This is a genomic window from Buttiauxella noackiae ATCC 51607 (assembly GCF_001654865.1).
GTDB classification, from domain to species: domain Bacteria; phylum Pseudomonadota; class Gammaproteobacteria; order Enterobacterales; family Enterobacteriaceae; genus Buttiauxella; species Buttiauxella noackiae.
On record NZ_LXEO01000014.1, the window covers coordinates 173,015 to 230,685 of the forward strand.

Sequence of the window (57,671 nt, forward strand, 5' to 3'; positions counted from 1 at the left end):
CCGTATTCATTGTTAACCTGCTCCAGATACTTTTTGTCGTACTGTTTTGTGCTGTACACTGCCAGTTTCATGAGACTTATCTCCAGAATGATATTGGTGTAAAATTATCACGCTTAAAATATTCTTACAAATATTAAAATTTATTTTTAAGCATGAAATTCTGCCGCTAACTCAAGGTTGGCTACGCTTATACCAGGTACGACCTTCACGCCCGGTCCAAATAATGCAAGAATAATCGCATATGTTGTGTAGATGGGCACATAATTGTCGCAGAATCAGGATATTAACCACCCATGAAGGGTAAATATAAAGCCATTATTGCGTTGGTGCTGATACTCATTCTGCTACCGTTAACGCTTCTGATGACTATAGCCCATTGGCTGCCAACGCTTGCCGGTATCTGGCTGCCGCAAGGGACACGCATCGCCATGGAAGCCAGCCCACGTTTTACGCGCGGTGCGATAATCGTTCCTGATTTGCATTATCTTGCCGGGGATTGCGAACTGGCGACGATAAAAGATGCCACTCTTAGCCACCCCAAACGCTGGCGCATTCATCTTGATACGCTCAATCTTAACGTTGATTGCCTGAGCAAAATCCCTCTCGACGAATCAGGCCCAGCTGCACCGCGTACTTTGGCCGAATGGCAATCACTGTTGCCTGAAAGCCTGCTTACTATAGATAAGGTCAATGTAACACCCTTTCAACAGTTCTCCGGTGGTTTACGTTTGATGCTAACGCCGCAACAGCAAACGGTTCACTACAAAGGCCCATCGCTCAGCGTTGATGCGCAGTTAAACGGTCAAATACTCAATCTGCAAAAGTTAAAAATTCAGGCTTTTGCTGGTATGGACCCGCTGGAACTTGTCGGCACCATTACCTTACCTCCGCTTACCGATAAACTGCCTGAACAGGGCCATCTGGCGACAAAATTACGCATTCCACAAGAGCCTAATCTTATCGATGTCGTTCTGAACTGGCACGATGATCAGGGTTCATTTTCACTGAAGAACCCAGCTGCGCCTGAACCATTGATGACGCTTCCATGGACCATTAGTGAGAACATTTTTGAAGTCAATGGTGGGCAGTGGTTCTGGCCCTATGCGGGGTTCCCGCTGCGTGGCGGCATCGCTTTACGGGTTGATGACTGGAAGCAGGGGTTGGAAAAAGCCTTAATCAGCGGGCGTATGAACGTCATCACGCAGGGGAGTGCCGGGAAAGCCAACGCGGTGTTAAATATTGGCCCCGGTAAGCTCAGCATGATCAACAGCGCCTTACCGGTGCAATTAACCGGTGAAGCAAAACAAGATGGCATGGTGTTATACGCCGTACTGCCGGGTGAAATTAGCGGCGCGATTGCCGACCCACAATTAATGTTCCGACCAGGTGCACTGCTGCGTTCTCGAGGGCGTGCCATCGACTCTATCGATGTCGATGAAATTCGCTGGCCTCTGGCTGGAGTCAGCGTCACGCAACGCGGTGTTGATGGACGGTTGCAGGCAATAGTTCGCGCACATGAAAACCAGATGGGTAATTTCGTGCTGCATCTTGATGGTAAAGCGGATGACTTTTTGCCCGATGCGGGTTTGTGGCGGTGGAAGTATTGGGGCAAGGGTGAATTTACCCCGATGCAGGCGAAGTGGGATGTACGTGGGCACGGAGAGTGGCGCGACAGCGTGATTGAACTTAGCTCGCTTTCTACCGGATTTGACAAGCTTGAGTACGGCTCAATGCTGGTCACTGAACCGCGTTTGAAACTTGAGAGACCTCTTCACTGGCAGCGTGCGCAAACAGCTCCTGTTTTTGATGGCGCGTTTATCCTCAATGCGGGGGAAACGACTTTCAGCGGTGGCAGTACATTACCGCCGTCAACATTAACGTTTAGTGTGACGGGCGAAGACCCTTCTTCCTTCCAGTATAAAGGTGACCTGCATGCGGGGAGTATTGGCCCTGTACGCGTGAATGGTCGCTGGGACGGTGTGCGCCTGCGTGGTAATGCGTGGTGGCCACAGCAAGGTTTGACGGTATTCCAGTCGCTTATCCCCGCTGACTGGAAAATGACGTTAAAAGATGGCTCGCTCTATTCACAGGTGGCCTTTTCCGCAGCTGCAGGGCAGGGATTTGAGGCCGGTGGCCATGGCGTGGTGAAAAATGGCAGCGTCTGGTTGCCGGATAACCAAATTAATGGTGTTGATTTTGTATTGCCCTTCCGCTTTAGCCACAGTACCTGGCGATTAGGGACAGATGGCCCGGTCACATTGCGGATTGCCGACGTGAAAAATCAGTTCGCGGCGACAAATGTGACGGCCGATCTTGAAGGCTGGTATCCATGGAGTGAAAAGCAGCCGCTGATGCTCAGTAACGTTAATGTGGATCTTCTGGGTGGAAAATTACGTATGCAGCAATTGCGCATGCCACAACGCGATGCGGCCTTGCTACGCTTAGAGAATATCTCGTCGAGCGAATTGATTTCTGCGGTCAATCCCAAACAGTTCACTATGTCCGGGCGAGTGAACGGAGCGTTACCGCTGTGGCTTAACCATCCACAATGGATCATTAAAGATGGCTGGCTGACAAACCCTGGGCCACTGACATTGCGGTTGGATAAAGATATGGCTGATGCCATTGTTGAGAACAATATTGCTGCAGGTGTTGCGGTTAACTGGCTGCGTTATATGGAGATTTCTCATTCCTGGACAGATATCAATTTAGATAACCTTGGCGTGCTAACTTTGCGGGCGAATGTACAAGGCACAAGCCAGGTTGAAGGGAAAAGGAATGCGGTGCGGCTGAATTACAGCCATCAGGAAAACCTCTTTACGCTTTGGCGCAGCCTGCGTTTTGGGGACAATTTGCAAACCTGGCTTGAGCAACATACCGAATTACCGGATGTGCGTTGCCAGGCTCGCGATAAAGCTTGTGAGGAAACACAATGAAAATCGTCATCGCTATGCTCCTGGTGACAGGGATTGCAGGGTTAACGGGATGCACGCCGCGTATTGAAGTCGCGGCGCCAAAAGAACCTATCACCATTAATATGAACGTGAAAATCGAGCATGAAATTCATATTAAAGTAGATAAAGACGTTGAAACGTTGCTTAAAAACCGCAGCGACTTGTTTGGCCAGGAGTGAAGCTCATGAACAAAATCGTTAAGAGTGTTTTACTGGCATCCATCTTATTTAGCCACCAGGCATTGGCATTAACCCTGTCTGAAGCACGCCAGCAAGGGCGAGTGGGAGAGACACTAAGCGGTTATGTTGCGCCAATCAAACAAGATAAAGAGACACTGGCGTTGGTGAAAAGCATTAACGAAGCACGTGCGGAAAATTATCAGAAACTGGCAGATAGCAACAACATCTCAGCAAACCAGGTCGCAGAATTGGCTGGACAGAAGCTGGTGGCTCGAGCACAACCGGGTGAGTACGTGCGCGGTATTAACGGCCAATGGATGAAAAAATAACCCGGTGCGCAAGGCGCTGGGCTACACTGAAGTTGCTTTGATGACATGGATTGTACACGCATGTATTAGCCATACCGTTGTTCTGAAGCCCGCTCATTTACCTGTGCGTGAAATAGTATAAGGACAAAAAGCCACTTTTTATTCCGTACTATGGATACAACTATAGGTACTGGATGAGGAACAACTGATGAAAAAGATCATTTTGACCGTGGTGCTATCTCTGGTTACCACAGCGGCGTTCGCGCAATTAACGATGAATTCTGGATCAAGTAACACGAGCTCAGGCAGTTCATCAAGCAGCAGCCAGCAAACAGGCACCGTTGACTTGATCGGCAGTGATACGGTTGCCGGTCTTGGGGCTAGCGATACCGTGGCTGGTCTTAGTGGGACCGATTCGCAGACTATCAACCCAACATCTTCATCCTCGCCAATGCCGGCTTTTGGGCATACGGGCAATCTCAGGCAACCTGGTTCAATCCGCCATTAAGCAATAAGTAGAGCAGCTGCTGCATAGCATCAAACGGTTACCGACCAGGGTCTTACGAGAAAATGTGAATGCTGGATATAAACGTAAGGTTGTAACCGTCATGCATTTCAATGCTGCTCTCGTTTTGGCGCAATTTACGTATATTTATATAACATCTGGAATAAAAGCTTATTTTCTCAGCAGGTTAATTTAAAACCAGTGATTGGTTTTTATTCTATTTAAAATATTCACCTTATATTTTTTAAGTACATTCTCGATTAAGAAAACAGCCCCCTCATAAAGTGTCATATCCATCAGGTATGATTTACGTAACAGTGCCTGTTTGCATCTTAGAGCAGGAGTAGGGTTTTTGAATTATTCGGCTAAAAAATGCAAATAAGTGAAGTCAAAAACCACGCAAATGCAAATATTCAGCATAAATTGCTGCATTGTGAATAACGCACTGATTTTCATAAAATAAATACAAGATAAAAACATTAGGACAACATACAGATTTTCACAAAATAAAATATTGAGTAGAAAGTAAAAAGAACCTATATTGACGGCGTTTTTTACACACTGGTCAGTTTTTCGACATTCATTAATTCAACTGCCTTATTAACGAACCGGCAGCTGTGGGAGAGATATGATGACGGATAAAGTCCGTATTGATAGTTTAGGTGCTAATTCATTCAATGGTAACAATGAAACCTATTTGGCGCGTCAAGCTGAATTTGAATCGAATGTCAGAAGTTATCCACGTAAATTGCCTTTAGCAATTGCGCAGGCCAACGGTGTTTGGATCACTGATGTTGAGAATAATCAATATCTTGATTGCCTGGCCGGTGCGGGTACGCTTGCTCTTGGGCATAACCATCCTGACGTGCTGCAAAGCATCCAAAATGTCATTACCAGCGGCTTGCCGTTACATACACTGGATCTTACAACTCCGTTGAAAGATCAGTTCTCTGAATATCTTCTCTCTTTATTGCCAGGTCAGGGTAAAGAGTATTGCCTGCAATTCACCGGCCCATCTGGTGCGGATGCAGTTGAAGCTGCGCTGAAACTGGCTAAGAAAGTAACCGGTCGTTCAGGCATCATCAGCTTCTCCGGCGGCTATCACGGCATGACTCATGGCGCACTTTCCGTAACAGGTAACCTGTCACCGAAAGAAGCGGTTGATGGCATGATGCCGGAAGTTCAGTTTATGCCTTATCCGCACCTGTACCGCTGCCCGCTGGGTATTGGCGGCGAAGCTGGCGTTAAAGCATTAACTTACTACTTCGAAAACCTGATCAACGACGTTGAGAGTGGCGTGCGCAAACCTGCAGCGGTCATTCTGGAAGCGGTTCAGGGTGAAGGTGGTGTGAACCCGGCACCAAAAGAGTGGCTGCAGCGCATTCGTAAAGTCACCAAAGAACACGGCATTCTGCTGATCATTGATGAAGTTCAGGCTGGCTTCTGCCGTACCGGTAAATTGTTCGCCTTCGAACATGCGGGTATTGAGCCTGACATCATTGTTATGTCTAAAGCGGTTGGCGGTGGCTTGCCACTGGCTGTTCTGGGCATTAAGAAAGAGTTTGATGCATGGTCACCTGGCCACCACACCGGTACTTTCCGTGGTAACCAGCTGGCGATGGCAACCGGTCTGACTACGCTTAAGCATCTGACTGAAAACAAGATTGCTGACAAAGTTGCAGCGCAGGGCGAGTGGCTGAAAGGCAAACTGGCTGAACTGCAAAAACGTTACCCGGTTATTGGCCAGGTTCGTGGTCTGGGCTTAATGATCGGTATTGAGATCGTTAAACCAAACGAAGCCAAAGATCATATGGGTTGCTACCCGGCTGATGCTGAGTTGTCCGCATTGCTGCAGAAAAACTGCTTCAAAGCAGGGCTGATTCTGGAGCGTGGTGGCCGTAATGGCGTCGTGCTGCGTCTGCTACCATCTTTGCTTATCACTAATGATGAGCTGGCTATTTTCCTCGATAAGTTTGAGCAGGCGCTGTTAGCGGCTGGCATCAAGCCTGTCTGAGTGGAGTTAATGACCTCGATGTCTGAATTAAATCCTATCCTGGCAGGCTCAGCGCAAAGCACTGAAGCCTACCAGCAGGCCATTGCACAGACCAGCGCCGCTGTTGTGCAGTGGTTGCAGCAACCTGAGATGTATCAGGGTAAATCTGTTGCTGAACTGCGTGAACGTATTCAACTGGATTTTAATCCTCAGGGCCTGGGCAACCAGGTCGCTATTGAACGTGCGATCGAATACTTCTTAAAAGACAGCTTGTCGGTGCATCACCCACAGTGTGTCGCGCATTTGCATTGCCCAAGTCTGGTTATCAGCCAAGCTGCAGAAGTGTTGATCAACGCCACTAACCAGAGCATGGACTCATGGGACCAAAGCCCGTCAGCGACCATCATCGAGATGAAGCTGATTGAATGGCTGCGTGCTCAAGTGGGTTATCAGGCAGGCGATGCGGGCGTGTTCACCAGCGGTGGTACTCAGAGCAACCTGATGGGCCTGATGCTGGCTCGTGATGCGTTCTTCGCGCGCCAGGGCCACTCCATCCAGCAAGATGGTCTGGTCGGCAACCTGAAGAAGATTAAAGTTCTGTGTTCTGAAAACGCGCACTTCTCAGTGCAGAAGAACATGGCTTTAATGGGCCTCGGTTACCAGTCAGTGACGTTGGTGAAAACCGATAAATTCGCACGTATGGATATTAACGACCTGCGCGAGAAACTGGCACAGTCTCAGGCAAACGACGAGCAGATCCTGGCGATTGTTGCAACAGCGGGTACTACCGATGCTGGCGCAATTGATCCGCTGCGTGAAATCGCAACGCTTGCAGCAGAGCACCAGATTTGGGTGCATGTTGATGCAGCGTGGGGCGGTGCGTTGTTAATGTCTGAGAAATATCGCGACTATCTGGATGGCATTGAATTAGTGGACTCCATCACCCTGGACTTCCACAAACAATACTTCCAGACCATCAGTTGCGGTGCTTTCTTGCTGAAAGAAGCGCGCCACTATGAGTTGATGCGCTATCAGGCGGCTTATCTGAACTCTGAGTTCGATGAAGCTGCTGGCGTGCCAAACCTGGTGTCTAAATCTTTGCAGACAACTCGCCGTTTCGACGCACTGAAACTGTGGATGGGTCTGGAAGCGTTAGGTCAGAAGCAATATGCCGCGATCATCGATCATGGTGTGACGCTTGCACAAGAAGTTGCACAGTACGTTACTGAAGAGCCGTCTCTGGAACTGGTGATGAAACCGCAACTGGCGAGCGTTCTGTTCCGTTTCCGTCCTGAGCAAATGGCTTCTGCTAGCGACGCGGACATTGCACTGCTGAACCAAAAAATTGGTGATGCATTGCTGGACTCTGGTCGTGCAAACGTCGGTGTGACTGAGCATAACGGCGTAACTTGCCTGAAGCTGACGCTGTTAAATCCGACCGTTACGCTTGAGGATATTAAAGTCCTGCTGGCGTTGGTTGAGAAAACAGCACAACCGTTGCTGGTTGGCTAAATAAAGTCAATGGGCGGTGAATACCGCCCATTTATCTTTCCCCCGCATTACATCTTTCTCCTGTCTCCGACTTCTTTTTATTAGCTACGATATTGCTCATATTCAATGGTTTCACGCACCGTGTTCAACGCCTGATAAAGAAGGTCTTCACTGACTGATCCGAGTGCGATACGAATAGCGTGGGGAACATTTTGCGAAGTAGTGAAAGGCTCCGCAGTTGAGGTCGAAATATTTTTTTCCAGCAAGCTACGTACCACACTTTCTGCTCGCACTTCTTCAGCCAGCGGCAACCATAAAAAATAAGAGGCTGGATGACTGATATAGGGCAGTGGCTTCAACACTTCGCGCGCAATATTTTGGCGCCTTTGAGCATCTTCTCGCTTAAGTGATTCAAGTCTGTTGACCGTTCCATCACGTATCCAGCCACAAACTAATGATGTCATAAGGGAAGGCGTATTCCAGGTGGTTACCCTAATCGCGCGCTCCAGTAGCGTTCTGTATGGAGCAGGGCAGACAACCGCTCCTACACGCAAACCGGTCGCAATATTCTTCGAAAAACCTGTGACATAAATAGTCCGTTCTGGTGCAAAAAAGGCTAACGGTGGGGGCGGATTGCTGGCCAGAAAAGCGTAGGCCGCATCTTCAATTAACAGCAGATCATGTTCTCTGGCGATAGCGGCAATTTCTTTACGCTGATCGGAGTTGAGTACCCATCCCAGTGGATTATGCAGCGTGGGCATCGTGTAGACGGCGCGTACTCGTCTGCGCTGGCACAATGCCCGCAACGCGTTAAGATCTGGCCCCATCTCAGATACGGGAATTGCCTCCAGCTCAAGATTAAATGCCGCCGCTAGTGTCTTAAAACCGGAATAGGTTAGTGCATCTACGGCGATAACATCCCCTGGCTTAAAAAGCCCCATCACGGTGATGGCCAGACCATGCTGGGCGCCGTTAACAATAAGCACATCATCGGCACTCGCTGTTATCCCGGTATGGGCAAGATGCGATGCTATGGTTTCTCGATCGTTCAGGCGGCCGGCATGAGGCTGGTAGCGCAGTAATGCGGTCAGATCACCGGAAGTAGTGAGTTGGCGGAGTGCATCGCGCAACAGGTCCGTCTGTTCGGGTAGTGCGGGGTAGTTAAAGTTTAAATCCAATACATCGGACGCCACAATGTGCTGATCGATGCCCAGACCTGTGGGAAGAGAGATTTCCCGGACAAAAGTACCGCGTCCGGTTTCCCCGCTCACCAATCCCATGGATTCAAGTTCAGCATAAACACGTGTCGCCGTAGCCAGGGACACATGCTTTTCGCCAGATAGTGCCCGGTGTGTTGGTAGCCGGGTTCCAGCGGGTAGATCGCCGCAACGAATGGACGCGGCAAGTTCATCAACAATCGTTTTATATCGCGCTTTCACTGATTGTATCCATGACAATATTTTGATTGTCATGGATTGTGGCGGTTATCATGCGATCTGTCCATGAAAGAGTTGCCATGGCGTTCCCTTCGCGTACTGCTGAGATTGAGGTGAATGTGGTTGATAAAAAAAATGCAGGTTCATTATCTGGATGGTTAAACGGATTGATTGGCGTGGTTATCTTTAGTGGCTCCCTCCCGGCAACACGGGTGGCAGTGCAGGAGATCGATCCTTTGTTCCTCACCTTTATCCGTGCATCAATTGCCGGCATGTTAGCGCTGATATTGGTGCTGAGTTTCAGGGAACAATGTCCGAAGAGGTCTCAAATTGGCTCATTAGTGATTGTCGCATTGGGCGTGGTGATTGGTTTCCCATTATTGACAGCGATGGCCTTACAATCTGTCACCTCCGCGCATTCAATTGTTTTTCTGGGGCTTTTACCGCTGGCTACTGCCATCTTTGGTGTTATTCGCGGCGGCGAACGCCCACAGTTTGCGTTCTGGATATTCTCTATTATCGGTAGTTTGCTGGTGGTGGGTTTCGCCTTTTCCCAAAACGTTTCGATTTCGCAAACCGGTGATTTACTGATGTTGGCGGCAATTGTGGTGTGCGGACTTGGCTATGCCGAAGGGGCGAAACTCTCAAGGGAACTGGGTGGTTGGCAGGTTATCTGTTGGGCGCTGCTGATTTCACTTCCCTTTATGTTACTGGCCTCGTTTACCACTTTGCCCGTAACTCCTGGCAGCATTAGTCCTGAGTGCTGGTTTGCGCTCGGCTATGTCTCCGTGTTTAGCATGCTGATAGGTTTTATATTCTGGTACAAAGGGCTAGCGGTGGGCGGTATTGCCGCAGTGGGGCAATTACAACTACTGCAACCATTTTTTGGTCTGGCACTGGCTGCTACGTTACTTCATGAAACGGTGAGTGTGCTGATGGTGATCGTGACACTTGGTGTGATTGCTTGTGTCGTGGGTTCGCGTAAGTTTGCGAGATAGCTTTGTTACACCTGAAAAAAACGGCAAACCAGGGTTTGCCGTTTCAGAAACACGATAAATCAGATATTACGCGGTAACGATGCTATCAATTGCCGCTTTCGCATCAGTTTGAGCTTTAGTCGCTACTTCCGGTCCGTATGCAATACCTTCAGCGAACACATAGTTCACATCGGTAATCCCGATAAAGCCCAGGAAAATATTCAGATACGGAACCAGCAGATCGGTAGGGGTGTCTTTATGGATACCGCCACGGCTGGTCAGAACCACAGCACGTTTGCCGGTTACCAGGCCTTCCGGGCCTTTCTCGGTGTAACGGAAAGTCACGCCAGCACGGGCAACCAGGTCGAAATAGTTCTTCAACTGTGTTGGAATGTTGAAGTTGTACATTGGTGCGTTGATAACAATTACATCGTGAGCTTTCAGCTCGGCGATAAGCTCGTCAGACAGCGCCAAAGCTTCTTGCTGACGTGGTGACAGTGGCGCATCACTTGGGCGCAGCGCACCGACCAACTCGCCATCCAGAACTGGAATTGGGTTAGCAGCCAGATCACGCACGGTAATCTCATCTGCGCTATGCTCTTCACGCCATTGTTCAACAAAATAGTCGGACAGCTGATTTGACTGAGAGTAACCTGCCAGGATGCTGGACTTCAGAACTAATACTTTGCTCATGGGTGATTCCTTTGTTGTGTTCATTCGGGACAGATTGCCCGTTCGCTGTGAAGTACTTTATTCACAATCCGATTACAGTGATAGCGCAATATATCGAACTCAATGTTCGATTTTATTGAACAAGGCGTCGAAAGGTGTGATGTGCTAATCTAGCGCCAATTCATGAAACAGACTTACCAGGCAGTGCGCTGCCATGACGACTACGCAATGGAAAACATAAAACCCTCACTGTCTTCATTATTCTCTCGCCTTGATGGCTTAATGCTACGCGACAGGCAACGCTTCTCGCGCCGTTTACATGGTGCGAAGAAGGTGAAAAATCCTGAATCGCAAAAGGCGGTACTTGATTCACTGGCGCAAGAGATTGACTCTGCCGCCGGTAAGGTCCTGCTGCGTGAAGCTTCACGTCCAAAAATCACCTACCCAGAAAATCTGCCTGTCAGCCAGAAAAAACAGGACATTTTCGATGCCATTCGTGACCATCAGGTGGTTATCGTGGCGGGGGAAACTGGCTCAGGTAAGACCACGCAGCTACCAAAAATCTGCATGGAACTTGGGCGTGGTGTTAAAGGCTTGATAGGCCATACGCAACCTCGTCGACTGGCGGCGCGAACCGTTGCCAACCGTATTGCCGAAGAGCTGCAAACAGAGCCGGGCGGCTGTGTTGGTTATAAGGTGCGTTTTACTGACCATGTCAGTGAAAACACAATGGTTAAACTGATGACCGACGGCATTTTGCTGGCGGAAATTCAGCAAGACCGCCTGCTGATGCAGTACGACACCATCATCATCGATGAAGCGCACGAACGTAGTCTGAACATCGATTTCCTGCTGGGCTATTTGCGTGAGTTATTGCCGCGTCGCCCGGATCTGAAAATCATCATCACGTCTGCAACCATCGACCCGCAACGCTTCTCGCGCCACTTCAACAATGCACCGATTATCGAAGTTTCTGGCCGTACTTACCCGGTGGAAGTGCGCTATCGCCCGATAGTTGAAGACGCAGATGATACCGATCGCGACCAGCTACAGGCGATTTTCGATGCGGTAGATGAACTCGGCCATGAAAGTGCCGGGGACATTCTGATTTTCATGAGCGGCGAGCGTGAAATTCGCGACACCGCTGATGCGCTAAATAAGTTGAATCTGCCGCACACCGAAGTGCTGCCGCTGTATGCGCGCTTATCCAATAGCGAGCAAAACCGCGTCTTCCAGTCGCATGTTGGGCGGCGCATTGTGCTGGCAACAAACGTGGCTGAGACATCGCTCACCGTGCCGGGCATTAAATACGTCATTGATCCTGGTACGGCGCGTATCAGCCGCTATAGCTACCGCACCAAAGTCCAGCGTTTGCCGATTGAGCCGGTTTCTCAGGCTTCAGCAAACCAGCGTAAAGGTCGTTGTGGCCGTGTTTCCGACGGGATCTGTATTCGCCTCTACTCTGAGGATGATTTCCTGTCACGCCCGGAATTTACCGACCCGGAAATTCTGCGCACCAACCTGGCGTCCGTTATCTTGCAGATGACTTCGCTTGGGCTTGGCGATATCGCCGCGTTTCCGTTTGTGGAAGCACCGGATAAACGCAATATTCAGGATGGCGTGCGCCTGCTTGAAGAGCTCGGTGCGATTACCAGCGAAGCCGATCTAAGCGTTTATAAACTCACACCGCTGGGCCGCCAGCTATCACAACTGCCGGTCGACCCGCGGCTTGCGCGTATGGTGCTCGAAGCGCAGAAATTTGGCTGTGTGCGCGAGGTGATGATCATCACCGCCGGTTTGTCGATTCAGGACCCGCGCGAGCGACCGATGGACAAACAGCAGGCATCTGATGAGAAACATCGTCGTTTCCACGACAAAGAATCTGATTTCCTGGCCTACGTGAATCTGTGGAACTACCTCGGCGAGCAGCAAAAAGAGCTGTCCTCGAACCAGTTCCGCCGTCAGTGCAAACTCGATTATCTCAACTACCTGCGTGTACGCGAATGGCAAGACATCTACACCCAATTGCGCCAGGTGGTGAAAGAACTCGGCTTGCCGATTAACAGCGAACCGGCTGATTTCCGCTCCGTTCACTGCGCATTACTGACTGGCCTGCTTTCCCATATCGGCCAGAAAGATGCCGATAAACAGGAATACACCGGCGCGCGCAACGCACGTTTCTCTATCTTCCCAGGCTCTGGTTTATTTAAAAAGCCGCCAAAGTGGACGATGGTTGCCGAACTGGTAGAAACCAGCCGCCTGTGGGGGCGCATTGCTGCCCGTATCGACCCTGAATGGGTAGAGCCGTTGGCGCAACATTTGCTGAAACGCTCGTACAGCGAACCGCACTGGGAGAAATCGCAGGGCGCGGTCATGGCGACAGAAAAAGTTACGCTCTACGGTTTGCCGATTGTTGCCGCCCGTAGCGTCAACTACAGCCAGATTGACCCGGCTCTATGCCGTGAGCTGTTTATCCGTCACGCGCTGGTGGAAGGTGACTGGCAGACGCGCCATGCGTTCTTCCGCGACAACCTCAAACTGCGCAATGAAATTGAAGAACTTGAGCACAAATCTCGCCGCCGCGACATTCTGGTGGACGACGACACGCTGTTTGAGTTTTACGACCAGCGTATTGCCCACGATGTAATTTCTGCGCGCCACTTTGATAACTGGTGGAAACAGACCTGCAAAGAGACACCGGATCTGCTCAATTTCGAAAAGAGCATGCTGATCAAAGAGGGCGCGGAGCAAGTCAGCAAGCTCGACTACCCGAACTTCTGGCATCAGGGCAATCTCAAGCTTCGCCTGACGTATCAATTTGAACCGGGCGCAGACGCCGATGGCGTAACGGTGCACATCCCGCTACCGCTGTTAAACCAGGTGGAAGAGGCCGGTTTTGAATGGCAGATTCCGGGCGTGCGCCGTGAGCTGGTGATTGCACTGATTAAGTCACTGCCAAAACCGGTGCGTCGTAACTTTGTGCCTGCGCCAAACTACGCAGAAGCATTCTTGGGCCGCGCCACGCCGCTGGAACTGCCGCTGCTGGAAAGTTTAGAGCGTGAATTCCGCCGCATGTCGGGCATCACCATCGACCGCGAAGACTGGCATTGGGATCAGGTGCCCGATCACCTGAAAATGACTTTCCGCGTGGTGGATGAGCACAACAAAAAACTCAAAGAGGGGAAAAACCTCACTGAGTTGAAAGGTGGCTTGAAAGAGAAAGTCCAGCAAACGCTCTCGGCTGTAGCCGATGACGGTATTGAACAAAGTGGTTTGCATATCTGGAGCTTTGGCTCGCTTCCGGAAAGCTACGAGCAGAAACGCGGTAACTATCGTATGAAGGCCTTCCCGGCGCTGGTGGATGAAAAAGAGAGCGTGGCGATCAAGCTGTTTGATAACCCGCTTGAACAGCAACAGGCAATGTGGCGTGGTTTGCGCCGCTTATTGCTGCTGAACATTCCATCGCCGATTAAATACCTGCATGAAAAGCTGCCGAACAAAGCCAAACTTGGCCTGTACTTTAACCCGTACGGCAAAGTCATGGATTTGATTGATGACTGCATTTCTTGCGGCGTTGATAAGCTCATTGCGCAGGCCGGTGGGCCAGTCTGGAGCGAAGAGGGCTTTGCCGCGCTGCATGAAAAAGTTCGTGCAGAACTCAATGAAACCGTGGTGGAAATTGCGAAGCAGGTCGAACAAATCCTCACGGCGGTGTTCAACATCAACAAACGCCTGAAAGGGCGCGTGGATATGACGATGGCGCTCGGTTTGTCGGATGTGAAAGCACAGATGAGCGGGCTGGTTTATCGCGGTTTTGTCACTGGAAACGGCTACAAACGCCTGGGCGATACGCTGCGTTACCTGAATGCTATTGAGAAACGCCTCGAAAAAATGGCGGTCGACCCGCATCGTGATCGTGTGCAAATGCTGAAAGTTGAGCATGTGCAACAAACCTGGCAGCAGTGGCTGAACAAATTGCCTCCTGCACGCCGCGTTGACGACGATGTGCAGGAGATCCGCTGGATGATTGAGGAGTTGCGTGTGAGTTTCTTCGCTCAGCAATTAGGCACGCCATATCCGATTTCTGATAAGCGTATTTTGCAGGCGATGGAAGCAATTACGGGGTAGTTTTAGTTTATTCAGAGCAGTCTTTACTTCGCACTTTTGGCCTGAGCAATGGATTGTTTATGCCAGTTCGGAGAAGGTTCCGTTCACTAAACGATAAGCGATTTATGTTGTGACTGAACTGGTGAACGTCGCAGGGGGGCCGCCGTCGCCCCCCTGCGAACCCCGACTCCCGGCACACAAATCGCCGCAAGCGGTAAACCTCCATTTTGTCTCCGTGTCAGGGTCGGTTGTGACGCGTTCCCGACGCTCACAACCTCCAGCCGCTTCCCTGCGGCTGGACCCATCCACCAGGCGCCAAAATGTCAGCGATTTAAGCCGGACTAAAACCACTCGCTATCATATCCAGCTCATTAAACTCACTCTTCGTTGTACTGTCAGCAAAGCAAAGATACGTTAGTTCAAATTACTGAGGCGAATGCGTCTATATCATCAACAATGCAATAATTCCCTTCCGATACCATACTTCTTGAGCGGTCAAATTATGACCGCTTCACCGGGGTTCTCATATGAAACGATTAGCCGATAAAGTTGCCATTGTTACCGGAGCCAGCTCAGGCATCGGGTATGTCACCGCCAAACTGTTCGCCGCCGAAGGCGCAAAAGTGGTGGTTGGTGCCAGGCGTGAAACCGAACTTGCTCAACTGGTTGATGAAATCAAAGCTGCCGGAGGCGACGCTGTCGCTGTAACGGGTGATGTACGCGAAGAAGAGTACGCCAAAGCGTTGGTAGCTAAAGCGGTGGAAACGTGGGGGCGGCTTGATATCGCCTTTAACAATGCCGGAACGTTAGGTGAAAACGGCCCAAGTACCGAAGTCTCAGCAGAAGGGTTTGCTAATGCGGTGGCCATCAATTTGACCGGATCTTTCCTCGGAGCTAAACACCAGATTGCCGAAATGCTCAAACATGGCGGTGGTTCGGTTATCTTCACTTCAACTTTCGTAGGATACAGTTTCGCGTTTCCACAGGTTGCCTCTTACGCAGCCAGTAAAGCAGGGCTGATTGGACTGACGCAGGCGTTAGCATCGGAGTTTGGCCCGCAAAATATTCGCGTCAATTCCGTATTGCCGGGTGCGGTGGACACCGATATGTATCGCGATATGAATAACACTGCCGAATCACAGGCATTTATTACCGGGCTTCATGCGCTAAAACGCGTTGCTCAACCGGAAGAAATCGCCCGAGCGGTGCTTTGGCTTGCTTCAGATGAATCATCATTTGTGACGGGCACCGCTTCACTGGTGGATGGCGGTGCGTCAATCAACGGGGTTTAGTCTTTTACACGCGCAATCGAAAAACCATCCCAGCCTTTGCTGCCCACGGTTTGTAAGGCCGTGGCAGTCAGGCGTGGGTTGCTACCTGTCAACTCGATAAACGAACGGGTTAGCCCGTTTTTGAGGTGATATTTATTATTTAGCGGCTAATAAGCACAGTTTTAATGCCACGTTATAAGAGGCTTCAAATGCGCGTAGCGGTAAAAACTCGAATTTAGAATGGAAATTATGCGCACCAGTAAAGAAGTTCGGCGTTAATAAGCCTTTTGCCGAAAGTGCTGCGCCGTCTGTACCGCCACGCATTGGAATGATCTTCGGTTCAATATTTAACTCTTTCATCGCGTCAAAAATTAAATCAATGGCCCGACGATCGTCTTTGATGGCATTACTGATATTGCTGTAGGTATCGCTGATTGAAATTTCCACTTTTGCTGTCGGATGCTGTGCGGCTATTTTCGCTGCAATATCACGAAGTTGTTGTTTACGTTGTTCAAACATTTGCGTATCAAAATCGCGAATATTGGCTTTCAATATCGCTTCATTTTGCGTGGTGTGCATGCCGTTAAACCAAATATAACCTTCACGGCCTTCGGTATTTTCTGGTGTCTGATTTCTGTCGAAATGGCTGATGAAATCATGTGCCATTAACAGCGGGTTCACTAAGACACCTTTTGCAGACATCGGGTGCGCGGTCACGCCAGTAAAACGAATTTCGGCGTGCGCGGCATTAAAGTTTTCATATACCACTTCACCTAATTCGCAACAGTCGATAGTCCAGGCAAAATCAACGTCAAAACGGGCGAGATCCAACGCTTTTGCGCCACACAGGCCAATTTCTTCGTCAGGTACAAAAGCCACGACAATATCGCCGTGCTTCATCTCAGGTGTCAGGTTTTCAAGCAGCGCCATCACCACAGTTACTGCGGCTTTATTATCCGCGCCGAGTACGCTGGTGCCATCGCTAAAAATAATCTCTTCATTCGGGTAAGCGAGAATTTCCGGGTGTTCAGTGGTGCGTAACCAGATATCTTTTTCTTGGTTAAGGCATAAATCCTCACCGGTAAAACGGAGCAATTGCGGATGAATATCCGGTGACAACCCGACATCTACCGTATCAATGTGTGTAATAAACCCAACGCGTGGCGCACCTGCAACATTTCCCTTTTTAACCGCCGTGACGGTGGCATGCTCATCGATGACTACATTATCCAGGCCTAATTCCCGTAGCTCAGTTGCCAGCAATTGTGCCATTTCATGTTGGCCTGGCGTGCTTGGTAGGGTGTTGGTACCCGCCTGACTTTGGCTGGTGATCGCCAGATAACGGAAGAAACGTTGCGTTAATTGTTCTGAGAGTTGTGATGCCATGACTTCCTCTTTACTGGATATATTCATTTGTTTGAAATCGACTTTTAATGTTATTTATTAAGTCGCTTTGTACAAGCACTATCCTGGGTGAAAATTATAAATAATAGGGCAGGCATGAAAACTTCCATCACAACAAAAACCACAAAACTTGCATTGATAATAGCCGCGCTGACAGTCAGTTCTACTGTTGCAGCTAAAACATTAGTTTATTGCTCCGAGGGCTCGCCGGAAAACTTTAACCCGCAGTTATATACATCGGGAACCAGTGTTGATGCGAGCGCTGTACCGGTTTATAACCGACTGGTAGATTTTAAAGTAGGCACCACCGAGCTTTCGCCAAGCCTCGCTGAAAGTTGGGATATCAGTGATGATGGTAAAGTTTATACCTTCCATTTGCGCAAAGGGGTGAAGTTCCAGAGCAACAAATACTTCAAACCGAGCCGTGATTTTAACGCTGACGATGTCATTTTCTCGTTTATGCGTCAGAAAGATCCAAAGCATCCTTATCACAATGTTTCTAACGGAAACTATTCCAATTTTGAAAGTCTCGAGTTTGGCAAATTAATTACCTCGATTGATAAAGTTGACGATAATACCGTTCGCTTTACGCTGACTCACCCGGAAGCACCATTTATTGCCGACCTTGGCTGGTATTTTGCCTCGATACTTTCCGCTGAATATGCTGATTCGATGCTAAAAGCAGGTACGCCAGAACGTGTGGATATGGACCCTATCGGCACCGGGCCTTTCCGTCTTGCGCAGTACCAAAAAGATTCACGCATTCTGTTCACCGCATTCCCTGAGTACTGGCAGGGCAAGGCAAAAATCGACAAGCTGGTATTTTCCATAACTCCGGACGCCTCAGTGCGTTTAGCTAAGCTTGAGAAAAATGAGTGCCAGGTGATGCCATTCCCAAATCCGGCCGATTTGCCGCGCATGAAGGAAAATGCCGACATTAACCTGATGCAAAAAGCGGGTCTGAATACCGGCTTCCTCGCATTCAATACCCAAAAAGCACCAACGGATAATGTGAAAGTGCGCCAGGCGCTGGCAATGGCGATCAACAAGCCTGCGATTATTGACGCGGTATTCCGTGGCACCGGTACGGCTGCGAAAAATCTTCTGCCCCCAGGCGTATGGAGTGCTGATGATTCGCTCAAAGATTACGAATACGACCCGGAAAAAGCCAAAGCGTTACTCAAAGAGGCGGGTTTTGCTAATGGCCTGACTATCGATCTGTGGGCAATGCCGGTACAGCGTCCTTATAACCCTAACGCTAAACGTATGGCAGAGATGATTCAGGCCGACTGGGCGAAAATTGGCGTAACGGCAAAAGTGGTGACCTTTGAGTGGGGCGAGTATTTAAAACGTGTGAAAAGTGGTGAGCACCAGGCGGCGTTGATGGGGTGGACCACGGCCACAGGGGACCCGGACAATTTCTTTGGCCCACTGTTTACCTGTCGCTCAGCGGATGGCGGCTCTAACTCGGCAAAATGGTGTTATCAGCCGTTTGATAAGTTGATTCTTGAAGCGCGTACTTCAAGCGATCATGAAAAGCGCGTGGCACTGTATAAAGAAGCGCAGCAGATGATGCATGACCAAATGCCTGCGGTGATGATTGCTCACTCAACGATTTTCGAACCGGTGCGCAAAGAAGTGACCGGCTATGAAGTCGATCCGTTTGGTAAACACATTTTCTATCAGGTGGATGTGAAGTAACTGAAAACGGGGGCGATAAGCCCCCGCTTCAGATTGCTGACAGGTGTTGTAGGGTGGATAAGCGAAAGCGTCATCCACCATTTTCACCAGTGTTGTCGGATGGCGGTACGCTTATCCGACCTACGTAGGTCTTTGTTATAATATCTTTTTTGCTTATTTTTCGTCCGGCAACGCGTAAGCAATGATGTAATCACCACGGTCAGGAGACTGACGTGCGCCGCCTGCGTTAATCACGATGTACTGTTTACCGGTTTTTGGTGACACATAGGTCATCGGCCCTGATTGGCTACCAACCGGCAGACGTGATTTCCAGATTTCCTTGCCGTTTGCTGTATCAAACGCGCGCAGATAGAAATCCTGTGTACCCGCGAAGAACAACAGGCCAGACTGAGTCGACAGTGATGCACCCAGCGTAGGCATACCAATTGGAATCGGTAAATGCATACGAATCCCGAGCGGCCCGGTGTCCTGAACGGTGCCTACCGGAACCTGCCAGACGACTTTCCCGGATTTCAGGTCAATGGCCGACATGGTACCAAACGGTGGTTTCTGGCACGGAATGCCCAGCGGTGAAAGGAAACGCTCGCGCATCGCGCCATATGGCGTACCGTCCATTGGGACAATCCCCATCTCGATACCGCTGGCGTTCTTCGCCACATTGGCGCGAGGCACCATGTAGTTTGCAAGCCCCAGACGCATATCGTTGACGAACATCAGGCTGTTATTCGGGTCAACAGAAACGCTGCCCCAGTTCATCCCGCCTAGCGAGCCTGGATATTGCAAAGAGCGATCAAGGCCCGGTGGTGTGTAAACCCCTTCGTGGCGCATCCCTTTAAACTCGATGCGGCAAATCAACAGGTCGATTGGGGTTGCGCCCCACATGTCCGATTCTTTAAGGGTTTCGTTGCCAATCATGGGCATCCCGACAGAATACGGCTGGGTTTTCGAATAACGTTCACCTTCAACATTACCCTGCGGCACAGGACGCTCTTCTACCTTAGCTACCGGCTCGCCAGTCTCGCGGTTGAGCATGAAAATCATGCCCTGTTTAGAGGTCTGAACAATCACAGGCGTAGTGCTGCCTTTACCATCGGGTAAATCATAAAGCAGCGGCTGTGAGGGTAAGTCGAAGTCCCACAAATCGTGGTGGGTGGTCTGGAAATGCCAGCGTACTTTGCCCGTTGTAGCTTCAACTGCAACAATAGATGAGCTGTATTTATCGTCCTGTGCAGTACGCGTGCCGCCAAAGAAATCAGGGGTGGCGTTACCGGTTGGCAGGTAAATCAGACCCAGTTTTGCATCATAAGACATGGCCGACCAGACGTTTGGTGTGCCGCGCGTATAAGTCTGGCCTTCCGGCGGTAATCCTGTGATAGCCGGATTACCCGGATCCCATGCCCATGCCAGTTTACCGGTGTGAACATCATAAGCGCGTACCACACCCGGAGGCTCACCGGTGGAGAAGTTATCTGCTACGCGGCCACCCACGACCACCACGTTACCTGCGACAAGAGGCGTAGAGGTTTGTTGGTAATAGCCCGGTTTAACTTCACCCATGCCCGCTTTCAGGTCGACCGTACCGTGGTCACCAAAGTCATCGCACAGCTTGCCGTTATCTGCATTGATGGCAATTAAGCGCGCATCGGTAGTGGGCAGGAACAGGCGACGAGGGCATGCAGCGGGTTGCGCCGGTTCGGCAAGAGTAGCGGCAGCCTGTTGAGTTGTTTCTTCGAAATAGCCTAAACCACGGCAGCGCTGCCAGTTTGGTGCTGTGGCTTTGCTGTCATAGCGCCATTTTTCTTTACCGGAGTCGACATCCAACGCCAGTACTTTGCTGTACGGTGTGCAGACAAAAAGTGTGTCGCCAACCTGCAATGGTGTGTTCTGGTCTTCAGCACCCGAGCCGTTGCTTTGCGGGATATCACCCGTATGCGCCGTCCAGGCTACTTGTAAATCGGAGACATTACCCTTGTTGATTTGATCAAGGGCGGCAAAACGGTCACCGTGGGTGGTATTGCCCCAGTGCTTCCAGTCTTTTTGTACTTCATCAGGAGTAACGGGTTTTACCGGTACATCTTCATTGGCGGCAACCTGAACCTGCGGAACAAACATCCAGCCTGCGCTTACCAACATGCAAATGGCGAGCAGGGCGGCGATGCCATATGCCGGCCCTTTTTTTACCGGAACCGTACTTTTGGTTGCACGTAAAATGGGCCACGCAATGGCAGCAAGGAAGGCGAGCACTGCAAAGGTAAACAGGCGCGAGAACAGCGGCCAGAAGTCCCAACCTGCATCGCTAATCGCCCAAAATATTGAGCAGATGAATGCCTGACCATAAAGCACCAGCCCGGCAGTTTTCTTTTTCATAATCAAAATGGCAGAAATGAACATCACAATGCCCATCAGCAAGAAATACCAGCTGCCGCCCAGGGCAACTAAATAAGCCCCGCCAATACCGATCGCCAGGCCAATAAGTGCCATTAGCGCGCCAAGAACCCACAGCAGCCCAAGTGCCAGGCCGCGCGGGGGAGTATAATTTGCCATAACATTCTCCTGTAGAAGCCTGTTCCTTCAGCTTCATATGCAACAACGTCTCCTTGTTGCAGGAGATCGTCTGATTTGTACCTTTTGGTATAAACATAAACGCACGTGGTGGCCGTATTTAGCGTTATCTCAAGAGGGAATTACGCATAACGAACCAAATGGTTAATGTTGGGGTATCATAATCTTCCGTTATGGTATTGCAAAGTTGTTAATGAGAAATCTCGCATTTATTGCGAATTGGTAGCGTAATGGGTTGGCTGGTCGGGTAGCGTAGGCTACCCGACAAATATTGAGAGGAAAGAGGGGCTTAAGCTATGCGCAGGCTTTCAACGGGAGCAGCACGGCTGATTTTTACCGGTACTGATTTCGACGTTGGTGTTCCGGTGCCGTCGCCGACACTGGTCAGAGGAACCAATGGGTTCGTTTCAGGATAATAGGCGGCAAGATTGCCGCGCGGAATGTTGTAAGGCACGATTTTAAAACCACTGACTTTGCGCGTGATGCCATCGTTCCATATGGTTTCGATATCGACCAGGTCACCCTCGTGCAACTTAAGTGCTGCAAGATCTTCTGGGTTAATAAATAACACTTCACGTTGCCCATAAACACCACGGTAACGGTCGTCTAACCCGTAAATTGTGGTGTTGTACTGATCGTGCGAGCGTAAAGTTTGCAGAGCAAACGGGGCTTTCAAATCACCAAATAGTGATTCTGGAAGAGGGGCCGCACTGAATTCTGCTTTCCCCGTTGGGGTATTAAAACGCAATTCCGCAGCCGCGTTACCAAGGTAGAAACCCCCAGGTTTTTCGCACTGCTGGTTAAAATCTTTAAAGCCTGGGAGGGTGGCCGCAATATGATCGCGAATCAGATTGTAATCCCCTGACAATGCCAGCCAATCGAGCTTTTCTTTCCCCAGAACCGTGTTAGCAATCCCACAAACAATTGCGGTTTCTGAACGTTGCGTATTCGCGATTGGTTTCCCGATACCTTCAGATGCGTGCACCATGCTGAATGAGTCTTCAACGGTAATGAACTGCCGCCCGCTGTCTTGCATATCTTCTTCAGTACGACCAAGCGTTGGCAAAATCAGTGACTCTTTGCCGGGCACAACATGGCTACGGTTAAGTTTGGTGCTGATATGCACCGTCAAGCCGCAACGTTGCAGCGCTTCCTCAGTGCGAGGGCTGTCTGGTGCTGCTGCCGCAAGGTTGCCACCAAGTGTAATCAGGACTTTGACTTCATCGCGTAGCATTGCCGCGATAGCTTCAACAGTGTTATGGCCATGTGTGCGTGGCGGTTCAAATCCAAAATGTGTTGCAAGGCTATCGAGTAATGCTGCTGAAGGTTTCTCATCAATGCCCATCGTCCGGTTGCCCTGTACGTTACTGTGACCACGTACCGGGCAAAGGCCCGCGCCAGGCTTTCCGAGATGACCGCCCAGAAGTTGCAGGTTAACGATTTCACGTACGGTGTTCAGGGAGTGTTTATGCTGGGTAACGCCCATCGCCCAGGTGCAAATCACACGTTCGGCCTGCTGCCAGACAGTCGCGGCATCGCGTAATTGCTGCTCGCTCAATCCAGATTGATGGGTAATCTGCTCCCATGAGGTGTTGTCTATTTCAGCGAACCACGCGTCAACGCCATGAGTGTGCTCAGCAATAAAGGTTTCATCGAAAATACCCGTATCGCCGTTCTCAAGTTTCTGACGATGGGTTTCCAGCAGCGCTTTTGCCATACCGCGAATCGCGGCCATATCACCGCCCAGATTTGGTTGGTAATAGTCGCTACTGATTTTACCGGCCAGTGGTGTCACCACTTCTAACGGTTTCTGCGGATCGGCAAAACGCTCAAGACCGCGTTCACGCAGGGTATTGAAGGTCACAATTTGTGCGCCATTTTCAGCTGCGTGACGCAAACTATGCAACATGCGCGGGTGGTTAGTACCCGGGTTTTGGCCAAACACAAAAATGGCGTTGGCCTTATCGAAATCATCTAAATGAATGGTGCCTTTACCGACGCCAATGCTGCGTTTAAGTCCGCTACCGCTGGCTTCGTGGCACATGTTTGAGCAGTCCGGGAAGTTGTTGGTTCCCACCATGCGGCCGAATAGCTGGTACAGATAAGACGCTTCGTTGCTGGTGCGCCCCGAGGTGTACAGTTCCATCTGATTGGGGTTATCGAGTGCCTTAATATGCCGACCGATAAGCGCCAGTGCATCATCCCAACTTATCGCTTCGTAGTGGTCAGTCTGGGGGTTATAACGCAACGGTTCAGTAAGTCGCCCTTGATATTCAAGGAAATAGTCGCTTTGTTGATACAGATTACTGACACTGTGTTTAGCAAAAAACGCATTATCGATAAAGCGGCGAGTGGCTTCCCATGTCACCGCTTTCGCGCCGTTTTCACAGAAGCTAAAGGTACTTTTATTGTCATCGCCCCATGCACAACCTGGGCAGTCAAACCCTTTGGCTTTATTCATGCGCATCAAATTGCGCAGGTTTTTTATGGCGTGTTTGCTGTCGATAACAAAGCGGGTAGTTGCTTCAAGAGAGCCCCAGCCACCGGCTGCTGCGCGATAGGGCTTGATTGCAGATTTAAATTTCATAACGCTTAATTGTTGTCCTTTGAGCGACCGCACGCGTTTACGCCATTAACTGTTACAATCAGTTTACTCCGGTTTAACTTAAATGTAAGCCTTACTGGTTACATGGTTAAACTGTGATCTGTATATCTATTCGCCGATGATTTGTTAACCCCACCACAAAACGACAACTTTTTATTCAATTTTTTGTTTCTCATGGCCGATGACTCTTTTACAGAAACACCTTTTTACAAAAAGAGAAACCAAGGACATGGCAACTACAAAAATCACCCCACAAGGGGCTGTTCGTTTCTGGCACAACATCCGATTAGTGCCGCTGTTTACCTCGATTCTGGGTGGGATTTTAGTTCTGTTCGCCTTATGCGTTGGGCTTGCGAGCTATTTTTTGATTCAAAGCGACAGAGCGCTGCAAGACGTGACCAACGAAATTCAGGTGCGTATTGGGCTTTCGGAAAGCTCGACTAATTTGCGTAGCGCACGACTAAATATCATTCATGCGGGGGCTGCCGGGCGTGTGGCCGACATGGATGATATGAAATTTAATATCGCTGAGGCGGAAAAGCTGATTAAACAAGCGCAGGCCAGTTTTGATATTTATATGGCGCGTACAGATAAAGTTGAGGCCGGTGAGGCGCTGGATAGCCAACTGCGCACACGCTTTGATGACTACCTTAATAAAGGTATGGCACCGATGATGAAATATGCCAAAAACGGCATGTTTGAGGCCATCATCAATCATGAAAACGAAGAAGCCCGTAAGCTGGATGCCGACTACAACATGGTGTTAGAGCAAGCGGCGAAGATCCGTACCGAGCGTGCAGTTGCGCTTCATGAGCAAGCCCAAGCCCGGTCACATCTGAGTGTAATGGTGATGGCTTGCGCATTCGCAATCGCATTGCTTCTGACGATATTTACCTTTGTCGTATTACGCCGCGTGGTCATTCAACCTCTGCAACAGGCAGCAACGCGTATCGAACATATCTCTCAGGGCGATTTAACCCAGGCATTGCAATCGTTCGGCAACAGTGAAATCGGCAAACTTAATCAGAATTTGCAAGATATGCAGGTTTCATTGGTGAATACGGTGGGTGAAGTGCGTATGGGGGCCGAGGCGATTTATCAGGGCACCAGTGAAATCTCTGCCGGTAACACCGACTTGTCGGCGCGTACTGAACAGCAAGTGGCGGCACTTGAAGAAACGGCAGCCAGTATGGAGCAGTTAACGGCCACGGTGAAACAGAATGCAGATAACGCTCACCACGCGACCAGACTTGCCGAAGAAGCCTCCCATAAAGCCGGTGACGGTGGGCGCATTGTTTCAGGTGTAGTGAAAACTATGAACAATATCTCGACCAGTTCGAAGAAAATTTCCGAGATAACCGCAGTCATCAACAGTATTGCGTTCCAGACCAATATTCTGGCACTCAATGCGGCGGTTGAAGCGGCGCGAGCCGGTGAACAAGGGCGCGGCTTTGCTGTGGTGGCAACTGAAGTACGCACCCTGGCACAGCGCAGCGCCCAAGCCGCTAAAGAAATTGAGGGGCTTATCAGCGAATCGGTATCGCTCATTGATAGTGGCTCAAACCAGGTCGCCCAGGCCGGCGAAACCATGACGGATATTGTCGGTGCGGTGCGACGTGTCACCGATATCATGCAGGAAATTGCGGCGGCGTCGGATGAACAAAGCCGTGGTATCGAGCAAGTCGGGATCGCGATAAACGAGATGGATAATGTGACACAGCAGAATGCAGCATTGGTTGAAGAAGCAACGGCTGCGGCAAATTCTCTTGAGGAACAGGCTGCGCGCCTGACCGCCGCTGTAGGAACATTTCGTTTAAGCCATCAATCCGATAGGGTAAAAACAGAGCCTGAAAAGCCAAAAAACCTCTCTAAGACGACTAAAACCGTTATAGATGAAGACGATAACTGGGCAACATTTTAGTTAATGCGAATCGGTGGATGTCGCTTGCGCTAATCCACCGTATAACGCGTCGGATTAGCGCCGCGACATCCGTTACTAATGCTTACTCGAGTTCCAGCCGCAGATTAAGTGCGGCTATTTCTTTCCGCCATTGCTGCTGAAGCGCTGGTTTCTGGTGGCTTTGCTTACGCGCTAAATCCTGCGCAAGTTTCTCCTCCAGCTCAACCAGGCGTTCAAGCCAGGTTTCTGTTTCCGAATGAACCTGAACCGCCGTTGATGACTCGTCTTTATGTGACGTTGTCACAATTTCGGCATTTTCATTCGTCAGCTGCGCATACAGTCCCTCCAGCGAGTGCCATTCACTTAATTCGCCATTATCAATCAACCAGAAGCGGTTACAGCTTTTAGCGATTAATGTCCGATCGTGTGTGACCAGCAACACGCCACCGTCAAAACTCTGCAGCGTTTGGGCCAGCGCCTCTTTGCCTTCCATATCCAGGTGGTTGGTTGGCTCATCAAGAAGTAACAGCGAATAGCGCGCAAGAGTCAGTCCAACAAAGAGCAATCGGGAACGTTCGCCACCGCTCAAAGTGCTGACCGTTTGCCCATGGCGTAACCAGGCAAAACCGGCGCTGATTAACGCCATTTTGCGATCGCGCTCGGTTAACGCTGCGAAAGGCTCCAGCGCTTCGAGCAAGGTGTCACCGTCACGTAACTGATGGAGTGTCTGGTCGTAATAACCCATTTCTACACGTGGATGCAGACGGATTGAGGACTCATCTTGCGACTGCTGATAATGCTGCCACAGCAGGCGCAATAAAGATGATTTTCCGCATCCGTTCTTGCCGATTATTGCCACCCGATCACCACTTTTCAGGCGTTGCATTGGCAGCTTGAACAGTTGTGGGGAATCGGGTGCAGGGCTGACCGCCAGGTTTTCCATTTCCAGCAATCTGTCTGCCGGTAACGCTTCGCCTTTGAGTATCAACTGCCACAGGTTCGTGGCATTTAGCTCGGTTTGGCTATCCTTTAGTTTGTCGATGCGTTTTTCCATTTGCTTTGCTTTACGAGCGAGGTCTTCGTTGTCGTAGACTTTTCCCCAAATGGCCAGACGTTTCGCACTGGCCGCAATGCGATCAATTTCCTTTTGCTCGGACTGATGGCGGTGTGCATCGGTACGGTCCCGCTCTTCAAGAGCAGCGCGGGCCGCAGAGCAGGGTAGCTGGAAGAAACTGAGCCCGTGGTCGCGCAGGATCCATGTGCCGTTGGTGACGTTATCCAACAGATGTTGGTCGTGAGAAACCAATACAAAGCTGCCGTTCCAGTGACGTAAGAACTGCTCCAGCCACAGTAGTGTGGGCAAATCGAGGTGGTTGCTTGGTTCATCAAGCAGCAAGAGGTCCGGCTCGGATATCAACGCGCGCGCCAATAATAAGCGTGTGTGTTGCCCGCCGCTTAGCGTTCCGGCGGTGAGTTGCCATGCACTTTCATCAAAACCCATGTTGGCTAATAGAGCCTGTGCTCGCCAGCCATCGGTATGTTGTTGTGCATCACTCAGTCGCGCTATGACGGCTTCAAGTAAGGTGAGTGAATGTAAATCTTCAGGCAAATGCTGTTCGACACGCGCCAACAAGCAGTGATGCGCGCGCGTCACACTGCCACTGTTGGGGGCGATGGTGCCATCAAGCAATTTAAGTAGGGTGCTTTTACCACAGCCGTTGTGACCAATTAAGCCCAGGCGATCGCCTTTTTTAAGCGTAAAGGTGATGTCAGCCAGCAGAGGGCCAAAAGCGGTATCAAGACTCAGGGATTGTGCGGTTAATAATGTGCTCATTGTTGCTTACTCAAGAGTTACAGGCGCGAAAACGCCTCGTCAAATATGGCTGACGATAACCCGGTAAGCCCGAGGGAAGGGGTTGCAGTTGGTTGCTTCGCTCAAGCCGGATTATCGCAGTGCGATATCGATAACGCTTGAGCTATGACGATCACCAAAGGTATGTGAAATAAACAAAATTTCACGAAACAGCAGCATGGGTTCCTCCTTATATATTCAGTTGGTTGATGAATAAGCAAATCCTGGCAGAAAGCATGAATAATTTCCAGCTACCGATTTTTGACCTGCAACCGTTATCGTATTATTAGCGCAGAGATCAAAATTTAAATGAGTGAATGTTCGCGATGAAAGATACCGTTAAGCACGAGTTTCACCACTTTGGCATTCCGTTGCAGAATGGCAAAGAAGAAGGGTTTTCAGCGAAAAAGCTGATTGAGCGTTTCGGCACAAAATAAAGTCGTAAGGGCACAATGCAGATTTGCGGTTCGCTTTACATTGAGGCTTCTCACTCAAAGGAGGACAAACAATGAAAAGAATCGCAACTCTGGCCGCAGGTGTTTTGGTCGCAATCAGTTTTAGTGTTTCAGCCGCGCCTGCATTCAGCCTCAGCAGCACCGACATTCCAAAGGATCACCGCTTAACCGAAAACCAGGTTTTCCAGGGTTTTGGCTGTAGTGGCGGCAATATTTCCCCACAACTGGCCTGGAAGAATCCGCCAGTAGGTACAAAAAGCTATGCGATTACGGTTTATGATCCCGATGCGCCAACCGGTAGCGGGTGGTGGCACTGGACCGTAGTAAATATTCCTGCAGATATCCACGCCATCCCGACCGGTGCCGGAGATAGTGCAAAAACAGAGCTGCCCGCCGGTGCTGTTCAAGGGCGTAATGATTTTGGTTATTCCGGCTTTGGCGGCGCGTGCCCACCGGCAGGCGCAAAGCCTCATCGTTATCAGTTTACCGTCTGGGCACTGAGTACCGATAAATTGCCAATCGATAGCAATGCGAGCGGTGCGTTGGTTGGTTTTATGCTAAACAGTAACGTCATTGCGAAAGCTGAATTAACAGCATCATACGGAAGATAACAGGCGGGATAACACGGTGCAGGAATTACATTTTCAACATAAGAATCTGACGACGGCGGAAGTTTATTCCAGCCGGTTGCACCACTTGCATCGTGTTAAGCTTTTCTCGCCGGCTATTTGTCGCATTACCCAGGGAAGCAAAATCATCATTCAGGATGGTAACCGGCTGGTTGCCACGCCTGATGAGCTGATTATTATTCCGGCAAATACGGAGCTGGAGATTGTTAACCAGCCCGCGCAAGGGGTATTTCGCTCCGACTTATTGCTGCTCTGTGCGGAATTACTCACCGCGTTTAAAGCCCAGTATATTCAGGATTTCCCACAGGCCAGGCACACCTCTTTATGCGCGCCGATGAGCAGCGGGCTCTCTTTTATGTGGCAGAATTTGTTGAGTGCCGTACGCCATGATTTACCCGCGCAACTCCAGGAACACCAGGCGATGGGGCTGTTGCTGGCGCTCCATCATGACGGCCTGGCGGGGCCGCTGTTGATTGAGCGCCGTTTCAATCTCGCGGAGCAAGTGCGGCAAATTATTATGCTGTCACCAGCAAAACCCTGGACGGCGCAAGATATTGCTCGCCATCTCTCTTTGGGAACCTCAACGTTACGCAGAAGGCTGCAACAGGAGTCCTTGAGTTACCGGCAAATTATTGAAGAGGTGCGCATGTCGTATGCATTAGGGCAACTCCAGACGACGGCGCTGCCGATCGGGGAAATTGCCTCCCGAAGCGGTTATCTATCCAGTTCGCGCTTTACCGCCCGTTTCCGGCAGCACTATGGTTGCCTGCCGAAAAACGTCCGTTAGCAACCACAGGCTAGCGGACGTTTTACCCACTCAGAATGGCAATGGACGTGGCTGTGTTTGCATGGTTATCCAGCGTAATTCGGTAAACTCGTGCACCCCAGCAAGTCCGCCAAAACGCCCGTAGCCGGAATCCTTAAGGCCACCGAATGGCATCTGTGCTTCGTCATGTACCGTTGGGCTGTTGATATGGCAGATCCCGCTCTGAATACGGCTGGCAATATTCCATGCGCGTGCGTTATCACGAGAGAACACTGCTGCAGAAAGCCCCAGATCGTTGTCGTTGGCGATCGCCAGCGCTTCATCATCGCTTTTCGCACGGATAATCCCTTTTACCGGGCCGAAGGATTCTTCGTGGTAAATGCGCATTTCATTAGTGACAAAGTCCAGCACTGTAGCGGGCATTAATGTGGAGTCCGCTTTGCCACCGGCAACCAGTTTTGCCCCTTTCGCCAATGCATCATCAATCAAATCATTGCAACGGGAAACCGTCTGCACATCCACCACTGAACCCAACACGGTAGGGCCGAGGCGTGGGTCACTGCACGGCAAACTCATCGCTTTGGCGGCAAATTTTGCTACAAACTCATCGGCGATCTGTTCATCAACGATAATACGCTCGGTAGACATGCAGATTTGCCCGGAGTTGGCGAAAGCCCCGAACGCCGCGCAATTCACCGCTAAATCAATATCAGCATCATGTAAAACCAGTAACGGTGCTTTGCCACCCAGCTCCAAAACCACTGGTTTGAGATAGCGAGCACAAGTTTGCGCGATAATTCGTCCGACGTGTGTCGAACCGGTGAAATTGACGCGACGCACGGCCGGGTGGGCGATCATGGCTTCCACTACGCTTGCAGCATCTTGCGGCGCGTTGGTGATGAAATTGACCACGCCCGCCGGGAAACCAGCCTCATTGAGCGCATCGATGATCAAACCGTGCGTTGCTGGGGAGATTTCCGATCCTTTCAGCACCACACAATTACCGCAGGCCAGAGGGGTGGCGATAGCCCGCACGCCGAGAATCACCGGCGCATTCCAGGGGGCCATTCCCAGTACTACACCCGCAGGTTGGCGGATTGCCATTGCCAGGTTTCCTGGCACATCTGATGGAATAACTTCACCATTAATTTGTGTGGTAAGAGCCGCTGCTTCACGCAAAATTCCGGCCCCCAGATGCACGTTAAATTCAGCCCATTGTGCCGTTGCACCGGTTTCGGCGGCCATCGCGGCAACAAAGGCAGCTTGTTTAGCTTCCAGCGCGTCAGCGGCTTTTAAAAGCAATGCTCGCCGCTGGTTTGGCCCGGTTTGTGACCAGGTGGTAAATGCCTTTCCTGCGGCTTCGACGGCTGCACGAGCGTCATTGACACTGGCAGCAGGCGCTATTGTGGCAACCTGTTCATCTAGCGGATTACGACGTTCAAAGGTGGCCTGATTGTGTGCCGCGACGGGCATTCCATTGATAAGCATAGAAATAGAGACAGGGGACGTGTTCTGCATATGACACCTCTTTTGTTATTTAAATGTTAAGGTGTCATCGAGTGTAGTGAGGATTAAATCGTTTTCCCAGCAATTTAATATGCTTACGAATGCGACATAATCTGCGTAATCAACTCTCTAACCCATCGATGCCCGGCGTGCCCATGGCTGCGTTCGTGCCAGACCAGGCTTACGTTAAATTGCTCGGCAAGCCACGGTAATTCAGTCACCGCCAGCTGTTGCGGTTGTGCCAGCAATAAGCGACGCGGAACCAATGCCACTAAATCACTCACCGAGACGATTTGCGGTACAAACATAAAGGTTGCCGCCGACATCACCACATTTCGTTTATGCCCGAAAGTTGCGAGTGCATCGTCTATTGGCGTGGTAAAGCTGCCTCCGGAGGGTGAAACAATCACATGCTCCAGTTCAACAAATTCCTCTATGGTCAGGTTTTCTTTAAGCGCCGGATGACCTTGTCGTCCGATCAACACATAAGTTTCATCAAACAAGTGGCAGGAGCGCAGATGTGCTTTCGTCGCATCGGGTGACGCAATGGCGATATCAACTTCACCACTCGCCAGTTGCTGCTCAAATTGAAGAGGATTGTAGGGGCGTGCGGCAATACGTACGCCCGGAGCTCGTTGCCGCAGAGCGAGCACCAACGGCATAACAATGGCAGCCTGGGTGTAGTCGGTACAGCTAATCGTGACGGTGAGGTTCGCTCGTTCAGGGTAAAAATCTTTGTGGGATTGCAGCGTATGCCGCAGTTTATCAAGAGACTCGCGCACCGGGACAATCAACTCCAGCGCCTTTGCCGTCGGTGTCATTCCTCGCCGCGCAGGTATTAGTAATGGATCGTCAAACATGTCCCGCAGGCGGTTTAACTGTGCGCTGACGGCAGGTTGGCTGAGGTGCAGCCTTGCTGCGGCTTTAGTGACATTTTGCTCGGCAAGCAAGGCTTCCAGCGTCAATAGCAAGTTTAAATCCAAGCGCATGGTATCCATCTGGTGGATTCCTCAATATAAAACAATCGATTTCAGTTATCCCTTAGTTGTCCTGATAATTCAAGCCAGTCCAGAATAGTCAGGAGAAAATCATGGTATCGAACAACAAACCCATCATCACAGTAGTGGGTGCACTCAGTAAACAAGGGCGCAGCGTGGCCCGCTCTCTGCTGGAAAGCCAGCGCTATCAGGTGCGGGCATTAACCCGCCAGGTAAAATCACCGCAAGCGCAGGAGCTTGCCCGTTTGGGGGCCGAGTTAATCAACGTGCCGCTGGATTTGGGGCACAAAGATGAGTTTATTCAGGCTTTTCGAGGAGCGTATGGCGTATTTATGATGACGCCTGGGATCACTCCCGACGCGGTAAACGCCCAGACGCATGAAACAGCACTAGGCAAAGAAATTGCCGATGCCGCAGTTGAAGCGGGTGTGAAGCATCTTGTTTTCAGCAGCCTGGAAAACGTCGGGAAAATTACCGAAGGTAAAAAATGGGTGCCGCACTTTACCGATAAAGGCCGGATAGAGGAGTACATCCGCACGCTGCCTATCACCAGTTCATTCATTATGATGGCGTTTTTCTATACCAACTTGCTTGAGTACTACCAACCGCGTAAGGCCGATGACACGCTAATTTTCCCGATCTATTTGCCTGAGAATTTTCGCGCTCCTTTTGTCGACCCGCTGACGGCAACAGGCCCGGCGGTGCTGGAGATTTTTAATAACCAGGACAAATACGCTGGCTGCACTTTACCGGTGATTGGCGAAATGCTCACCCCTGCTGAGATGATCGAAACCTTTAACCGTGTAACGGGCAAAAAGGCGGTGTATAGCTCAGCGGTAACACGTGAGGAATTGCTGAACCATTTCCCGGCATTTGCGCAAATGGGTGGGTTAGTGGAAGAAGTGATCGGGATGGCCGAATATGCCGTTGAACAGGGTTATTACCGCCCGGATCGCGATCTGCTATGGAGCCGGCAGATTAACCCGCACGCGTTGACGTGGGAGCAATTTCTAAAAACTACCGGCTGGCAGGGTGATGGTCAGACTTTCGGGCTTTGAGTGAATATGTCGGATTAGCGGCAGCAATATCAACCGCTTTCACCACCCTAAACCAATAATGTCCGTAGCTGCTGGCGCTGTTGCTCACTCACACCCAACGGATGGCGATAACCGATGTTTTCCACCGCGCGGGTATAGAGCGCCACCAGCCAGTCATAGACATAGAGCGTGTTACCACGTGTAGGTTGCTCACCTAAACGCACCAGGCGGGTGCAGGCGGTCGCCTGTTTTTGTGGTGCAAACACGGGTGAGCCTTTGTTCACCCGACTTGCCGGGCGCAAAGCTGGGTCAACATGGGCATAACCCAACCAGCTAACAAAATCGCCCAATACGGCGGTTACACAGGTGATTTCCTGCGCCATGCTGCCATCACCGTGACGTAATGCCGACTCCAGCTGTTCAGGTAATTTCAGGCGATAACTGGCGGCAATCAACAACTGGCAAAGTGCCTGTAGTTGGGTGTTATCCAGCCCGGAGAGATGGGCGGCTTCGCGGCGCGTTGCCAACTGACGCAGATGATTAATCCATAACAGATGTACGACGTCGGCAAAGCTGTCGGGGCTGCGCGTTAGTGCTTCGCTGCTGTCTACTTCTGCGAACAGATCGATATCCAGATGGAAACCAGCTGGCTGTTGACGACGTAATTGCTGGTGGCTTACCCAACGTTGTTGGAACACATGGCGTTCTGGCAGCAGGCTTGCCAGTAGTTCGCCATGAAGAGCCGCGTGGGATTGCAGTGCGCGCACTAAACCTTCAGCCTGAGAACGCGCGCGTTCAGGTGTGAGGTTTTCGTCTTCAATAATATGCGTGAACAGGGCGTTGATTTCTGTATTCAGCGCGGCCTGCAACATCTCAATACGCAGTCTACGTTGTGCAGGAACCAGCGCGTCGGCCAGCCACTCCAGCAATCGGTGCATATTACGGCTATCAAGAGCTTGTAGCGTTCCCCAACGTTTACCCGGCAGACCTATAACACGTTGCACACCTTCATCCAGGTTAACGCCGCTAAAACGGGCATCGCGCGGGGTGATCGCCCAAATCAGACCCGGTGTTGTGGCATTACTGGCCTGGGTTTTATCGACCCAACGCGCCAGCATTTTACCCGCTGCATTCACTTCCCGACGCTCAGCTGCTGCATTGCAGACCACTAATTTATCGGGCTGTAGATATTGTGCGTAATCATCAAGTTGTGCGAGAGGAATATCGACCACGTCAACCTGCGCCAGGCGCGGCTGGTAGTTAAGGGAAAGCGTGATTTCAGCGCTCAACTGCTGTAAATCCTGCTGCGCAAGGCTGGTCTGTGTCCCGGTTTGTTGGTTGAGCAAAGGGCAAACCAATACGTCTGCGCTCATTTCTGGTTCATCAGGCGTGGTGGGGATCAAGAAGCCTTCTACCGGAAGCAAGAATGTATCCACCAGCAAACTGGCGGGAGCTAAAACCTGGTGGGCATAACCTAAATGATTCAACGTCTGTGCGAGATGTTGCCAGTGAGCGGTAATGGTGGCGTTATCACCCCAGAGTGGTGCCAGCAACGTGGCTTGATCGGCGCAGCTTAACCACGGCAGAAGCTCGGCCATTTGCTGCCACAGTGTGTTATCCAAATGATGTTGGCGGCGTACCAGTTGCTGATAAGTTTGTGCAATATCAGAAAATTGCAGTTGCGTCAGCCCCGGCATCGGTTGTGCCTGGCGGCGAGACTGTAACTCTTTGAGCTTTAATGCGATCACCTCAGGCTGCGCAAAACGGGTAGCACTGGTAGCGTGGTACTGGCGAATCATACGTTGCGCAAGCGTACTGGTGCTGCACAGCGTGATGAGCAATGGATAATGTTCTACAACCGGCAGTTCGCGGCGAGTAAAACGCACGGCAATACCCGGCGCATGTCCTGGGTTAATGTGCGTCAGATAATCCAGCACTTTTCCGCCGAGCATAATCTCGATACGTTGATGATTATCGCCCAGTAGCGTGGTCAATAGATGATGCTTGCCTGCGACCGAGTGGCCATATAAGCCAATAGTTAGTGGTTGCTCCGCCTGGAGATCTAGCTGGTGCTGGCGCTGTTCGAATATTGCCAGTTTATGCAGCAGTCCATCGGCTTCATTTTCCACCAGTGGCGCACTCTGGCGAGTCTGTTGTACCCAGTTCACTAAAGGGTGCAGCGTTGAGGTTTTTGGATTCATTTTTGATACACGCTCCCGCTGTCAATCCAGTAATGGCTGGCTCCGCTATAGCTTCCTGCCAGAGTATTCAATTTAAAACTGAGCTGGTTAAGTGGCACTTTACTGCCATCCTGCAACCAGGCTTCTGCCAGCACAAAAGCATCGGCTTCGCGCGTTTGTTGCAGGCGCACATTTAGCACCCCTTCACCGGCTATCTCTTTTGCCAACTGAGGTGAGTTAATCGCCAGTGTATACAGCGGTGTGGCAGGCCAGCGAGCATCGTCAAGCTGGCGGAAACCGAGACAGGCATTTCCACGTAGCGGGAAATGCAGACGCGTATCGAGCGTGGATTTCGGATCGTCAAGATCGATATCGCGATACCAGACGTTTTTATCCACCAGGGTGTTATTGCCATCGAGCATGCCCAGATAACGCACTGTGGAATACGCCTGAATGTCAGAGGCTTTGAAATTAAAGCCAGGCAGGCGCAAGTCCATCGCCAGGCTGCACAGCATGGCACCCACAGCGGCGGTTGATTTCGGGTTGCCAATACGGCCTTGTTGGCTAAATGGATACCATTCATGAGTCTGATAGTTATCTAACCAGACGATGCGGTTCACGGGTACCGGTTGTTGGTAACGCAATAATGCCTGCACGCCTGGTAAGCAGGCCGGACGCCCGGTGACCAGCAGCACATCGCAACAATAGTGGCTTATCACTTCACACAGCGCCTGAAGCGGGGCGGTCAGAGTGAATTGCCCTGCAAGTAACGCCTCTTGTAACGATGCCAGTTCAACATGTAATGGCACACTGAACAGATCAAATGCCGGGGCATCGGCAGGCAGCGCGTGCTGCACGGCCTGCTGAACATAATTAATCACGTTGTCTGTTGGGCGTTGGGCTAACAGTTCGCCAAATGTCGCTTCGAGTGTTGCGTGGCGATCGTCGGGATCGCTGTTTTCCCAATAAGAGAGCACTGCGTGCCCAAGAGGGATAAACAGTTGCAGCGCGGTTTGCTGGCGCAGCGTGCCTCGTGTATCCATGCGCCCGGACTCGCCAAACAACGTGGTCATCAGACCGGTGGTATCCACCACTCCGGCCTGGTAAATTTGCGCCTGTAATGCGGGGAGCACACAGCGCTGGATAACATCCAGCAAAATGTCATCACCGGCGACTTTAAAACCTTCGCGGAACAGGAGACGCGGAGCAATTTTCACATTGCTGCCAACACCATCATCAAGATGATACTGGGTGATAGCCATATCGGTAGTGCCCCCACCGATATCAATGGATGCGACGCGCAGCGTTTTGCCCGGCAGTTCATCGGCGGCTAATTCGCGGTCAGGGCGTGCGAGGCTTTTAAAGAAGTTACCTGTTTGCCCGGCATAGTTGACCAGCGCTTCATTATAGAGCCACACCAGTTGCCCGCAGGTGGCTTCGTCCCATTCCATCTGCACATCAGGCACCGGGACGATACTTTTCTGGAAATCACGATCGCTGGTGAAACCATCGTCTGTCGGGTGCCATTCCATCGCTTTCCACACCAGACCTACTGCTTCTTGCATCCGCTGGCGGAAGATCTCACGCTCCTGCTTTGGCATTGCCGAAGGCAGTGTCAGAATCAGATGGCGTAGCTGACGTGGTGCATTGAGATGCCCCATGCTCTGACGCGAACCGACGCTGTTAATCTGCATCAGCGCCTGAGCCAGCAGTTCGCAGAGCATCAGCGTCATTAACGAACTGCGACTGTACTGTGGCGAAAACACCGGCAGGCGGTCTTCTAAAGGTAATGAGTAGAGCGGTTGCCCGTCGTCATTCATCAGGTTCATTAAGGGATAAGCGGTTGCCAGCGGTTCACGCTGAGTTTTCACACCCATTTGGCTAAAACGCCAATCCTGGTTGGCCGGAGTTTCATCCCATAGATAACGGCGCGGGCTGGAGATACCACTTGCGCCATCGGTCCCCAAACGGGCAGAAGCCATGCTGCGAGCTTCATCGCCAACGCGGGCAATCGACGGCCAGAAAAACGCATCATCACGGCCACTTTCTACTGAGAAATGCTGTTTGCCGAATTTGGCTTCTGAGAATTCGAGACGGCTGGTAAACATCGCATCATTGATGGTTTGCGGTTCGCTGAGCGAGCGAATCTGCAACTCGGCGGTCTGGCGCAGGCCGTCGTTAGCTTCGCCGTGGTCTTCAATCAACACGCCGCAGGTGTGGGTATTGCCAACATCCAGCACCAGATCGACAGGGATCGCCGGGGCTTGCAGCGTGGCGGTGACAATTTTCACTTCTGGCACGCAAAGCTGCGAGCCAAGCATTTCGATAATATTGAGATAGTGCGCCTGGTACTCGAAGGTTTTCAGCGCGTTGCTAATTTCACGCTCTGTTCTGGATTCGTGGCGTGTGGCAAATTGCGTGAACACTTCACGCAGCCAGCCATCGACCCATGTTTGATCGATAAAATCGTTAATTTCTTCGTTGTGCCACGCAAGGGCAAAACGGGCTCCGTTACGGACATCATTTTGTGTGGGAGCCAAATGGGCCGCAGGGTTATCATCGGCCAGGATTTTTGTATCCAGTGCGATAGTAATGCGTACGGTGTTACCAGCTGAATCAGGTGTTTCAAGGCAACGAATCTGCACGCGTGCCCAGTTATCCGGGCCGCCCACAAAAGTACGTGGCGGGTTAAAACGCAAAAACGGCAGCGGCAGCCAGGTTTTATCCAGCAGTTTTAGGGAATGGCCAAGTGTAATAGTGCTTTCTGGTTTCACGACCTCAGGAGCCGAACCCTGTGTGCCTGGCAGAGTAAACTTTCCTGGCACGACATCGTAATCCAGGCGTAACAGCGGGCCGTTCGCCGTTTTACGCACAAAGCGCCCGGTATGCGGAGCATTAGGCTGTGGAGCAAGGCCGAAATCCAGGAACTGAATGCCGCTGTCTTTAATGAGCGTCACGCTCGACTTGTAAGGGTACAGAGTGGCAAACATTGATTAATCACCCACTTTTTTAAATGTCACAGGAACCACAGTGTCCTCCTCGTAGCGCCCACTGCACTGAGCGACATCGTTCTCGCCTGGTTTGCAGGATATTTCCGGCAGCGGGTAGCGTGAGCCATCGCTACAACGTGCGTTGCCACGGGTTTTGATCATCAACGTACCGGACTGCATCAGCCCTGAGAATACTTCTGCTTTGCAGACGATATTGTCGCCATGCACCAGCCGGACATTGCCTTTGTTGTTGGCAATTTGATAACGCAGCGTAGGCGGTTTGCCAGTGATGGAATCTTTAACGTTGATGGCCACACGCCAGTTGCCGTTGAGGAATTTAGTCGAACCAATTTTTAGCGAATCAGCCGGTAAAACCAGTGCGCCTTTAGGTATCTCAGCTGCTGGTGTTGTTGCAACGGCAGCAGCTTCTGGTTCCGGTGCTGGTGGTTCAACGACTGCAGCTTGAGCGACAGGCAAAGTAGAAACATGGGCCACGGGTTCTGCCTGAATGACTGCTGGAGCGATGGTCTGAGGTTTAACTTCCGCTGGTTTCTGGGCTAAAGGTTCGGCATGTGGCGCCGATACCAGATAATAAGAGAGCGGGGCGGCGATGCAGGCGATGATGGCGGCTGCAACAGGGAGCAACCAGCGTTTCGGTTTTTTCGCGACGGGTGTTTCGCGCGTAACCTCAGGCTCCGGTACTGATACCAATGTTTCGTCAATTCGAGGTACCGCAGGCGTGAGTGCTGCCACGGAGTAGAGCGGTTCATCGGGTTCGCTTAACACCACTACAGCAGCAGTTGGCGGTTCTGGCAGGAATTCAATAACCGGCTCGTGTTCTTCAGTCATGCGCAAGCAATCCAGTGGATCAGGACGGGCGCTATTGTTAAGGCTGACAAAGCCCCAAAAAGTGATGACCGGTTTACCGTCAACCAGATAAACATGTTGGCTGCCCGGAAACTGCATTGTATTGGCGAGTAACGAGCCAAAAAGCTGGATGGAGGTTTTTTCCGCCTGTTGGCAACGCTGAATCAGCGAGGCGACGTTGGCCTGGCAGTTATCGAGGTAGCGCAGCGCTTTTTTGCGTTGTTCATCACTGGCCGCAGCCCAACTAACAACGCTGCCTTCAAAGGGGGCGTACCAGTCAACACGATCGCCTTCATCGTTTGGTTGAGGTATCGCCAGGCTATCGACCACCGCTTGCTGTTTGCGTAAACGGAGTGTTTCGCGAATTTGTAGCGCTGAGTCGAATACCGTCTGCCCGTTTTCCCCAAGCGAAAGGAAATCATCTAAGCATCCGCTGCGCAATAATGTTTTTGCCACGTCATCAATCCTGCTGTTTTCGGCTCCGCATGAGCCATCTTCACGCTTTCCACTTTACTGAAACTTTGCGCAACTAAACGGCGGAAGAGACGGGTCTTTTTTCTAATTATCGGCGGATTGCACTTAAGTCTTTGGGGCGTTCGCAGGTTTTGTGCTACTGATTAAAGTCATCCCAAAACCAAAAAGGCGTTCGATCAATGTCAGAAACACTACCTTTATTGCTGGTTCAAATGGGCCATCCTCCTATTGATATTCGTGCAGCCGTTGGCGAACAACCCGACTGGTTTAAAACCGCGTTAGGTGATGTTGGCCCAATTAAAGTTGTATGCCCGTTTGAAGGTGAGCCACTGCCACCAGCAGGTACGTTTAGCGGCGCGGTGATTTCTGGTTCATGGGCGATGGTCACCGACCGTGAAGAGTGGAGTGAGCGTACGGCTAACTGGTTGCGCGAGATTATCAGCGCGGGGGTTCCGGTATTAGGTGTCTGTTATGGGCATCAACTAATGGCCTACGCGCTAGGCGGTGCGGTGGATTACCATCCGCAAGGCAGCGAGGTGGGGCAAATTACCGTTACCTTGAATGATGCCGCTCTTTATGACCCGTTACTCGAAGGTTTGCCAAACGCCTTTGATACGTTTTTAAGCCACGAGCAAAGCGTACTCACGTTACCGTCTGGTGCCGTGGTGCTTGCTGCATCCAGTCACGATCCACACCAGATTATCCGCTATTCATCTACCGCGCTTTCGGTGCAATTCCACCCGGAATTTAGTGCGTCGGTGATGAATAAAATCATTACCAGCCGCAGTGAAAGAGTGGCGATGAAAGGCAAAGACCGTGATGCGTTATTAGCCGCAGTGAGTGATACGCCATTTTCGCGTGCCATCCTACAACGGTTTGTTGCGTCATTGTAAATGGGGTTCTACGCTGAACCGCCGAATTTCGTTATCCCAGTTTCAGTGCAGTAACCAGCGTATCCTGGTCAATAATTTCATCGCTGCCCTGGAATGTATATTGTCCGTTCAGCAAAATGTGCTGCCATGCTACCGACGATATTCGGGTCAGAGCCTTAATGCCCCTGTCGTTATCTTCGGCTTCCGGTCGTTTCAGTAAACGTGATGTAATAAATTATCGTGTTGGAGATTAACCTCCAGCACTGATTGCTGATGTCCGTTTCAATATCATTTTTCCCGGTTAACTCTTTCTTACCGCTGATATTGGCGACTACGGCACGCAACTGGTGATAATATTCAACGCGGTTCGGGGAGTGATGGATAGCGATTTGGCTAAATTGTTTTCCGTTTCTCGTCCAACTGTTTACCGGACGCTTTCCCGAGGGGAAATAATAAAAAAATGGATTTAATGAAAATTAGCATGGAGTGGCTATGTATACCAACAATGAAGTCATCAGTTACCTACAAGCTAACAGGATTTCGCATTAAAACTCGATCATGCAGTTTCTGCCGTCGGTCAGCAGGTTGCAAATCAAGTTGAAACCTTAGGAAAGGGTGCTACCCGTCTGCTGTATTACACGTCCTGTTTTACCGATGAATATAATGATGTTTGCCAGCAGCAAAAGACGGAGGATCTACGCTTCAGGAATGCTGTTATTCGAATTATTCAGCATGGCGACGTTGTCTATGAAATGCTTCGGGTTTACTTTGAAGAAATATTCAAATACAAAACGAATGCCCAATTAGAGCATATTAAAAAAGCGCTTATGGCCGTAAATGTTCATATCGCGGCAAGCACCCTTAGCGGTGCGGGGTACGCTTTAGCGGTCGCTACCAGCGTCCGTATCGGATTAAATCTTAGTATGCAACTCAGTGCCCTTACGGGACGTGCAGCGGGTACGGCTGCCGGGGTTGTGGCCACGTATGGCCTGGTTCAGAAAGCAGCGGAGAGTGCTCGTCGTCTACATGTCCAATATCCAGCTTATTACTCTGCACTTTACATGCATCAACTGGAAATGATGTATTTCCTGATAGAACCAGTATTCGAGCGCGCGGGCGCACTTGAAGCGCAATCGTCGTCTGATTCATGTATAGCAAATATCATAACCCGGATGATCAGATAACCATGATTCGATCACTAAAGAAATTTTTACTGTGGCAGCTCAGGTTTTTATCATCGCTGTATGGAGCTGTAATTTTTACGATTATTTTCGCATTGCTCCAGGGATATTTTTTCCCTGATAGCCCAGTCTGGCCTATAGGCGTATTCGCCATAGTTATGATTGTTATTTTCACGCGTTACTGTAAATGGTGACAGCATTAATATCACAGTTATTTAAATCATCACTGATAAGGAAATTACATGTCTACTCCCGCTCATTTATGGCTTGAAGATGAAAATGGAGAGCCGGTTGTTGGCAGTTGTTTAATGCCACAGCGTTTGGGTTCCATCGAATTAAAATCATTTTCGCACGGTGTAACCATTCCAGTAGATCCCAGTTGGGGCAAGCTTACAGGAACGCGCGTTCATAGCCCGATCACGATAGTGAAAGAATTTGATCAGACAACACCACTCCTGTACCGCGCTGTCTGCGAAGGCCGAACTATGAAAAAGGCGACAATCAAGATGTACCGTATTCTGGAATCCGGCATCGAGGCCGAATATTTCAATATTATTCTGGAAAACGTCAAGTTCACAACAGTTGCGCCATATCTGGCTCCTAACGGTATGAGTAGCACTCACCTTGAAACGCTCGAATTGCGTTATGAGGCGATCACCTGGAAGTATACGGAAGGTAATATTATTTATCGTGATTCATGGAACGATCGCTGCTGTGCCTGACAACTAAGGAGGTCTTTAAACGGATGATGGACAGCGCTTCAAAAATCCAGATGGACTGCATTTGCCTGCATGCCCTGGATATTTTCGCTTTGCAAAATGGATGGAAAGGGTGGCTCAGGGCATTGCTAATGGAGTCATTGAGATGCCGAAAGATCACTAAAAGAAATGGACCGGAATTTCGGCGGTTCAGGCGTAGCCCCCCCTAAATGAAAATGATGGGATATTGTGCTGCTCCTGGCGTAAAAATGCACGAATATCACTATTATTGAATAACCTGAGAGCCTTTTGTTATTTGTCAGAATATAAGAGCTATGGTGTTATTGACGCTCAAAATTATAAGTTCACTTTTCATTTGGCAAGCATACAAAAGGCAAAACTATGTCGACAGGGAAAACACTTCTCGCGCTGTTGCTCAGCAGTTTCTTACCCGCCACGGCTGCATTTGCTGCAGCAAATAACACGTTAGTTTATTGCTCCGAGGCCTCACCAGAATCCTTTAACCCACAAATTGCCAGCTCCGGCCCTACGTTTGTTGCCAGTTCACAGACGCTCTATAACCGCCTGGTTGAATTTCGCCCAAGCGACAACTTACCGGTTCCGTCACTGGCTACCGCGTGGGAAATCAGCCCGGATGGTAAAACGTATACCTTTACCCTACGTAAAGGCGTGAAATTCAATAGCAATAAAGAGTTTAAGCCGACCCGCGATTTCAATGCTGATGATGTTGTTTTCTCAGTCATGCGCCAGAAAGACCCGAAAAACCCGTACCACAACGTGTCGCAGGCGACTTACGAATACTTCAATGATGTTGGGCTTGATAAGCTGATAACCGAAGTTAAAAAGATCGATGATACCCACGTTCAGTTCACCCTGAGTGAACCCAATGCGGCATTCCTCGCAGACTGGGGTATGGATTTCGCTTCCATTCTTTCAGCAGAATATGCCGATGCGATGCTAAAAGCGGGCACTCCTGAAAAGGTGGATACTGCGCCAATCGGCACAGGGCCGTATGCGCTACAGGAATATAAAGTAGATTCGCTGATTCGCTATGTGGCGAACCCAAACTACTGGAACGGTGAAGTGCCGACCAAACATTTGATCTTCTCCATTACGCCAAACGTCCAGACGCGTATGGCGAAATTGCAGAAGAACGAATGCCAGATAATTCCAGCCCCGGCTCCGGTGCAGTTTGACGCCATTAAAGCCGACAAAGACCTGACTTTGCATACGGTAGATGGCCTGAACGTCGGTTATCTGGCGTTTAACACCACCAAAAAACCTTTTGATAATGTGCTGGTACGCCAGGCGTTGAATTACGCCGTGGATAAACAAGCCATCATCAATGCGGTGTTTATGGGGTCAGGCACGGTTGCAAAATCACCGATCCCACCGGGCATGCTGGGTTTTGATAAAGATCTCAAAGATCGCTCGTACGACCCTGAAAAAGCAAAAGCACTGTTGAAGCAGGCGGGGTTAGAGAAAGGTTTTGATACCGATTTGTGGTCGATGCCAGTGCAACGCCCATACAACCCTAACTCACGCCGTATTGCTGAGATGATTCAGCATGACTGGGCTAAAGTCGGTGTGAACGCGAAAATCGTCACCTTTGAATGGGGCGAATACCTTTCTGGCATGCGTAAAGGCGAGCACTCATCTGCGTTGTTTGGTTGGATGAGCGATAACGGCGACCCGGATAACTTTGCAGACACTCTGCTTGGTTGCGGCAGTATTAAAAGTGGCTCTAACGCCGCGCGCTGGTGTGACAAACAGTACGATGCATTTACGCAGAAAGCGAAACTGATAAGCGATCCAGCTGCACGTGCCAAACTCTACGAGCAGGCGCAAGAAGTGTTCTACCAACAAGCCCCATGGATCCCACTGGCAAACGGTAAAACTTTCTATGCGACACGCAGCAATGTGACCGGTTATACCGTAAGCACAAACGGCAGCGATTTCTCGAAAGCAAAATTGAATTAATCTCGACTGACGCTTCCCGAGCTGGGGAGCGTCATATTCTGGACTCGGCAGCTACATAAACAAGGATGAAAAATGGTAATGTTCAGGCCTATGTTAAGCCATGAGTTTTTGGCTTTTGTTGAATATTTCGTTGCGGATTATGCAAATGAGATAGCCAGTAATTATCGACTTTCGCAAGCGGATGCTTTGTTACAGGCCCGCCGTGAGACAGAGTCAAGTTTCCCTGACGGTGAAAAAAGTGCCGGTCAGGTTGTGTTATGCATAACACAAACCCGCCAGGGTGAAGAGCAGCATATTGGCTATCTATGGTATAAGCCGGACGCGCAACTAAAATCTATTTACATCAATGACTTTTATCTCTTTCCAAAGTTTCGTGGCTTGGGGCTGGGGAGTGAGGCGATGAAATGCCTGGAAGGGCGGCTAATTCAGGAAGGCTATAAGCAGATCAAACTTCGGGTGGCTGCTGATAACCGCAAAGCCAGACAGGTCTATGAATCTAATGGTTTTGGTGTCACCGGTATCAATATGAATAAAATATTGGGTTCAACACCCGATACTCTTCCTGAGGATTAATGCTATGGAATCGTTTTTCTCCTCTATAGCACATTGCCGCGTTCGCTGGATGGATCTGCCCGGAACGGGAACACCACTGGTGTTTGTTCATGGCCTTGGATGTGCGGCTTCTTATGAATACCCACGCGTGGTTACCGATAAAAATTTTTCCGGAAGAAGGGCGATTCTTATCGATCTTCCTGGTTACGGATACAGTGAAAAACCAAAGGATTATCGCTATTCGATAACCGAACAGGCGCAGGTGGTTGCCGAGCTTATCTCTCATTTGAAATTAGAGAAGTTTTTTCTCTATGGCCACAGTATGGGGGGAAGCATCAGTATCGAGGCGGCGCAATTGCTCGGCGAGAGTTTGTGCGGGCTGGTGGTATCGGAACCCAATTTTCACCCTGGTGGCGGGTTCTTTAGCCAACAGATTTGTAGCAACAGTGAAGCGGATTATGTCTCAACTATTCACCATTCAATGGTTAGCGATGAAAGTGGGCCCTGGGCGGGAAGTTTATCTGTTGCGGCGCCCTGGGCCGTCTGGCGAGGCGCTGAAAGCCTGATAAACGGAAATGACTGGATTGGCGCATTTGCTGAGCTAAACAAACCGAAGGCGCTCATATTTGGTGAAAGGTCGTTACCTGACAGCGATTTCGAGCAAATCCAAACCATGAATATTTCGACTGTAGTATTGCCCGCTTGTGGGCATTCGATGTCATGGGAAAATCCTTCAGCGTTAGCCAAAGCTTTAGATGCATTTTGCCAATGCTATGAGTGAATGGTGAACAGCGGCAGTACTCCCCGGTTAATACTAGCCATAAAATCATTGATTCCTGACCTAAAAACGCTAGGGTGTCGGTACGAATTGTAAGGAGAAAAAGATGGCGCATTTAGAAGAGGTTATTGCCCGAGTAGACGCAGCGATTGCTGAAAATGTGATCGAACATATGAACGAACTGCTGATCGCGTTGAGCGACGATGCAGAATTAAGCCGTGAGGAACGTTATGCGCAACAACAGCGCTTGCGCGTCGCCATTGCGCAGAAAGGGCATCACCACAAAGCAGAAGCAGAACAACGCCGTGAAGATTTAACGAAAGGCGGCACAATTATTTAGTTCTGGGCGGGAATTTCCCGCCTTATCGTCTTTCCCCAGCTCGAATTATTTTGGGTATATCAGAATATAAGTAAATATTATGACGGATAATATTTGCACCGTCCTGAACAAATAATTTTATTACACGCTCTAAAAGAGTGCGGGGAAATATCTTACATCACCCCTGAAAGAATCTAATTATCTGAATATAATGATAATTAAAACTTTGGCACGCTAAATGCTTTATTTATCCCATCTTGTATACCAGATGGGATTCCAGTTTATGTCAGTAGCGACTTTGTCTGAATGGGTAGCCAGTTACCGCCAGCATCCGCAACAACTTGTAGCGGCATATCAGCAATTAGATGCAGATTTATCCCGTGATGATAACGCCTGGATATATATTGCGACACATGATGAAATCTATGGGCAATTAACCACAATTTTTCATGCGATTAATTCTGGTGAAAAACAAGCACTCGACTTTCCTCTATTAGGCGTTCCTTTTGCGGCGAAAGATAATATCGATGTCGCCGGAATGCCCACCAGCGCCGCATGTCCAGCTTTTACCTACACACCAGAAAAAGATGCGACGGTGATTGCTCGCCTGAAAGCGGCGGGGGCAATTGTGGTAGGCAAAACAAACCTCGACCAGTTTGCGACCGGGCTTGTCGGCACACGCTCACCGTTTGGCGCGGTGAAAAATACCTTTAACCCAGAATATGTCAGCGGTGGCTCAAGTTCTGGTTCCGCCTCCGTGGTGGCTCGCGGCCTGGTGTGTTTCTCGCTGGGTACCGACACCGCAGGTTCCGGGCGCGTCCCGGCCGGGTTTAACAACATTGTTGGCCTGAAACCGACCAAAGGCTGGATTTCCACCGCAGGCGTTGTCCCTGCATGTCGGCTGAATGACTGTGTTTCGGTGTTTGCGTTAACCGTTGAAGATGCACAAACCGTTGCCGCTGTTGCGGGTGGCTACGATCCACAAGATCCGTACTCCCGAAAGAACCCACAAACGGCTCCTGCACGTTTTAGCGAAAAAATGCGATTTGCCATTCCTGATTCGTTGGAATTTTTTGGCGACAGTGTGAGTGAAGTGGCCTTCATGAAAACATTGACCCGCCTGCAACAGCAGGGCGCAGAACTGGTGCCGATTGATTTCAGCGCATTTAACCAACTTGCCGAACAGCTGTATTACGGCGCGTGGGTGGCAGAACGCACCGTTGCCGTAGGTGAAATCTTCAAAAACCAGCCTGAAGCGATGGACCCGACCGTGCGCGGTATCGTGGCAAATGGCCTCAATTACACGGCTTGTGATGCCTGGCAGGCGGAATACACCCGCGCCGAACTGGCACAGCAAATCAATGCGCAGTTGAGCGAGTTTGACGCGCTGGTGGTGCCAACCTCACCGACCATTCATACCCTTGCTGAAATGGCGCAAGAGCCGGTGCGATACAACTCGCAGTTTGGCACTTATACCAACTTCACTAACCTTGCCGACCTTTGTGCTTTAGCTCTGCCGGGTGATTTCCGTGCAGACGGAATCCCCGCCGGGTTAACACTTATCGCCCCTGCATGGCATGACCAGGCACTGAGTCATTTTGGGGAAAGCTGGCAGCAGGCGCTGAACTTACCACTGGGGGCTACCGATAAATTTCTTCCTGCGAGCAACGCCGCAAAAACGTCTACAAACCACGTTCGTGTTGCGGTCGTTGGCGCACATCTGCGCGGTATGCCGCTTAACCACCAGCTCACCACCCGCAATGCGGTATTTATCGAAGAATCTTTTACTGCCGCCAATTACCGCCTCTACGCGCTTGCAAATACTCAGCCGCCGAAACCGGGGCTTGCACGCAGTTCCAAAGGGCAGCCGGTTGTTGTTGAACTGTGGGACATCCCGCTGGCGCGCTTTGGTGAGTTTGTGGCGGAAATCCCGGCCCCGCTGGGGATCGGCACATTGACGCTGGAAGATGGCCGGAGCGTGAAAGGGTTTATCTGCGAACCCGCAGCACTTTCTGATGCCACGGATATTACCGAGTGGGGCGGCTGGAAGGCCTGGCTTACCCGTCACCACAGCGCCTAAGGAGACGACAATGTTTAGCTCTGTATTGATAGCCAACCGCGGTGAAATTGCCGTTCGCGCAATTAAAACGCTTAAAAAAATGGGCATCGGCAGTGTTGCGGTTTATTCCGATCCTGATGCTAACGCGCAGCATGTGATTGATGCCGAGGTGGCGATTGCGTTGGGTGGCGAAAAAGCAACGGACAGTTACCTCGATATTGAGAAGATCGTTGCCGCTGCTAAAGCGAGCGGGGCTCAGGCGATATTCCCTGGCTACGGTTTTTTGTCGGAACGCGCGGAATTTGCTCAAGCCTGTGCTGATAACGGGTTGATATTTATTGGCCCCACACCTGAGCAAATTCGTGACTTTGGCCTAAAACACCGCGCGCGTGAACTGGCGTTTAAAGCTGATGTGCCGATGACGCCGGGAACGGGCCTGCTGCTGACACTGAAAGAGGCACAACTGGCGGCGGCTGAAATTGGCTATCCGGTAATGCTGAAAACCACCGCCGGTGGCGGAGGGATTGGGCTGACGCGATGTGAAGATGACGCAAGCCTGGTTGAAGCCTGGTCGAGCGTAAAACGTTTGGGTCAGCAGTTTTTCAGCGATGATGGTGTGTTTATTGAGCGTTTTGTTGACCGTGCACGTCACCTTGAAGTGCAGATTTTTGGCGATGGCAAAGGCAAAGTCGTGGCTCTCGGCGAGCGTGATTGCTCACTGCAACGCCGTAATCAGAAAGTGGTGGAAGAAACTCCGGCACCAAACTTGCCGCAAGCAACCCGTGAAGCTATTCATGCGGCAGCGGTCGCACTCGGTGAATCAGTGAATTACCGCAGCGCTGGCACCGTGGAATTTATTTACGATGCGGCGCGCGATGCGTTCTATTTTCTCGAAGTGAATACCCGTTTGCAGGTAGAGCACCCGGTAACGGAGATGGTCACCGGGCTTGATCTGATTGAATGCATGATTAATGTCGCCGCAGACGTCACGCTTGACTGGCAACGTATGGCGCAGCCGCCAAAAGGTGCATCCATTGAAGTACGCATTTATGCCGAAGATGCGCTGAAAAACTTCCAGCCAAGCCCTGGCGTGTTGACCGATGTTTTCTTCCCGGATGGTGTGCGTGTCGATGGTTGGGTCAGTACCGGCAGTGAAGTCAGCGCGTTCTACGATCCGATGATCGCCAAAGTGATCGTCCACGGTGACGATCGTCAGCAGGCGTTAAGTAAACTGAACACGGCGCTGGCAGCTACCCGTTTACATGGTATTGCGACCAATCTCGATTACCTGCGTCAAATTGTACAACTGGCGGAATTTAAAGCTGGGGTGATGTGGACGCGCCTGCTGGATGACGTGGTTTACCAGGCTCATGCCATTGAAGTGCTGGAACCAGGCACCTGGAGCAGCGTGCAAGACAGCCCTGGCCGCCTCGGTTACTGGGACATTGGTGTGCCACCGTCCGGCCCGATGGATGATTTTGCTTTTCGACTAGCCAACCGCATTGTCGGTAACCATCCGTCTGCCGCAGGTCTTGAATTTACCCTGCAGGGGCCGACGCTGCGCTTCCACAGTGCGGCGACCATCGCGTTAACGGGTGCTGATTGCCCGGCAACGCTTGATGATCAAGAGATCCCATACTGGCAGCCGGTGATTGTTAAAGCCGGGCAGACGCTAAAACTGGGCCGCGCCACTTCCGGTTGCCGCACTTATCTGGCAGTACGTAATGGTTTTGACGTGCCGGTCTATCTCGGTAGCCGTTCGACCTTTGCCCTTGGGCAGTTTGGCGGCCATGCCGGGCGCACCTTACGCGTAGCGGATGTGCTGGCGATTTCCCAACCGTGTTTACCGGCCTGTACCACACCTGCACCGATTTCGTTGCCACAAACCCCGGAACCGGCAGTGATTCCACAATACAGCGATGTGTGGGAAATCGGTGTGTTGTACGGGCCACATGGCGCACCTGATTTCTTCACGCCTGAGTCCATGCAGACATTCTTTGAAAGCGAGTGGCAGGTTCACTACAACTCGAACCGCCTCGGGGTGCGTTTGGTCGGCCCTAAGCCCGAGTGGACGAGGGCTGACGGCGGTGAAGCGGGTTTGCACCCTTCCAACGTGCACGATTGCGAATATGCCATTGGCGCGGTGAACTTTACCGGTGACTTCCCGGTCATCCTGACACGTGATGGCCCAAGCCTGGGCGGGTTTGTCTGCCCGGTGACCATTGCTAAAGCGGAACTGTGGAAAGTCGGGCAGGTGAAACCAGGCGACCGCATTCGATTCCATGCGATTACCTTTGAACACGCTCAGTCGCTGGAAATTGCCCAGGATGTGGCGGTAACTAATCTGCTGCATGTATTAACGCTGCCGGACTTACATCCGTCGATTACGCCGACGACCACCTCAAGTGCGGCGATCCTCGCAGAACTGGCGGCGCAAGGGGATTTACCCGCCGTGGTTTACCGCCAGGCGGGCGACAACTATGTGCTGATTGAATACGGCGACAACGTATTGGATCTGGCTTTACGCCTGCGTATTTATCTGCTGATGAAAGCCATCAAGCAAAGTGGGATGTCGGGAATAGAGGAGCTTTCACCGGGCGTACGTTCGCTACAGGTGCGTTACGACAGCCAGCATATTTCCCAGTCGCAATTACTCACTTTGCTGCTTGGCCTGGAAAAACAGCTCGGTGATGTCAGCAAACTCAAAATTCCGTCACGCATTGTGCATCTGCCAATGGCTTTTGAAGACAGTGCGACACTTGCTGCGGTTGAACGTTACAAAGAAACCGTACGCGCTGATGCGCCATGGCTGCCGAACAACGTTGATTTTATTCAGCGCACAAATGGCCTCGCACACCGCGACGAAGTGAAACAGATCATCTTCGACGCAAGCTACCTGATTCTCGGCCTTGGGGATGTGTACCTCGGTGCACCATGCGCTGTGCCGCTCGACCCACGTCACCGCCTGCTTAGCTCGAAATACAATCCCGCCCGTACATGGACTGCCGAAGGCACCGTTGGAATCGGCGGCATGTATATGTGCATCTACGGCATGGATTCACCCGGTGGATATCAGCTTGTCGGGCGTACGCTACCTATCTGGAACAAATTCCTTAAGAACGAACAGTTTGGTGATGAGCCATGGTTGCTGAAGTTCTTTGACCAGGTACGTTTCTATCCGGTTAGCGAAGACGAACTGACTGACTTTCGCGCTGCGTTCCGTGAAGGGCGTGCCCAGGTGCGTGTTGAAGAGGTTGAGTTCGATTTTGCCGCTTACACACTATTCCTCGCCGATAACGCCGATGACATAGCTGATTTCCGCACTCGCCAGCAGCAGGCGTTTGCGCTTGAGGTAGCGAACTGGAAAGAGCAAGAAAGTGCCGCCGTCGAGAGCGCGATGTCAGCGCAACTCGAGGTTGTTGAAGATCAGCCAGGCCAACTGGTGAGTGCGGATCTTAACGGCAATATCTGGAAGATCCTCGTGGAGCCAGGGCAGGTTGTGAAGCAGGGCGAGCCGCTGATTGTGGTGGAAGCGATGAAAATGGAGTTGATGGTCGCAGCACCTTGCGATGGCACTGTGCTGCGCGTCAGCTGCCAGCAGGGCCGCCCCGTGGGGCCAGGGGATGCGCTGCTTTGGCTGGATGCGGTGTGATTTTATGGCGGATGGCGCGTTGCTTATCCACCCTACGAACGGAGCCATCCGCCGCGAGGTAAACATGCATAACACGAAAAAACCAGCGGGTATCGCCGAACGCATCTATCGCCAGCTCAAGCAGGAAATCTTTGATTTTCAGTTACTGCCCGGTGACAGATTCAGTGAAAACGACATCGCGGTGCGTATGGCGGCGAGTCGTACGCCGGTGCGCCAGGCGCTGTACGCGCTGGAGCAGGAAGGCTATGTCGAGGTGCAGCCTCGCAGTGGCTGGCAGATCAATGCGGTGGATTTCGACCATCTGGAATCGCTCTACGATCTGCGCATTGTGCTGGAGCTGGAAGCCGTAAAACGGCTATGTGCGCTGCCCGCAGAAGTGCTGCCGCTACCACTTCAGTCTCTCAAGCAATTCTGGATTGATGCACCGCAACTGGCCGATGGTGCGGAAGTCGCCAGCCACGATGAGGTGTTCCATATGACGCTGGTGGAGGCGACAGGAAACCCGGAAATGGCGCGGGTGCACCGGGATATTACAGAAAAAATTCGTATTGTGCGGCGGCTGGACTTCACCCAGCGGCCGCGCGTGAGTGCCACTTACCACGAGCATGGGCTGATTTTGCTCGCCATTTTGAACCGACAGCTTCAGGAGGCGCAAAGCCGTTTACACGACCACATAGCCGCAAGTCAGAAAGAGGTTCGTCAGATTACCCTCCACATGCTTCATCAGGCGAAGCGTGGAGCTATTCGCTAGTACACACAGCTAATTTTTGGAGTGAGACTTATGCAACGTCGTACTTTTATCAAAGCTTTTGCACTCTCGGCCTCCGTTGTCAGCATGGGGCTGGCCTTCAGCGCATACGCTGCTGACACCATTAAAGTGGGCATCATGCACTCGCTTTCCGGCACCATGGCAATTTCTGAAACGCCGCTCAAAGATGTGGCGCTGATGACCATCGCGGACATCAACGCCAAAGGCGGTGTGCTGGGGAAACAGCTCGAACCGGTGGTGGTTGACCCGGCATCTAACTGGCCGCTGTTTGCTGAAAAAGCACGGCAGTTACTGAGCCAGGATAAAGCAGCGGTGGTGTTTGGCTGTTGGACATCGGTATCGCGTAAATCGGTTTTGCCGGTATTTGAAGAGCTTAACGGGCTGCTGTTCTACCCGGTGCAATACGAAGGTGAAGAGATGTCGCCAAACGTGTTCTATACCGGTGCGGCACCGAATCAGCAGGCTATTCCAGCGGTGGAATACCTGATGAGCGAGGACGGTGGGGCGGCGAAACGCTACTTCCTGCTGGGCACGGATTATGTTTATCCGCGTACCACCAACAAGATTCTGCGTGCTTTCCTGCATTCCAAAGGCGTGCAGGATAAAGATATTGAAGAAGTGTATACCCCGTTTGGTTACAGCGATTACCAGACCATTGTTGCCAATATTAAGAAATTCTCCGCCGGCGGCAAAACGGCGGTGATCTCCACCATTAACGGCGATTCCAACGTCCCGTTCTATAAAGAACTCGCCAACCAGGGCCTGAAAGCGACCGATGTGCCGGTAGTGGCGTTCTCGGTGGGTGAAGAAGAACTGCGCGGTATCGATACCAAACCGTTGGTCGGCAACCTGGCTGCGTGGAACTACTTTGAATCAGTGGATAACCCAACTAACAAAGCGTTTGTCGCCGAATGGAAAGCCTACGCCAAAGCCCACAAGCTGCCGAATGCCGACACGGTTGTGACCAATGATCCAATGGAAGCGACATATGTGGGTATTCATATGTGGGCGCAAGCGGTGGAAAAAGCCGGAACCACGGACGTCGACAAAGTACGTGCGGCGATGGCGGGGCAAACCTACAAAGCGCCATCTGGCTTTACGCTCACCATGGATGCCACCAACCACCACCTGCATAAGCCGGTGATGATTGGTGAAATCGAAGGTAACGGCCAGTTCAACGTGGTGTGGCAAACCGACCAGCCAGTACGCGCACAGCCCTGGAGCCCGTTCATTGCAGGCAATGATAAGAAGTCTGACGAGCCGGTGAAAATGGCGAGTAATTAAAGCAAAAAACAGTGTCGGGTAACGCTAACATTTACCCGACCAAATGCCTTTGTCGGGTGGATAAGCGCTGCGTCATCCACCATAAATCCAGGAGCCTTCATGAAACTATTTCGCTGCCTGTTAATCGCAGCCTGGCTGCTGCCGTGTTTCGCTCATGCCGGAGACGCTGAAGATTTTGCCGCAGCAAACCGCACTCAGCAGGCAAAATTGCTGCAAACGTGGGCGGCGGCACCGGATGCAAAACGTTTACCGTTGCTCAACGCTCTGACGCAAGAAAATCTGGTGATTAACAATAAAAAAGTCCGACTGACTAACCGTTTACGCATTCTGGCTGGAAGTGCTCTCTCCAGCCATCAATTAGTGAGTGACAACGTCACCGAGCGTTTGCAAGCGGCAATAGCGCTGCAACGCGATGTACAGCCTGATTTGCTGCCACTTTTACAGCAAAGACTTAGAGCCGAAACAAATGAAGATGTTCGCAGTGCGCTCGAAGGCGTCGTTGCCCAACTCCAGCTTGTTAGCCCAGACGTAAAAGTGCGCCTCAATGCAGTTGAATTACTAAGTCATTCTGCCGATCCCGATACGCAAGCCTTGCTTAAACCGCTGACTGACGCGCAAACCGAACCCGATGCGCAGGTACGCAAAGCGGCCAGCGAAGGGCTGCAAAAAATTCAACACCGTTTAATGTTGGGCGACATTCTCGGCCAGGCATTTATGGGGATTTCGTTAGGTTCTATTTTGCTATTGGCAGCACTCGGGCTTGCGATTACCTACGGTTTGCTGGGCGTGATTAATATGGCGCACGGCGAAATGCTGATGTTGGGAGCTTACTCCGCATGGCTGGTGCAAAGCGTTTTTCAGCACTACGCGCCAACATGGCTGACATTTTACCCGATCGTGGCGTTACCGGTAGCGTTTGCGGTTACCGCCGGAATCGGTATGGCGCTGGAGCGCACGGTGATTCGCCATTTATACGGACGGCCACTGGAAACCCTGCTGGCAACATGGGGTATTAGCCTGATGCTTATCCAGATAGTACGCATGGTGTTTGGTGCGCAAAACATGGAGGTCGCTAACCCTTCCTGGTTGTCTGGTGGCGTGCAGGTGTTGCCGAACCTGATTTTGCCGTGGAACCGCCTGGTGGTGATTGGTTTTGTGATGCTGGTGTTGCTGTTTACCTGGCTGCTGCTGAACAAAACCCGTCTTGGCATGAATGTGCGAGCCGTTACGCAAAACCGCGCCATGGCAGCCTGCTGCGGTGTGCCAACCGGACGTGTGGATATGCTGGCGTTTGGCCTCGGTTCAGGCATTGCAGGTCTTGGCGGCGTAGCGCTTTCGCAGCTTGGCAACGTCGGCCCGGAACTGGGACAAGGCTACATTATCGACTCCTTCCTGGTGGTGGTGCTCGGCGGTGTGGGCCAACTGGCAGGAACGGTTGTTGCCGCATTCGGGCTGGGTATCTTCAATAAAATCCTCGAACCGCAAATTGGCGCGGTGCTTGGCAAAATCCTCATCCTTGTGCTGATCATTTTGTTTATCCAGAAACGCCCGCAAGGCCTGTTCGCCCTGAAAGGGAGGGTTATTGATTAATGAGCCAGCCGCTTACGTTAACCATGACCCGCAAAGCGCCACGTTTGTCTGTCGCATTGGGGTTACTGATTGTGGTGCTGATGCTGACACTGCCGTTTTTAACGCTTCTGCCAGCAAGCCATCCACTGAGTCTCTCCACCTACACGCTGACGCTAGTCGGCAAAATCCTTTGCTATGCGGTGGTTGCCATCGCGCTGGATTTAGTATGGGGCTACGCCGGGCTGCTTTCGCTTGGGCACGGTATTTTCTTTGCCCTCGGCGGCTACGCAATGGGGATGTACCTGATGCGCCAGGCCGCAGGTGACGGGCTACCCGCGTTTATGTCTTTCCTGTCCTGGGATCAACTGCCGTGGTTCTGGTGGGGCACGCAACATTTTGCCTGGGCGCTGGCGCTGATTGTGCTGGTGCCAGGGTTGCTTGCCTTAGTGTTTGGTTTCTTTGCGTTTCGCTCAAAAATCAAAGGTGTCTATTTTTCGATTATGACTCAGGCACTGACTTATGCCGGAATGCTACTGTTCTTTCGTAATGAAACCGGCTTTGGCGGCAATAACGGCTTTACCGGATTTACCACGTTGCTGGGGATGCCAATTACGGCGACCAGTACGCGAATTGGTCTGTTTATTGCCACGGTTTTATTACTGCTGGCAAGTCTGGGAATAGGTTTTGCCTTAGCGCGCAGCAAGTTTGGCCGGGTATTAACCGCGGTGCGCGATGCCGAAAACCGCCTGGTGTTCTGCGGGTACGATCCGCGTGGTTTCAAACTGCTGGTGTGGACATTATCCGCTGTGCTTTGCGGGCTGGCGGGGGCGTTGTATGTGCCACAGGTCGGCATTATTAATCCAGGTGAAATGTCACCGACCAACTCTATCGAAGCGGCTATTTGGGTGGCGCTTGGCGGGCGAGGTACCTTGATCGGTCCAATCCTTGGCGCAGGGCTGGTGAACGGTGCAAAAAGCTACTTCACCATGGCGGTGCCGGAATACTGGCAACTGTTCCTTGGGCTGATTTTTATCGTCGTTACCCTGTTTTTACCGCGTGGTGTGATTGGCTTGCTGCGTAAGGGAGAAAAATAATGCAACCAGGTGAACCGCTTTTTACTCGGCAGTACGAAGCAGACAGATTTCGTGATCAAACCGATCCGGTTCTGATGCTGGAAAACATCAATGTCAGTTTTGATGGGTTTAAGGCTCTGACCGATCTGTCACTCAATATCGGCGTCGGCGAATTACGTTGTGTGATTGGCCCAAATGGTGCCGGCAAAACCACGTTAATGGATGTGATCACCGGTAAAACCAAACCGCAAAGCGGCAGGGCGTTTTACGATCAATCGACCGATTTGCTGCGTTTAGAACCGGCTGATATCGCTCAACGCGGTATCGGGCGTAAATTCCAGAAGCCAACGGTTTTCGAGGCTTTGACAGTATTTGAAAACCTCGAAATTGCGCAGAAAACCGATAAGTCGGTATGGGCGAGCCTGCGGGCGAAACTCAACTCTGAACAGCGCGATCACATTGACGAAATGCTCACTATCTTACGCCTGGGTGCTGAGCGCCATCGTAAAGCCGGGCTACTTTCTCATGGGCAAAAGCAGTTTCTGGAAATCGGAATGCTGTTGGTGCAGGAGCCACATTTATTGTTGCTTGATGAACCCGCAGCAGGCATGACGGATGCCGAAACCGAGTATACCGCCGAGCTGTTTCGCGGGTTGGCGGGTAAGCACTCCTTGATGGTGGTGGAACATGATATGGGCTTTGTGGAAACCATTGCCGACCACGTTACGGTACTTCATCAAGGCCAGGTGCTGGCGGAAGGTTCACTGCGCGAAGTGCAGGCTAACGAGCAGGTGATTGAAGTGTATTTGGGGCGATAAATTCACGGTGGAAGACGACACGCTTTTTCCACCCTACAACGGCAATTCGTAGATCGGATAAGCGGCACGCCATCCGACATCAAAGGGTTAACTATGCTCATAGTCAACGATCTTAACCAATACTACGGCGGTAGCCATATTCTGCGCGGAGTCTCGTTTGAAGCAAAAATTGGTGAAGTCACCTGTCTGCTTGGCCGCAATGGCGTTGGTAAAAGTACCTTGCTTAA

40 protein-coding genes and 4 pseudogenes (2 of these 44 running past the window's edge) are annotated in these 57,671 nt (G+C 51.0%); 30 read left to right on the forward strand and 14 right to left on the reverse strand.

Annotated features, from left to right (window positions below; all coding sequences use genetic code 11):
* Positions 1-71, reverse strand: the beginning of a protein-coding gene (locus tag M979_RS06035) for a 2-hydroxyacid dehydrogenase (RefSeq protein WP_034455665.1). Its footprint begins 919 nt before the window's first position; 71 of the gene's 990 nt are visible here — the first part of the coding sequence; the start codon lies at positions 69-71; the stop codon falls past the left edge of the window.
* A gap of 222 nt (positions 72-293) precedes the next feature.
* Between M979_RS06035 and M979_RS06040 the strand changes: the two genes are divergently transcribed.
* From M979_RS06040 to M979_RS06065, 6 genes are all read left to right on the forward strand, one after another.
* Positions 294-2,936 carry a YdbH family protein gene (locus M979_RS06040; protein WP_064554113.1) on the forward strand — a complete coding sequence of 881 codons (2,643 nt, stop codon included), beginning with the start codon at positions 294-296 and terminating at the stop codon, positions 2,934-2,936.
* Complete coding sequence (locus M979_RS06045; RefSeq protein WP_034455663.1) at positions 2,933-3,133, forward strand: YnbE family lipoprotein; 201 nt, start codon at positions 2,933-2,935, stop codon at positions 3,131-3,133. Before M979_RS06040 ends, M979_RS06045 begins: the two co-directional genes overlap by 4 nt.
* A 5-nt stretch (positions 3,134-3,138) precedes the next feature.
* Entirely contained in the window at positions 3,139-3,462 is a 324-nt protein-coding gene (locus tag M979_RS06050) for a YdbL family probable chaperone protein (protein WP_064554114.1), read from the forward strand.
* Between the two features lie 187 nt (positions 3,463-3,649).
* A complete protein-coding gene (locus tag M979_RS06055) occupies positions 3,650-3,949 on the forward strand; it encodes a hypothetical protein (RefSeq protein WP_064554115.1) in 300 nt (99 codons plus the stop codon).
* Between the two features lie 625 nt (positions 3,950-4,574).
* Entirely contained in the window at positions 4,575-5,960 is a 1,386-nt protein-coding gene (locus M979_RS06060; protein WP_034455659.1) for a diaminobutyrate--2-oxoglutarate transaminase, read from the forward strand.
* An 18-nt stretch (positions 5,961-5,978) separates the two neighbouring features.
* Positions 5,979-7,451 carry a pyridoxal phosphate-dependent decarboxylase family protein gene (locus M979_RS06065; protein ID WP_064554149.1) on the forward strand — a complete coding sequence of 491 codons (1,473 nt, stop codon included), beginning with the start codon at positions 5,979-5,981 and terminating at the stop codon, positions 7,449-7,451.
* An 80-nt stretch (positions 7,452-7,531) separates the two neighbouring features.
* Here the strand turns inward: M979_RS06065 and M979_RS06070 are convergent, their stop codons facing one another.
* Positions 7,532-8,869: an aminotransferase-like domain-containing protein gene (locus M979_RS06070; protein ID WP_064554116.1), complete on the reverse strand. Its 1,338-nt coding sequence runs from the start codon at positions 8,867-8,869 to the stop codon at positions 7,532-7,534.
* Positions 8,870-8,946: 77 nt separating this feature from the next.
* Here M979_RS06070 and M979_RS06075 point away from each other — a divergent pair, with 77 nt between their 5' ends.
* Positions 8,947-9,864, forward strand: coding sequence for a DMT family transporter (locus M979_RS06075; RefSeq protein WP_064554117.1), 918 nt, complete (start codon positions 8,947-8,949; stop codon positions 9,862-9,864).
* A 66-nt stretch (positions 9,865-9,930) separates the two neighbouring features.
* On the opposite strand, the gene azoR is transcribed toward M979_RS06075, so the two are convergent.
* Positions 9,931-10,536: an FMN-dependent NADH-azoreductase gene (azoR, locus tag M979_RS06080; RefSeq protein WP_034455656.1), complete on the reverse strand. Its 606-nt coding sequence runs from the start codon at positions 10,534-10,536 to the stop codon at positions 9,931-9,933.
* Between the two features lie 207 nt (positions 10,537-10,743).
* Between azoR and hrpA the strand changes: the two genes are divergently transcribed.
* Both hrpA and M979_RS06090 read left to right on the forward strand, forming a co-directional pair.
* Complete coding sequence (gene hrpA, locus M979_RS06085) at positions 10,744-14,643, forward strand: ATP-dependent RNA helicase HrpA (RefSeq protein WP_064554150.1); 3,900 nt, start codon at positions 10,744-10,746, stop codon at positions 14,641-14,643.
* A 506-nt stretch (positions 14,644-15,149) separates the two neighbouring features.
* Positions 15,150-15,914 (forward strand): SDR family oxidoreductase, encoded by a 765-nt coding sequence (locus tag M979_RS06090; RefSeq protein ID WP_064554118.1) that lies wholly within the window; start codon positions 15,150-15,152, stop codon positions 15,912-15,914.
* Here M979_RS06090 and M979_RS23720 read toward each other — a convergent pair.
* Together M979_RS23720 and pepT are read right to left on the reverse strand one after the other, a co-directional pair.
* Positions 15,911-16,021 (reverse strand): annotated as a pseudogene (locus M979_RS23720) (methyltransferase); the annotation flags it as partial. The gene M979_RS06090 and the pseudogene M979_RS23720 overlap by 4 nt on opposite strands.
* A gap of 28 nt (positions 16,022-16,049) precedes the next feature.
* Entirely contained in the window at positions 16,050-17,279 is a 1,230-nt protein-coding gene (pepT, locus tag M979_RS06095) for a peptidase T (protein ID WP_064554119.1), read from the reverse strand.
* A 114-nt stretch (positions 17,280-17,393) separates the two neighbouring features.
* Between pepT and M979_RS06100 the strand changes: the two genes are divergently transcribed.
* Positions 17,394-18,998, forward strand: coding sequence for an ABC transporter substrate-binding protein (locus M979_RS06100; protein ID WP_167350267.1), 1,605 nt, complete (start codon positions 17,394-17,396; stop codon positions 18,996-18,998).
* Between the two features lie 153 nt (positions 18,999-19,151).
* Here the strand turns inward: M979_RS06100 and M979_RS06105 are convergent, their stop codons facing one another.
* Together M979_RS06105 and M979_RS06110 are read right to left on the reverse strand one after the other, a co-directional pair.
* Positions 19,152-21,542 (reverse strand): glucose/quinate/shikimate family membrane-bound PQQ-dependent dehydrogenase, encoded by a 2,391-nt coding sequence (locus M979_RS06105; protein ID WP_064554120.1) that lies wholly within the window; start codon positions 21,540-21,542, stop codon positions 19,152-19,154.
* 307 nt (positions 21,543-21,849) lie between these two features.
* On the reverse strand, positions 21,850-24,147 hold the full coding sequence (locus M979_RS06110; RefSeq protein WP_064554121.1) for an FdhF/YdeP family oxidoreductase: 2,298 nt from the start codon (positions 24,145-24,147) through the stop codon (positions 21,850-21,852).
* A gap of 247 nt (positions 24,148-24,394) precedes the next feature.
* Between M979_RS06110 and M979_RS06115 the strand changes: the two genes are divergently transcribed.
* Complete coding sequence (locus M979_RS06115; protein ID WP_064554122.1) at positions 24,395-26,086, forward strand: methyl-accepting chemotaxis protein; 1,692 nt, start codon at positions 24,395-24,397, stop codon at positions 26,084-26,086.
* Between the two features lie 82 nt (positions 26,087-26,168).
* Here the strand turns inward: M979_RS06115 and M979_RS06120 are convergent, their stop codons facing one another.
* A complete protein-coding gene (locus M979_RS06120) occupies positions 26,169-27,899 on the reverse strand; it encodes an ABC-F family ATP-binding cassette domain-containing protein (RefSeq protein ID WP_064554123.1) in 1,731 nt (576 codons plus the stop codon).
* Between the two features lie 526 nt (positions 27,900-28,425).
* Between M979_RS06120 and M979_RS06125 the strand changes: the two genes are divergently transcribed.
* Both M979_RS06125 and M979_RS06130 read left to right on the forward strand, forming a co-directional pair.
* Positions 28,426-28,983: a kinase inhibitor gene (locus M979_RS06125; RefSeq protein ID WP_064554124.1), complete on the forward strand. Its 558-nt coding sequence runs from the start codon at positions 28,426-28,428 to the stop codon at positions 28,981-28,983.
* Between the two features lie 16 nt (positions 28,984-28,999).
* On the forward strand, positions 29,000-29,788 hold the full coding sequence (locus M979_RS06130) for an AraC family transcriptional regulator (RefSeq protein ID WP_064554125.1): 789 nt from the start codon (positions 29,000-29,002) through the stop codon (positions 29,786-29,788).
* A gap of 30 nt (positions 29,789-29,818) precedes the next feature.
* Here the strand turns inward: M979_RS06130 and M979_RS06135 are convergent, their stop codons facing one another.
* On the reverse strand, positions 29,819-31,285 hold the full coding sequence (locus M979_RS06135; protein WP_064554126.1) for an aldehyde dehydrogenase: 1,467 nt from the start codon (positions 31,283-31,285) through the stop codon (positions 29,819-29,821).
* A gap of 83 nt (positions 31,286-31,368) precedes the next feature.
* Positions 31,369-32,271 (reverse strand): LysR family transcriptional regulator, encoded by a 903-nt coding sequence (locus tag M979_RS06140; RefSeq protein ID WP_064554127.1) that lies wholly within the window; start codon positions 32,269-32,271, stop codon positions 31,369-31,371.
* Between the two features lie 92 nt (positions 32,272-32,363).
* Between M979_RS06140 and M979_RS06145 the strand changes: the two genes are divergently transcribed.
* Positions 32,364-33,329 (forward strand): NmrA/HSCARG family protein, encoded by a 966-nt coding sequence (locus M979_RS06145; RefSeq protein ID WP_064554128.1) that lies wholly within the window; start codon positions 32,364-32,366, stop codon positions 33,327-33,329.
* Positions 33,330-33,376: 47 nt separating this feature from the next.
* Here M979_RS06145 and M979_RS06150 read toward each other — a convergent pair whose 3' ends face one another.
* The 3 genes from M979_RS06150 to M979_RS06160 are packed head-to-tail and all read right to left on the reverse strand — an operon-like array spanning position 33,377 to position 39,801.
* Positions 33,377-35,509, reverse strand: coding sequence for a virulence factor SrfC family protein (locus M979_RS06150; RefSeq protein WP_064554129.1), 2,133 nt, complete (start codon positions 35,507-35,509; stop codon positions 33,377-33,379).
* Positions 35,506-38,478, reverse strand: a complete 2,973-nt coding sequence (locus tag M979_RS06155) for a virulence factor SrfB (protein WP_064554130.1) — start codon at positions 38,476-38,478, stop codon at positions 35,506-35,508. The genes M979_RS06150 and M979_RS06155 overlap by 4 nt, the downstream gene beginning before the upstream one ends.
* Positions 38,479-38,481: 3 nt before the next feature.
* Positions 38,482-39,801: an SrfA family protein gene (locus M979_RS06160; protein ID WP_064554131.1), complete on the reverse strand. Its 1,320-nt coding sequence runs from the start codon at positions 39,799-39,801 to the stop codon at positions 38,482-38,484.
* Positions 39,802-39,998: 197 nt separating this feature from the next.
* Between M979_RS06160 and M979_RS06165 the strand changes: the two genes are divergently transcribed.
* Positions 39,999-40,712 (forward strand): glutamine amidotransferase, encoded by a 714-nt coding sequence (locus M979_RS06165; RefSeq protein WP_064554132.1) that lies wholly within the window; start codon positions 39,999-40,001, stop codon positions 40,710-40,712.
* Positions 40,713-40,743: 31 nt separating this feature from the next.
* Here M979_RS06165 and M979_RS23955 read toward each other — a convergent pair.
* A pseudogene (locus M979_RS23955) lies at positions 40,744-41,074 on the reverse strand (Tn3 family transposase); the annotation flags it as partial.
* A gap of 109 nt (positions 41,075-41,183) precedes the next feature.
* Here M979_RS23955 and M979_RS23730 point away from each other — a divergent pair.
* From M979_RS23730 to urtE, 15 genes and pseudogenes are all read left to right on the forward strand, one after another.
* Positions 41,184-41,875: pseudogene (locus M979_RS23730) on the forward strand (hypothetical protein).
* Positions 41,876-42,114: 239 nt separating this feature from the next.
* Complete coding sequence (locus M979_RS06180) at positions 42,115-42,594, forward strand: Hcp family type VI secretion system effector (protein ID WP_064554133.1); 480 nt, start codon at positions 42,115-42,117, stop codon at positions 42,592-42,594.
* A 14-nt stretch (positions 42,595-42,608) separates the two neighbouring features.
* Positions 42,609-42,754, forward strand: a pseudogene (locus tag M979_RS24005) (arylsulfatase); the annotation flags it as partial.
* 218 nt (positions 42,755-42,972) lie between these two features.
* Positions 42,973-44,571: an ABC transporter substrate-binding protein gene (locus M979_RS06185; protein ID WP_064554134.1), complete on the forward strand. Its 1,599-nt coding sequence runs from the start codon at positions 42,973-42,975 to the stop codon at positions 44,569-44,571.
* Positions 44,572-44,643: 72 nt separating this feature from the next.
* Entirely contained in the window at positions 44,644-45,144 is a 501-nt protein-coding gene (locus M979_RS06190) for a GNAT family N-acetyltransferase (RefSeq protein WP_064554135.1), read from the forward strand.
* A 4-nt stretch (positions 45,145-45,148) separates the two neighbouring features.
* Positions 45,149-45,904 (forward strand): alpha/beta fold hydrolase, encoded by a 756-nt coding sequence (locus tag M979_RS06195; RefSeq protein WP_064554136.1) that lies wholly within the window; start codon positions 45,149-45,151, stop codon positions 45,902-45,904.
* A gap of 103 nt (positions 45,905-46,007) precedes the next feature.
* Positions 46,008-46,241 (forward strand): DUF2526 family protein, encoded by a 234-nt coding sequence (locus M979_RS06200; RefSeq protein ID WP_064554137.1) that lies wholly within the window; start codon positions 46,008-46,010, stop codon positions 46,239-46,241.
* A 262-nt stretch (positions 46,242-46,503) separates the two neighbouring features.
* Positions 46,504-48,300 carry an allophanate hydrolase gene (atzF, locus tag M979_RS06205; RefSeq protein ID WP_064554138.1) on the forward strand — a complete coding sequence of 599 codons (1,797 nt, stop codon included), beginning with the start codon at positions 46,504-46,506 and terminating at the stop codon, positions 48,298-48,300.
* A 10-nt stretch (positions 48,301-48,310) separates the two neighbouring features.
* Positions 48,311-51,931 carry an urea carboxylase gene (uca, locus tag M979_RS06210; RefSeq protein ID WP_064554139.1) on the forward strand — a complete coding sequence of 1,207 codons (3,621 nt, stop codon included), beginning with the start codon at positions 48,311-48,313 and terminating at the stop codon, positions 51,929-51,931.
* Between the two features lie 64 nt (positions 51,932-51,995).
* Positions 51,996-52,682, forward strand: a complete 687-nt coding sequence (locus tag M979_RS06215; protein WP_034457096.1) for a GntR family transcriptional regulator — start codon at positions 51,996-51,998, stop codon at positions 52,680-52,682.
* 30 nt (positions 52,683-52,712) lie between these two features.
* Entirely contained in the window at positions 52,713-53,984 is a 1,272-nt protein-coding gene (gene urtA, locus M979_RS06220) for an urea ABC transporter substrate-binding protein (RefSeq protein WP_034455629.1), read from the forward strand.
* 99 nt (positions 53,985-54,083) lie between these two features.
* Entirely contained in the window at positions 54,084-55,574 is a 1,491-nt protein-coding gene (gene urtB, locus M979_RS06225) for an urea ABC transporter permease subunit UrtB (protein WP_064554140.1), read from the forward strand.
* Entirely contained in the window at positions 55,574-56,647 is a 1,074-nt protein-coding gene (gene urtC / locus M979_RS06230) for an urea ABC transporter permease subunit UrtC (protein WP_064554141.1), read from the forward strand. Before urtB ends, urtC begins: the two co-directional genes overlap by 1 nt.
* Positions 56,647-57,444: an urea ABC transporter ATP-binding protein UrtD gene (gene urtD, locus M979_RS06235; protein ID WP_064554142.1), complete on the forward strand. Its 798-nt coding sequence runs from the start codon at positions 56,647-56,649 to the stop codon at positions 57,442-57,444. Before urtC ends, urtD begins: the two co-directional genes overlap by 1 nt.
* Positions 57,445-57,537: 93 nt before the next feature.
* A protein-coding gene (gene urtE / locus M979_RS06240) for an urea ABC transporter ATP-binding subunit UrtE (RefSeq protein WP_064554143.1) crosses the window boundary here: on the forward strand, positions 57,538-57,671 show its beginning. The gene runs 565 nt beyond the window's last position; only the first 134 of its 699 coding nucleotides appear in the window; it begins with the start codon at positions 57,538-57,540; its stop codon lies beyond the right edge, outside the window.

Coding starts and splice junctions, on each gene's coding strand:
- urtC (WP_064554141.1), top strand. CDS start 55,574: ATGAGCCAGCCGCTTACGTTAACCATGACCCGCAAAGCGCCACGTTTG.
- uca (WP_064554139.1), top strand. CDS start 48,311: ATGTTTAGCTCTGTATTGATAGCCAACCGCGGTGAAATTGCCGTTCGC.
- M979_RS06050 (WP_064554114.1), top strand. CDS start 3,139: ATGAACAAAATCGTTAAGAGTGTTTTACTGGCATCCATCTTATTTAGC.
- M979_RS06195 (WP_064554136.1), top strand. CDS start 45,149: ATGGAATCGTTTTTCTCCTCTATAGCACATTGCCGCGTTCGCTGGATG.
- M979_RS06185 (WP_064554134.1), top strand. CDS start 42,973: ATGTCGACAGGGAAAACACTTCTCGCGCTGTTGCTCAGCAGTTTCTTA.
- M979_RS06140 (WP_064554127.1), bottom strand. CDS start 32,271: ATGGATACCATGCGCTTGGATTTAAACTTGCTATTGACGCTGGAAGCC.
- M979_RS06060 (WP_034455659.1), top strand. CDS start 4,575: ATGATGACGGATAAAGTCCGTATTGATAGTTTAGGTGCTAATTCATTC.
- M979_RS06105 (WP_064554120.1), bottom strand. CDS start 21,542: ATGGCAAATTATACTCCCCCGCGCGGCCTGGCACTTGGGCTGCTGTGG.
- M979_RS06150 (WP_064554129.1), bottom strand. CDS start 35,509: ATGAATCCAAAAACCTCAACGCTGCACCCTTTAGTGAACTGGGTACAA.
- M979_RS06115 (WP_064554122.1), top strand. CDS start 24,395: ATGGCAACTACAAAAATCACCCCACAAGGGGCTGTTCGTTTCTGGCAC.
- atzF (WP_064554138.1), top strand. CDS start 46,504: ATGTCAGTAGCGACTTTGTCTGAATGGGTAGCCAGTTACCGCCAGCAT.
- M979_RS06125 (WP_064554124.1), top strand. CDS start 28,426: ATGAAAAGAATCGCAACTCTGGCCGCAGGTGTTTTGGTCGCAATCAGT.
- M979_RS06190 (WP_064554135.1), top strand. CDS start 44,644: ATGGTAATGTTCAGGCCTATGTTAAGCCATGAGTTTTTGGCTTTTGTT.
- M979_RS06110 (WP_064554121.1), bottom strand. CDS start 24,147: ATGAAATTTAAATCTGCAATCAAGCCCTATCGCGCAGCAGCCGGTGGC.
- M979_RS06065 (WP_064554149.1), top strand. CDS start 5,979: ATGTCTGAATTAAATCCTATCCTGGCAGGCTCAGCGCAAAGCACTGAA.
- urtB (WP_064554140.1), top strand. CDS start 54,084: ATGAAACTATTTCGCTGCCTGTTAATCGCAGCCTGGCTGCTGCCGTGT.
- M979_RS06135 (WP_064554126.1), bottom strand. CDS start 31,285: ATGCAGAACACGTCCCCTGTCTCTATTTCTATGCTTATCAATGGAATG.
- M979_RS06040 (WP_064554113.1), top strand. CDS start 294: ATGAAGGGTAAATATAAAGCCATTATTGCGTTGGTGCTGATACTCATT.
- M979_RS06075 (WP_064554117.1), top strand. CDS start 8,947: ATGGCGTTCCCTTCGCGTACTGCTGAGATTGAGGTGAATGTGGTTGAT.
- azoR (WP_034455656.1), bottom strand. CDS start 10,536: ATGAGCAAAGTATTAGTTCTGAAGTCCAGCATCCTGGCAGGTTACTCT.
- M979_RS06165 (WP_064554132.1), top strand. CDS start 39,999: ATGTCAGAAACACTACCTTTATTGCTGGTTCAAATGGGCCATCCTCCT.
- urtD (WP_064554142.1), top strand. CDS start 56,647: ATGCAACCAGGTGAACCGCTTTTTACTCGGCAGTACGAAGCAGACAGA.
- M979_RS06045 (WP_034455663.1), top strand. CDS start 2,933: ATGAAAATCGTCATCGCTATGCTCCTGGTGACAGGGATTGCAGGGTTA.
- hrpA (WP_064554150.1), top strand. CDS start 10,744: ATGGAAAACATAAAACCCTCACTGTCTTCATTATTCTCTCGCCTTGAT.
- M979_RS06055 (WP_064554115.1), top strand. CDS start 3,650: ATGAAAAAGATCATTTTGACCGTGGTGCTATCTCTGGTTACCACAGCG.
- M979_RS06215 (WP_034457096.1), top strand. CDS start 51,996: ATGCATAACACGAAAAAACCAGCGGGTATCGCCGAACGCATCTATCGC.
- M979_RS06155 (WP_064554130.1), bottom strand. CDS start 38,478: ATGTTTGCCACTCTGTACCCTTACAAGTCGAGCGTGACGCTCATTAAA.
- M979_RS06145 (WP_064554128.1), top strand. CDS start 32,364: ATGGTATCGAACAACAAACCCATCATCACAGTAGTGGGTGCACTCAGT.
- M979_RS06180 (WP_064554133.1), top strand. CDS start 42,115: ATGTCTACTCCCGCTCATTTATGGCTTGAAGATGAAAATGGAGAGCCG.
- M979_RS06200 (WP_064554137.1), top strand. CDS start 46,008: ATGGCGCATTTAGAAGAGGTTATTGCCCGAGTAGACGCAGCGATTGCT.
- M979_RS06120 (WP_064554123.1), bottom strand. CDS start 27,899: ATGAGCACATTATTAACCGCACAATCCCTGAGTCTTGATACCGCTTTT.
- M979_RS06100 (WP_167350267.1), top strand. CDS start 17,394: ATGAAAACTTCCATCACAACAAAAACCACAAAACTTGCATTGATAATA.
- urtA (WP_034455629.1), top strand. CDS start 52,713: ATGCAACGTCGTACTTTTATCAAAGCTTTTGCACTCTCGGCCTCCGTT.
- M979_RS06090 (WP_064554118.1), top strand. CDS start 15,150: ATGAAACGATTAGCCGATAAAGTTGCCATTGTTACCGGAGCCAGCTCA.
- pepT (WP_064554119.1), bottom strand. CDS start 17,279: ATGGCATCACAACTCTCAGAACAATTAACGCAACGTTTCTTCCGTTAT.